The organism is Pseudomonas sp. BIGb0164, assembly GCF_024810135.1.
In the GTDB taxonomy this organism is placed as follows: Bacteria; Pseudomonadota; Gammaproteobacteria; order Pseudomonadales; family Pseudomonadaceae; genus Aquipseudomonas.
The window spans coordinates 1-55,145 of record NZ_JANUEA010000002.1; the positions used below are offsets into that span (position 1 = coordinate 1).

The window sequence follows — 55,145 nt, forward strand, 5'->3', positions numbered from 1 at the left end:
CTACAGCAGCCTCATTTGCTGTCAAGTGATTATTTTCAGAAGTTTTTGAAGATTTCTTCAACAACTTCAACCACTTGCGCTTCCGATCTCTCGTTGGCGGGAGGCGAATTCTACAGATTTAAATTATGCGGTCAACCCCGCTTTAGAAATTCTTTTTACTCATCAAAGAGCCGAAGATTGTCGCTATAAAAGCCTGCTTCAGCGGGCCATCCAATCAATAGTTGTCGCAACCAAAGATAGGGCGTGAAATCGCGCACCTGCCAGGCATCGTCTCACCGAGCGATCACATCACAGCATCCACAGACTTATTAAAGAGCTATAGAGAGCAAAATCTCGCAAAACAGCATGAAGGGAAGAACAGACTTAAAACAGAAACCGCAGAATGCAAAAAGGCCCCATAAATGGGGCCTTTAAGTACAAGTATGGCGGAGAGATAGGGATTCGAACCCTAGGTACCGGTGAAGGTACAACGGATTTCGAATCCGTCCCATTCGGCCACTCTGGCATCTCTCCAACGGCGCGCATCATAACAGCGTGTTTCGCAGAAGCAAACCCCAAAAGCGATTTTTTTCCGTGCTATCAGATGCTTGCGTCGATTAAAGCGGTACACCCAGACGATTGGCGACTTCTTCGTAAGCTTCGATCACATCACCGAGGCCCTGGCGGAAGCGGTCTTTGTCCATCTTCTTCTTGGTGTCCTTGTCCCACAGGCGGCAGCCGTCCGGGCTGAACTCGTCACCCAGCACGATAGAGCCGTCGTGGAACACACCGAACTCCAGCTTGAAGTCGACCAGCAGCAGACCGGCGTCGTCGAACAATTTGCTCAGCACGTCGTTGACCTTGAGGGACAACTCCTTCATGCGAGCCAGTTGTTCAGCGGTGCCCCAACCGAATGCCACAACGTGGGATTCGTTGATAAACGGGTCGCCCTTGGCGTCGTCCTTCAGGAACAGCTCGAAGGTGTAAGGGCTGAGCTTGAGGCCCTCTTCCACGCCCAGGCGCTTGACCAGGCTGCCGGCTGCGTAGTTACGTACAACGCACTCGACCGGAATCATGTCCAGCTTCTTGACCAGGCACTCGTTGTCGCCCAGCAGCTTATCGAACTGGGTCGGGATACCGGCCGCTTCGAGCTTCTGCATGATGAAGGCGTTGAACTTGTTGTTCACCATGCCTTTGCGATCAAGTTGTTCGATGCGCTTGCCGTCGAACGCCGAGGTGTCGTTGCGAAACAGCAGGATCAGGCGGTTGGCGTCGTCGGTCTTGTACACCGACTTGGCTTTACCGCGGTAGAGTTCTTCACGTTTTTCCATGATGGGCTCCGCTTACTAAAGGGTGGGCTAGGCGATGTGTCGCCAATCGAGCCCTGAATCTTGATCGGCCAGTTGCAGCCAGTCCGGGTCGCACCCAAGGGTGTCGACAAAACATTGCCGGGCAAGCTGCGGCAGGTTGTTCTTGCTGCTCAGGTGGGCCAGGACCAGGTGTTGCAGGTCTTGCCAGCCCAACTCATACACCAGGTACGCCGCCTGGTGGTTGTTCAAATGTCCCAGCTCGCCGCCCACCCGCTGCTTGAGAAAGTACGGATAGTGACCGCGAGCCAACAGGTCTCGGCAGTGGTTGGACTCGATCATCAACGCATCGAGGTCACGGTAGCCCTCCAGCACCCTAGCGCAGTACGAACCCAGGTCGGTGAGCACACCGAAGCGCCGCTCTCCCCCATTGAAGACGTATTGCGTCGGCTCGTGGGCATCATGCGCCACGGCAATCACATCAATACTCAAGGCACCGACTTGCAGTTTCTCGCCACCGGCCAGGAAACCAGTAGGTTCAATGGGCTTGCGCATCCCGCGCAACGTGCCACGACTAAGGTACACCGGCAGATTGTAGCGCCGAGACAGCAAACCCACGCCATGCACGTGATCGGCATGTTCGTGGGTCACCAGAATCGCGCTCAGCTGCGCGGGGTGAACCCCCAGGCGCAGCAGGCGCCGCTCGGTTTCTTTTAACGAGAAACCACAATCGACCAGCACATAAGTGTCGTCATGTGCGACCAGCGTGCCGTTCCCTTGGCTACCGCTGCCGAGAACGGCAAAACGCATTGGATCAGCCCAGGTTGTCCTGAATCACACCCAACACTTTGCGCGCTGTTTCAGCTGGCGCGACGGTATTGATGTTCTTCTCGACGGTCACTTGTACGCTGTCGCCCACCTTGCTCAAACGAACCTGGTAACGCTCGGCACGGGTCTCGATCTCTTCCTTGGTCGGCTTGCTGCCGAACAACTTGCCGAAGAAACCTGGCTCTTCATCTTTCTTCTCGGCCTTTTCAGCCACGTTGATGTAGTACAGGCCCAGGCTGCGGTTGATGTCTTCAACACGCCAAGGGCCCTGCTCCAACGCGCGACCGACACTGGCCCAGGCACGGTCCAGGTCTTCGCCCAGGTTCAGCACCACGTTGCCGCTGCCGTCTTCGGTGAGGCTGACACGGTTTGGCGTGTCGTAGTCACGTGCGGCAAGCAGGGACACGGAACCGCCCTTCTCAGAGATACGGCTCATGCTGGCAAGCATCTCGTCGACCAGCGCGGAGTCCACACCGGTGTTGACCGAGCGGTTGGTGAAATCAACACTGGCGGTGCTGCCGGCAGGACGCTCGGCGCTGACCACGTAGACTTCACTGGTATTGCGCTGCACGCCAGGCTCGATGCGCACACGCACACGGGCTTCGCTGTCAGCGGCTACGCCACCGGCCTGCAGGCGCTTGGCCATGCTGGCGGACAGCTCGCTGCCCTGCTGCCAGGCGGTGGTAAACTCACCGGTCTGTGGGCGCTGCTCGTCAATGCGAAAACCATTGTCCTGGAAGAACTGCAGGGCCACCGGCCAGACTTCGGCAGGTGGGCGCTGGGCCATGATCCAGCGGTTGTCGCCGCTTTTTTGCAGACTGTAGTCGCTGGCATCCGCCACGGCCGAAATCGGCTGCGGGCGAGGTACCACGTACTCACCCTTGGTGGTGTCGTCGGCAACGTTACGCGGGATCGGCAGCAACGGGTCAAGGCGCTTGGCGACGTTGACGTCCGGCGGCAGTTGCATCGGTTTGGTTGCTTGGGCTTCCAGGTAATCGCTACCGCGGTCACGGAAGTAGCCTTCCGGGCCCCAGATCCAACCGCAGCCACTGGTGCTGGAGATAATCAAGGCAAGTGCGGAAAGTCCGGCCAATCGCTTCATGCGTAGTGCTTCCTCAATTAAACCAGGACGCCGGACTGGCGCAGGGCCTGTCGCAGCGGTTCGTGACAGGCTTCGCTGAGACGGGTGAGCGGCAGACGGATACCGTCCGGCATCAGGCCCATCTCGAACAGCGCCCATTTCACGGGAATAGGGTTGGATTCAATGAACAGTGTCTTGTTGAGCGGCATCAGCTTCTCGTGGATCGCGCGGGCGGTCACTGCGTCGCCGGCAATGGCGGCGGCGCATAGTTCGCTCATGGCACGCGGGGCCACGTTGGCGGTCACGGAGATGTTGCCCTTGCCACCCAGCAGGATCAGCTCGACAGCGGTGGCGTCGTCACCGGAGTACACCAGGAAGTCGCTGCTCACGCCGGCCAGGATGTCCTTGGCGCGTTGCAGGTCGCCCGTGGCTTCCTTGATGCCGATGATGTTCGGCACGGTGGACAGGCGGATCACGGTCGCAGCCTGCATGTCGCATGCGGTGCGGCCGGGTACGTTGTAGAGGATCTGCGGGATATCGACCGCTTCGGCAATAGCGCGAAAGTGCTGGTACAAACCTTCCTGGGTCGGTTTGTTGTAGTACGGAGTCACCAGCAGGCAGGCATCGGCGCCGGCCTTCTTGGCGTTTTTGGTCAGTTCGATCGCTTCGCGCGTCGAGTTGGCGCCCGTGCCGGCGATTACGGCGATGCGGCCCGCAACACGCTTCACGACAAATTCGATGACCTGGATGTGTTCTTCCACATCGAGGGTGGCCGACTCACCTGTGGTGCCGACCGCCACGATGGCGTTGGTGCCTTCTTGCAGGTGGAAGTCCACCAGTTTGCCCAGGCTGTCCCAGTCGAGATGACCTTGTGCATCCATGGGTGTGACCAGTGCCACCATACTGCCCGCAATCATGCAACCGCTCCTGCCGGAAAAAGAGAGCCGTAATGGTACTGGCGCCAAGATGCTTGTACAAGCGAAGTACCGCGTGAGGATGCGTTCTGGGGCAAGTAAACGATGGGCAATGCCATCATTGGGCCAAAGCATGACTTCAGACGGGATGAAATTCGACCGATCACGCAATGAAAACGCCACCTCCTAGCCCTTGGCGGCGCTTTTCGCTACCCTTCATCCTTTGATCGATACAGCCCACACGGTATCGACCGCTCATCGCTTTAGGAAGGCTGCATGTCCACCCCCACAGTTCGCGAACAATTCCTTGTTATCAGTGCCCTCGGCGCCAACCCCATGGAGCTGACCAACGTCCTGTGCCGCGCCAGCCATGAGAACCGCTGCGCCGTCGTGACCTCCCGCCTGACTCGCCATGGCGAGTGCAGTGCGCTGGTCCTGCAGATCTCCGGCACCTGGGACGCCCTGGCGCGCCTGGAAACCGGCTTGCCGGGCCTGGCCAAGAAACACGACTTCACCGTGAATGTCGTGCGCAGCGCCGCACTGGAAAATCGCCCGCAGGCGCTGCCGTATGTTGCCTACGTCAGCTCGGCCTACCGTTCGGACATCGTCAACGAGCTGTGCCAGTTCTTCATCGACCACAACGTCGAGCTGGAGAACCTGACTTGCGATACCTACCAGGCCCCACAGACCGGCGGCACCATGCTCAACGCCACGTTCACCGTGACCTTGCCGCCCGGCGTGCAGATAAGCTGGCTGCGTGACCAGTTCCTGGATTTTGCCGACGCGCTGAACCTCGACGCCCTGATCGAACCATGGCGCCCACAGAACCCAATGTAAGGAAAACCCCATGCCGGTAGCCCTCGACACACCCGTGGCCGATTTCGAAGCCCAGGCCACCAGCGGCCAGACCTTCAGCCTCGCAGCCCTCAAAGGCAAGCAAGTGGTGATCTACTTCTACCCCAAGGACAGCACCCCGGGTTGCACCACCGAGGGCCAAGGTTTTCGTGACCAGTACGCAGCCTTCAAGGCGGCCAACACCGAAGTCTTCGGCGTGTCGCGCGACAGCGTGAAATCCCACGAGAACTTCAAGGGCAAGCAGGAATTCCCTTTCGAGCTGATCAGCGACAAAGACGAGGCGGTTTGCCAACTGTTTGACGTGATCAAGCTGAAGAAGTTGTACGGCAAGGAGTACCTGGGCGTGGACCGCAGCACTTTCCTCATCGACAAGGATGGGGTGTTGCGCCAGGAATGGCGCGGCGTGAAGGTGCCCGGACATGTGGATGCCGTTTTGGCAGCGGCTCAAGCCTTGAACAAGGCTTGATGGCTGCGGCAACCTTTTGATCACATCGCCGGCAAGCCGGCTCCTACATGTGGAACGCATTCTCCTGTAGGAGCCGGCTTGCCGGCGATAGCGTCTTCAATTCCACCACAACGTTTAAAGCAGCGGCGCAACCACAGGCTCTTGTCGTGGCCACGCATCCAACACTGCCTTGAACAGCGTCGCCAGGGGGATCGCAAAGAACACACCCCAGAACCCCCACAGCCCACCGAACAGCAGCACCGCACAGATGATCGCCACTGGGTGCAGGTTGACGGCCTCGGAAAACAGCAGCGGCACCAGCACATTGCCATCCAGGGTTTGGATGATGCCGTAGACCGCCATCAGGTAGATGAACTGGTCGCTCCACCCCCACTGGAACAACGCGATCAACATCACCGGCACTGTCACCACCACTGCTCCCACATACGGCACCACCACTGACACCCCCACCAGCAATGCCAGCAGCGCTGCGTAGTTCAGCCCGAGGGCGACAAAGGCGATGTAGGTGACACCTCCGCAAATCACGATCTCGATGACCTTGCCACGAATGTAATTGGCAATCTGCCGGTTCATTTCCTCGGCCACCCGCGTGATCAGCGCCCGCTCGCGCGGCAGGTAGCCGCGTACCCAGCGGCCAATCATCGCGCGGTCCTTGAGGAAGAAGAACACCAGGATCGGCACCAGTACCAGGTAGATCATGATGTTGACCAGCAGCGGCAGGCTGGACAGGGAAAAGGTCAGCGCCCATTGCCCGAACTTTCCGATCTCACCGCGCGCCACCTCGATGGCCTGCAACACCTGTTCATCCGACACCAGATGCGGGTACCGCTCTGGCAGCAGCAGCAACAACGATTGCCATTTGGCGAGCATGCCCGGCAGTTCGTTGAACAAGGTGATCAACTGATGCCACAGCAACGGCACGACCACCACAATGAAGACCAGTAACACGCCCATGAACAACGCAAACACCAACCCCACTGCCGCCCCGCCTGGCAGACGCAGGCGCTCCAGCGTGGTGACCAGGCCTTGCATCAGATACGCCAAAACCATCCCCGCCAGCACCGGCGCCAACATCCCTCCGAGGGTGAGAACTGCGGTAAAGGCCAGGAACAGCAGGACAGCCAGCACCACGGCCTCCTCATCGGAGAAGTAGCGCTGAATCCAGTCTCGTAACACTTTGAACATCAATCAACCTCGGCGGGTGGGGCAAACGGTTCAGGCCTTGCGTAACCAGTAGCGGTACACACCGCCAGCGTCTTCTTCGTGCAGCAGCGTATGACCGGCCAGCTTGGCAAACGTCCGGAAATCCCGCTGGGAGCCAGCGTCCGTGGCAGTTACCTTGAGAACCGCGCCACTGGCCAGCCGATTGAGTTCCAGTTTGGCCTTAAGCAAAGGCAACGGGCAATTGAGGCCACTGGCATCAAGCTCGGCATCAAAGGCTACAGCGTCGGTCATGAATTTACTCCGGGCGTGGGTTCGGGCTGCTTAGAATATCTGGTCCGAAGCTCAGTGTCCGGCTACAGTAAGCTCTTTGTCGAAAGGCTTTGTGCATGACTTTTTTGCGCCCTACCCTGCTGACGCTGGCTTGCCTGCTGGCCTCTCCGGGCTTTGCTGACGACCTGCCGTCACTTGGCGACGCCAGTTCTGCCATTGTCTCGCCGCAACAGGAATACCAACTGGGTCGCGCATGGCTCGCTTACCTGCGCGGCCAGGTCTCGCAACTCAATGACCCCCAGCTCAAGGACTACGTCGAAACCAGCGTGTACAAGCTGGTAGAGACCAGCCAGGTCAATGACCGGCGCCTGGAATTCATCCTGATCAACAGCCCGCAGCTCAACGCCTTTGCCGCACCTGGCGGGATCGTGGGCGTCAACGGCGGCCTGTTCCTCAATGCCCAGACCGAAGGTGAATACGCCTCGGTGCTCGCCCACGAATTGGCTCACTTGTCTCAGCGCCACTTCGCACGGGGCGTGGAGGCACAATCGCGCATGCAGATCCCGATGATGGCAGCCCTGCTCGGCGGCATCATCGCGGCGGCGGCCGGTGCGGGCGATGCAGGGATTGCCGCGATTGCCGGTAGCCAGGCTGCGGCCATCCAGGAACAGCGTCGGTTTTCCCGCCAGAACGAACAGGAAGCAGACCGTATCGGCATCCTCAACCTGGAAAAGGCCGGCTACGACCCGCGCTCCATGCCCACCATGTTCGAGCGCCTGATGCGTCAATACCGCTTCGACGCCAAGCCACCGGAATTCCTGCTGACTCACCCGGTGACCGAGTCCCGGATTGCCGACACCCGCAACCGTGCGGAGCAGGCCAAGCCAGGCGGCAAGGAAGACAGCCTGCGCTATCAGTTGATTCGTGCACGGGTGCAGTTGCAATACGAGGATACGCCCGGGCTCGCGGCCAAACGCTTCCAGGCGCAGCTGGATGAAAACCCGAAAAACGATGTGGCGCGCTATGGCTTGGCCATAGCCCAGATCAAGGGCACCCAGTACAAAGAGGCACGGGAAAGCTTGGCGCCGCTGCTGGCGAAAGCGCCCAACGACATCACGTACAACCTGGCGCAGATCGAACTGGATATCGCCAGCAGCCGTTTGCCAGACGCCCAGCAACGCACCGACCGCATGCTCACCCAGTACCCCGGCAACTATCCGTTGAACCAGGTACGGGTAGATTTGCTACTCAAACAGAACCGCACGGCCGATGCAGAGAAGGCATTGGATGGTTTGCTCAAGTCGCGCCCCGATGACCCGGACGTGTGGTACCAGGTCGCCGAAACACGCGGTTTGTCCGGCAACATCATCGGCCTGCATCAGGCGCGTGCCGAGTATTTCGCCTTGGTGGGCGACTTCCAGCAGGCCATTCAGCAACTGGACTTTGCCAAGCGCCGCGCCGGCAACAACTTCCCGCTGTCTTCGCGCATTGACGCGCGCCAACGTGAGCTGATCGAACAGGAGCGCCTGGTAAAAGGGATGATGAGCTAAACCCATCGCCCACAAAAAAGCCCCGCCTTCGCTTAGCGAAGGCGGGGCTTTTATTTTACTGGCGGCTTACTCGGCCAGCTTGAAGGTGATGAAGCTCGCACGCCCCTGACGCAGGACGCGCATCGACACCGAACGGTTCTTCGGCAGCGCCTTGGCGATGTCGGTGAACTCCTTGGTGGAGTTGATCGCCTGGTTGTTCAGGTGGGTGATCACATCGCCAGGTTGCAGGCCGATCAGCGCAGCTGGGCCGTCCTGGACCTCCTTGATCACGACACCGCTCTTGAGGTCGAAGCTCTTCTTCTGCTCATCGGTCAGCTCGACCACGGCAATGCCCAAACGGTTGCTGCTGCGCTCGGCGCCAGGTTTGGCGTTGCCCAGGGCATCCAGGGTTGCGCCTTCTTCCGGAATCGCACCGACGGTCAGCTCAACGGTCTGGCGCTTGCCTTCACGGATCACCTCAAGCTTGGCCTTGCTGCCAGCCTTGAGCGCACCCACCAGGTGCGGCAGGTCAGCCGACATGACGATGGGCTGGCCGTTCATGCTCAGGATCACGTCACCCACTTGCAGGCCACCCTTGGCAGCCGGACCATCGTCCTGGATCTGCGCAACCAGTGCGCCGGCCGGCTTATCGAGGCCGAATGACTCAGCCAGGTCCTTGTTCACTTCCTGAATCACTACACCCAACCAGCCGCGGCTGACCTTGCCACCGCTTTTCAGCTGGTTGGAGACGTCCATGGCCACGTCGATCGGGATCGCAAAGGAAACGCCCATGAAGCCACCGGAACGGGTGTAGATCTGCGAGTTGATCCCCACCACTTCGCCAGCCAGGTTGAACAGCGGACCACCAGAGTTGCCCGGGTTGATCGGCACGTCGGTCTGGATGAATGGCACGTAGTTTTCGTTTGGCAGGCTACGGCCAATGGCGCTGACGATGCCTTGGGTGACGGTATGGTCAAAGCCGAATGGCGAGCCGATGGCGACGACCCACTGGCCGGCTTTCAGGTCCTGGGATTTACCCAGCTTCAGCACGGGCAGGTCCTTGCCATCAATTTTCAGCAACGCCACGTCGGAACGCGGATCGGTGCCCACCAACTTGGCTTTCAGCTCGCTGCGGTCAGCCAGGCGCACGAGGATCTCGTCTGCGTCGGCGATCACATGGTTGTTGGTGAGGATGTAACCGTCCGGCGAAATGATGAAGCCGGAGCCCAGGGACTGCGCTTCACGCTGCCCACCACCACTGCGAGGGGAGCGCTGTTGCGGCGGCATGCCACGCTCGAAGAACTCGCGCAGCATGGGTGGCAGGCCCTCCAGGTCTGGCATCTGCTGGTTCGACACTTTGCGATCCGGCAGTTTCTGCGTGGTACTGATGTTCACCACGGCGGGCGAGGCCTGCTCAACCAGTTGGGTAAAGTCAGGCAGTTCGGCTGCTTGCGCAGACACGGCCTGACCCAGCACCAATACCGTGGCAACTATGGATAGGTAAGACTTCAAACGTGGTATCGACATACAGCTCCCGTTACGACGAGCAGGGTTGAGCGACAGGGTTCAAGAAACGCCGGAAACTGCCACCGACATCTTTGTTCCGCGAACAAAACAAGGCCAGAGCCAACAGGCCCTGACCTATAAAAAACATAGGGGATTTTTGCAAGTGAAAATACTGATCCGGACATTTCATGCTCTCGGCAACGGACCTGGCATGCAACGACATTGAAAGATCAGGATGAACACAGGATTAACGGCTCATGGTTTTGCAGCGGTCTTTTCACCGCGTACCGAGAGCGCAATGCGCTCGGCCGTGCCGATGGGCACTTCGCCGACGACCGTCACCATCACCTCGCCTTCTACCGTATTCAGGCGGCGAGACACCGCGACCGTCGGGCCCAGCTGAGTGCGGGTCTCCGTGACGCTCGCACCGTCGGTCGACTCAAGGAACACTGAAAAGCGTGCGAGCCCATCGTCATACATCAGGCTGTCGACCGTGGATTTGGTCTCGGCGTCTTTACGCGCGCTGCTATTGGTGAGCTGGAAGCCAGGGGGCAGCCAGTCGAGATGCCATGCCTGGGTCGCGGCCACCTGTGGGGCCTTGCTATCAGAAACGGCCACAGGCGTGCATTCGCTGCTGGGTTGCAGGCTGCGATCATCCGGAACTACGGACGTATTCAAGCGTGTGAACTGGAAGCGCTCCAACAACTGCCCTTGGTCATTGAGCAGCAACGACTTGAGCGGCAGTGCGGTTTCACGATCCAGGTGCAACTCAAAGCCATAGCGGTACTGGTCGCGAGGGGTGATTGAGACAATCACGGCATTACGACCGGCCACGCGGGATTTGCCGATGACGGCCAGATCATAGAATTGAGTGAGTTTTTGTGGATCAAGCGCGGGCGAAGAGCCATCCCGCGAGTTGCCAAGGCCGGCAACGAGGGTGCCACTGACGCATAGGGTTCGGCCATCTACCCGCACGACTTCTTGGGCGGACCCATCAAGCTGCAAAAGTCGCTCGCGGACCTGGCCATCCTGGACACGGTGCCAAATGTCATGGGTAGAGAAACTGCCATTACGTTCATAGACGAACGTACCTTCGAAGCTTTGCTGCTGCTCTGCACGCCCAAGTCGAGTCAGCCAGTCTTGGGCTTCATCGGCGTGGGCGGGGAGTGCAAACCAACCACTGAGCAAAAGCGTAAGGAGCGGTATGGCGCGCATAGAGCTCCTTACGAATCAGCGGTTTTCCAGGCTTGCGGCACGCGCATAAGGCAGAGCGCTTTCAGTGCCTTTCAGAGCCGATTCCTGTGCATGTTGGCGCAGGTAGCCTGGAAGACGCTGGTCCTGCCAGCCGGATTGCCCTTGCAGTACACCATTGGCCATCGGGCCGGTGCTGTCAGAGCTTTCCTTGTAGCCGGCCAATACCGCAGGGCCTTTGACCTGAGGACCCGCCATCACCGGCTGCTGGGTCTGTTGGGCCAGTTCGGCACCGGCGATTTCGTCCTGGTTGTACAGGCGAACACCGGCCAATACTGCAACAGTTACCGAGGCAGCAACTGCCAGGCGACCCAGACTACGCCAAGGTCCACGAGCAGCCTTTGCCGGAACGGCTTCATCAGCCAGCGCAGCAGAAACGGCCGCAGCAATATCCAGACGAGGGATTAGAAGATCCTTGTGCATCACCGCCCGAGCGACTTGGTAACGAGACCAGGTATCACGGGTTTCGGCGTCGTCAAATGCGTTGAGCACTCGACGAAGTTCCAGTTCATCCGCTTCGTTATCCATCACTGCGGACAGCGATTCCTGCAGGGCATCACGACTCATGGCGGTTCCTCTCTTGGCTGTCGCCGCTGTCTTTAGTTTTCCTGCAACAACGGTTGCAAGGCTTTATCGATGGCTTCCCGGGCCCGGAAAATCCGTGACCTTACAGTCCCCACCGGACACTGCATGACACTCGCAATGTCTTCGTAACTCAGACCATCGAATTCACGCAAAGTTAACGCCGTGCGCAAATCTTCTGGCAGTTGCTGAATTGTGCGATGAACGGTGCCTTCGATCTCGTCGCGCAGCAATGCACGCTCCGGCGACTCGAGATCCTTGAGGCCGTGATCACCATCGTAAAATTCTGCATCTTCTGAACTCACATCACTGTCTGGTGGGCGGCGTCCGCGAGACACCAGATAGTTCTTCGCCGTGTTGATGGCGATGCGGTATAGCCACGTGTAAAACGCACTGTCACCGCGGAAGTTACCAAGTGCACGATAGGCCTTGATAAAGGCTTCCTGTGCAACGTCCTGCGCTTCATGGGTGTCGTGCACAAACCGCACGATCAACCCGAGAATTTTGTGCTGGTATTTCAGCACTAGCAGATCAAATGCCCGCTTGTCACCGCGCTGAACGCGCTCGACCAGCTGCTGATCCTCTTCCTGGGTTAGCATGAACACTCCTCGTTGTACTTGAAGGAGGCTTGCATAACTAAACGATCAGGCTTGCAAACATAGACTCGGGCTTTTCGCAAAAGTTCTCCCCCTTCAAGCAAGTTTCCGGCACGCACTGATTTGGCACACACGAAAAACGCAGCACGGGCATCGCCGGCTGCGCGAATAATCTTGTCGCCGGTTTTCTGACGCGTCCAATGCTCCCGACGGGCCAATAAACTCAACGTTTTCCCAGCTTTCGGGCAACCTGCTATTGAGTTCGGGCCTATGCAAAAAGTTCCGTTTCAATAACTGGCCGATCTGACCCAAGCCGTGCACCGCAATCTCACATTGCCACGAATGCCCGGCTATTGTGCCGCTCCCCCCCTCTATATACTAGTAGCCCGTGTGACCCTTTGATTCGCCGATCCAGGCGTCCTGTTTGCGCCCCCTTCCGGATCGCTTTTTGCGGAATCCTTCAAATGAGCCAACAGTTTCAACACGATGTCCTGGTGATTGGTAGCGGCGCGGCCGGTTTGAGCCTTGCACTGACCCTCCCCAGCCACCTGCGGATTGCGGTACTGAGCAAAGGCGACCTGGCCAACGGCTCGACATTCTGGGCCCAGGGTGGTGTCGCCGCCGTGCTCGATGACACCGACACCGTGCAATCCCACGTCGAAGACACCCTCAACGCCGGCGGCGGCCTGTGCAACGAAGAGGCCGTGCGCTTCACCGTCGAGCATAGCCGCGAAGCCATCCAATGGCTGATTGACCAGGGCGTGCCTTTTACCCGCGACGAACACGCCAGCAGTGACGATGGCGGCTTCGAGTTCCACCTGACCCGCGAAGGCGGCCACAGCCATCGCCGCATCATCCACGCGGCCGACGCTACCGGCGCTGCCATCTTCAAGACTCTGCTCGATCAGGCCCGCCGGCGCCCCAACATCGAACTGCTGGAACAGCGTGTCGCCGTCGACCTGATCACCGAAAAACGCCTGGGCCTGGAAGGCGAACGCTGCCTCGGCGCCTACGTGCTCAACCGTGCCAGCGGCGAAGTCGACACCTATGGTGCACGCTTCACTATTCTTGCCTCGGGCGGCGCAGCCAAGGTCTACCTCTATACCAGCAACCCCGACGGCGCCTGCGGCGATGGCATTGCCATGGCCTGGCGCTCGGGCTGCCGGGTGGCCAACCTGGAATTCAACCAGTTCCACCCCACCTGCCTGTATCACCCGCAAGCCAAGAGTTTCCTGATCACCGAAGCCCTGCGCGGTGAAGGCGCCCACCTCAAGCTGCCCAACGGCGAGCGCTTCATGCAGCGCTTCGACCCCCGCGCCGAGCTGGCGCCACGGGATATCGTCGCCCGCGCCATCGACCACGAGATGAAGCGCCTGGGCGTCGACTGCGTCTACCTGGACATCAGCCACAAGCCCGAAGCCTTCATCAAGACCCACTTCCCCACCGTCTATGAGCGCTGCCTCGCCTTCAATATCGACATCACCAAAGGCCCGATCCCCGTGGTGCCGGCCGCGCACTACACCTGCGGCGGCGTGATGGTCGACCAGCACGGTCGCACCGACGTGCCGGGCTTGTATGCGATTGGCGAAACCAGCTTCACCGGCCTGCACGGCGCCAACCGCATGGCCAGCAATTCCTTGCTCGAATGCTTCGTCTACGCCCGCTCAGCGGCGGCCGACATCCTCGAACAATTGCCACGCACTGCGGTGCCCGCCGCCCTGCCCCGTTGGGACGCCAGCCAGGTGACCGATTCGGACGAAGACGTGATCATCGCCCACAACTGGGACGAGCTGCGGCGTTTTATGTGGGACTACGTAGGGATCGTGCGCACCAACAAACGCCTGCAACGCGCACAGCATCGGGTGCGCTTGCTGCTCGACGAAATTGACGAGTTCTACAGCAACTATAAAGTCAGCCGCGACCTGATCGAACTGCGCAACCTGGCCCAGGTGGCGGAGTTGATGATCCGCTCGGCCATGGAGCGCAAGGAAAGCCGGGGCCTGCATTACACCCTCGACTACCCGCAGATGCTGCCCGAAGCCCGGGACACTATCCTGGTGCCAACCACCTACGGCGGCTGAACTTCAGGCGCACCCGCAGGCGCCGATGTACATCGGCGACCTGCGAATCCCTCGGCACACAGATCGAGCGCACCCACCACCGCCCCGGCACCCGATAGCGCAGCACCACGATCAACGGCAACGCCAGGCTGTCGGGGCGCAGTTGCACGCCGTGCCAACCACGCTCGGCACTGAACAACTGCCAACCGTCCTCGTCGCGACGCAGGCCACAAACCGACGAACGGTGAGTCAGCAGGATGTGTCGCGGTAAAACCCAGGCGGCATGCGCCAAGCACAAGAGCAGGCCGAAGCTCGAATAGGGTAAATCAACAAGAAAACAGGCGCCCAGCGCGAACAGCTGGGCAAAAAGATACGCCGCCAGCAATAGCCGTGAGGCCTGCCAGCGGCATTCGAATCGATTACTTGGGCTGGACACGATCCAGGATCATCCGAACCATGCGCTGCAGCTCAGGGTCTTCGGATTCGGAACGCTCCATGAACCAGCCGAACATGTCCTGATCTTCGCAGGTCAGCAAGCGGACGTAGAGGTCGCGATCGACCTGGTTGAGGGTCGCGTAGACCTCTTTGGTGAAAGGCACCAGCAACACGTCCAGCTCCAGCATGCCACGACGGCTGTGCCAGAAGAGACGATTGATTTCTACATCTTCGACCATGGAGCGCTCCTCAAATAGGCGGCAAGTATACAGGCCCGACGGCACCGGAACAGTCGGCTTTGGTCGCCCCATACGGAAACTATCCATTTGCCGGGCGCCCCTCTATGATGCACCCATGACTTTTTGACCTGCGATGACCCATGGCTGACTCTGCTTTCTTCTGCCCCCTGTCCCACGAAGGCGTTCTCGCCGTCCGCGGCGCCGACGCTGCCAAGTTCCTGCAAGGGCAACTGACCTGCAACCTCAATTACCTGAGCGACACCCAGGCCAGCCTCGGCGCGCGCTGCACGCAAAAAGGGCGCATGCAGTCGAGCTTTCGCATCCTGTTGCAAGGTGATGGCGTGCTCCTGGCCATGGCCACCGAGCTGCTCGAACCGCAACTGGCCGACCTGAAGAAATACGCCGTGTTCTCCAAATCCAAGCTCACCGACGAAAGCGCCGCCTGGGCACGCTTTGGCCTGGCGGATGCCGATCAAGCCCTGGCGAGCCTCGGCCTTGAGCTGCCGGCTGACACCGACAGCGTCGTACGCACCGATGCCCTGATCGCCATCCGCGTCTCCCCCGGCCGCGCGGAGCTCTGGGTGCCAGCCGAACAGGCCGATGCCGTGCGCGGCCAATTGGCCGCCCACTTGAACGAAGCCGACTTGAATGACTGGCTGCTCGGCCAAGTGCGTGCCGGCATCGGCCAGGTCATGCCGCAAACCCGCGAGCTGTTCATCCCGCAGATGCTCAACCTGCAAGCCGTAGGCGGCGTCAGCTTCAAGAAAGGCTGCTACACCGGCCAGGAAATCGTCGCGCGCATGCAATACCTGGGCAAACTCAAGCGTCGCCTGTATCACTTGAGCCTCGATGCGCCGCAAATGCCCGAGCCAGGCACCCCGCTGTTTTCCCCCAGCCATGCCAGCTCGATCGGCGAAGTGGTGCTGGCAGCAAAAGCTGACCAGACGATTGAACTTCTTGCTGTGCTGCAAGCCGAAGCTGCCGATAGTGGCGATGTGCACTTAGGCACACTGGAAGGCCCCGGCCTGCACCTGCTCGACCTGCCTTACACGCTCGACCGTGACCGAGAGATCCAGCGTTAATCGCCGTACCTTTTTGCAACACCCTAGAGATCATGAATGAACAAGCTGGCGGAAAAAGTCCAACAGGCTTTAGTGAGGGCCATCGACAACGATGACCTGGTTCTGCCGACATTGCCGGAAGTGGCCCTGAACATTCGCCAGGCCGCAGAAGACCCGGAAATCAGCATCAGCCACTTGAGCAAAGTGATCGGTCGCGACACCGCCCTGTCGGCGCGCCTGATCAAGGTGGTCAACAGCCCCTTGTTGCGCGCAACGCAGGAAGTCACCGACCTGCACACCGCCATCACCCGGCTAGGCACCAACTACAGCAGCAACCTGGCGATTGGCCTGGTGATGGAGCAGATCTTCCACGCCCGCTCCGACGTGGTCGAACAAAAAATGCGCGAAGTGTGGCGCCGCAGCCTGGAAGTGGCGGGCGTGAGTTATGCCCTATGTCGTAGCCACAGCCAACTCAAGCCAGACCAGGCGGCCCTCGGTGGCCTGGTGCATCAGATCGGTGTACTGCCGATCCTGACGTACGCCGAAGACCACTACGAGCTGCTTTCGGACCCGGTCAGTCTCAACCACGTCATCGAGAGCATTCACCCGTTGTTGGGCGATAAGCTGCTGAGCGGCTGGGATTTCCCGGAGATGCTCGCCCGACTGCCCGGCCAATACCTCGACCTGGCGCGCGATTCGGCCAGCCTGGACTACATCGACCTGGTACAAGTCGCCGTGCTTTATTGCCATCGCGGCACCGATCACCCATTGGCCAGCGTGCCGGTCTCTACCCTGCCGGCGATCAAGAAACTGCGGGTCGATCCTTACAGCGACGCCTTGCGCGTCGAGTTGGACGAAGCCCGTTCGATGTTCTATTGATCAACCCGCGATAAAACTCACCCGCACTTTCAGCCCCGCCTGCTCGCCATCGTGCAGGCTGATCTGTGCCAGGTGCGCCCGGCAGATTTCACCCACGATTGCCAGGCCCAACCCCGAGCCCATGCCCTGCTGACTGCGGCGGTAGAATCGCTCGAACACCCGATCCCGCTCGTCCAGCGGGATGCCTGGGCCATCATCTTCCACTTCCAGCACCGCCGGCGCCGTCACCCGCAAAATCACATTGCCACCCGGTGGCGTGTGGGCCAGGGCGTTGTCCACCAGGTTGCTCAGCAGTTCATTGAGCAGCGTCGGCTCCCCGCGCAACCACACGGGTTCATCCGCCTCCAGGGCCAGCGCAACACCGCGTGCGTGGGCCAAAGGCGCCATGGCCATGCCCAGCTCACGGGCCAATTGGCTGAGGTCGAGCAGTTGGGCGCCGCCTTCGGCAATGGCCCGGGCCCCGTTCTCGATACGGGCCAGGGACAACAACTGATTGGCCAGGTGCGTCAGGCGATCGGTGCCTTGGGCGGCGGTTTCCAGGGTGCTGCGCCAGGTCGCCGGGTCTTCGGCGCGCAGGCCCAGTTCGAGCCGGGCCTTGAGCGCTGCCAAGGGCGTGCGCAACTCGTGGGCCGCATCGGCAATAAACTGCGCCTGGCGCTCAAACTGCCCGCGCAGGCGTTCGGTGAAGTGGTTGAGGGAACGCACCAACGGGCCAAACTCATGCTGCACTTCCACCAGCGGCAACGGGCGCAGGTCGTCGGGCTGACGTTCTTCCACCGCCGTTCGCAGGCGCTCCAGCGGGCGCAATGCTGCACTCACGGCGAACCACACCAGCAGCAAAGCACCAATGGCTAGCATGCCCAGGCGCAACAAAGTGTCAGCCATCAGGCTGCGAGCCATGGCCACACGTGCTTCATCGGTTTCTGCCACGCGGATTTCCGCCATGCCGTTCATGTTCGGTTCGGAGACGGCCTTGAGCAGGCTTACCACACGCACAGGCTGGCCCTGGTACACCGCATCGTAGAAGCGCGCCAGTGCCGGGTAGTCATCGGTGCGCGGCGTACCCGGCGGTGGGCCGGGCAAGTGCTCGTAGCCCGAGATCAGCTTCTGATTGATGTCATTGACCTGGTAATAGATACGCCCGGCGCTGTCGTAGGCAAACGTATCCAGGGCCACATACGGCACGTTGGCGCTGAGGGTGCCGTCCACCTGAGTCAGACCCGCTGCGATGGTGCGCGCCGAGGCCAGCAACGTGCGGTCGTAGGCCGTGTCGGCCGCTTCGCGACCATTCCAGTAGGCACTCATGCCACTGGCCAGCATCAACAGCACCAGCAACAGCGCCAGGTTCCATAGCAGCCGCCAGCGCAGGCTGCTGGGCTTATGCATCGCGGGCTTCCAGCAAATAGCCGAGGCCGCGGAACGTCACGATGGCGATGGGTTGGCCATCGAGTTTCTTGCGCAGGCGGTGCACGTAGATCTCGATCGCATCCGGGCTGGCTTCTTCGTCCAGGCCAAACACTTGTGAGGCCAGTTGCTCCTTGCTCATCACTCGGCCCGGGCGGGCGATCAATGCTTCGAGCACCGCCTGCTCGCGGGAGGTCAACGTCATCAGCTCGCCGCCGACGGTGAAGCGCCTCGTATCCAGGTCGTAGACCAACACGCCGCATGCCTGCTGGCGCTCGCCCCCCAGCACACTGCGGCGCAGCAGCGCCTTGACCCGCGCCTCCAACTCCGTCAGCTCAAACGGCTTGGCGAGGTAGTCGTCGGCGCCCAGGTTCAAGCCGTGCACGCGGTCCTTCACATCACTGCGAGCCGTCAGCATCAACACAGGCAAGTTTTTCCCACGGGCGCGCAAGCGTGCCAACACCTCAAAACCGTCCATGCGCGGCAGCCCCACGTCAAGGATCGCCGCCGCGTATTCCTCGCTGCTCAAGGCCAGGTCAGCGGCCACCCCATCGTGCAGCACGTCGACGGTCAAACCCGTGCTCTTGAGCGCTTGGGCAACACTTTCGGCGAGCTGCAAATGGTCTTCAACCAGGAGGACACGCATGGTTTTTTACCTCATTCGGGCATGGTCGACGCCACGCTTTGCCGGGCAGTTTACAGGCGCTACCTGCCCTGTGAAGCCCGAAAACAGTGAAAGGCAACTGAAAGGTTAGTGAAAGCTTCGCCCTTTAGCATCGGGTAACGGTGGGTCTTGCCCGCCCAGCTACCTGATCCGTAGCGCCCGAAAAACGCCTCGAAGCGTTTTCGCCAAAATAAGAACAATAACGGAGTACACCACGATGCTGTCGACACAGCCCCAGGCCTTCTCGCCTGTTCGTTTTTCCCGCCTGACCCAGACCGCCCTCGCCAGTGCCGCTGCCCTTGCCGGCTTTTCGCCGCTCAGCCAGGCTGCCTTCTTCGAAGACAGCAGCGCCACCCTTGAAACCCGCAACATGTACTTCAACCGCGACTTTCGCGACGGCACCAGCGCGCAGCAATCCAAGCGCGACGAGTGGGCCCAGGGCTTCATGCTCAACCTGCAATCGGGCTACACCGACGGCACCGTCGGTTTTGGCGTGGATGCGCTGGGCATGCTCGGGGTCAAGCTCGACTCCAGCCCCGACCGCACCGGCACCGGCCTGTTGCCAACCCACGACGACGGCCGCGCCGCCAATGAGTACTCCAAACTGGGCCTGACCGGCAAAGTGAAGATCTCCGCCACCGAATTGAAGATCGGCGCCCTGATCCCGGAACTGCCAATCCTCAAGCCCAACGATGGCCGCATCCTGCCGCAGACCTTCAACGGCGGCCTGCTGACTTCCAAAGAATTCAAGAACCTGGTGTTCACCGCCGGCCGCCTGGACAAAGCCAAGGACCGCGACGACACCAACTACGAGGACATCGCCCTCAACAACAAGAACAGCCGCTTCTTGACCGCTGCCACCGGCAAGCATTTCAACTTCGGCGGTGCCGACTACAAATTCGCCGACAAGATCACCGGCAGCTACCACTTCGCCCAGCTCGACGACGTGTACCGCCAGCACTTCCTCGGCCTGGTCGCCGCGCGCCCGATGGGCCCCGGCACCTTCGGCACCGACCTGCGCCTGGCCATCAGTGATGACACCGGCAGCGCCCGTGGCGGCAAGATCGACAACAAATCCTTCAGCAGCCTGTTCAGCTACGGCCTCAATGGCCATAAGCTCAGCGCCGGCTATCAGCGCATGTTCGGTGACAGCGCCTTCCCCTATGTGGATGGCAGCGACCCGTACCTGGTCAACTTCGTGCAGATCAACGACTTTGCCGGCGCCGAAGAGCGGTCCTGGCAGGCGCGCTACGACTACGACTTCGCCAAGCTGGGCATTCCCGGCCTGAGTTTCATGAGCCGTTACCTGTCGGGTGACAACATCAAGCTCAAGAACGGCGAGACCGGCAAGGAATGGGAGCGCAACAGTGAGATCCGCTACGTGGTACAGAGCGGCACGTTCAAGGATGTGGCCGTGCGCCTGCGCAATGCCACCTACCGCACCAACTACTCGGCCCGTGATGCGGATGAAGTTCGCTTGCTGGTCAGCTACAGCGTAGCCCTCTGGTAAGTAGCCACTCATAACAACAAAGACGGAGATAAACAGATGACCTTTTCACTGCGTAAATTGGCCCTCGCCGCCGGCTGCATGATGTTCGCCGGCCAACTGTTGGCCGCCGACGAGCCCAAGCGCCCGGAATGCATCGCCCCGGCCTCGCCAGGCGGTGGTTTTGACCTGACCTGCAAGCTGGCGCAAAGCGCGCTGGTCAACGAAAAGCTGCTGAGCAAGCCGATGCGCGTGACCTACATGCCAGGCGGCGTGGGCGCGGTGGCCTACAACGCAGTGGTCGCACAGCGCCCTGCGGACGCCGGCACCCTGGTGGCGTGGTCCAGCGGTTCGCTGCTGAACCTGGCCCAGGGCAAGTTCGGCCGCTTCGATGAAAGCGCCGTGCGTTGGCTGGCGGCCGTCGGCACCAGCTACGGTGCCATCGCCGTGAAAAGCGATTCGCCCTACAAGACCCTCGACGACCTGGTCAAAGCCCTGAAGAAAGATCCAGGCGGCGTGGTGATCGGCTCCGGCGGCACCGTCGGCAGCCAGGACTGGATGCAAACCGCCCTGATCGCCAAGGCCGCCGGGATCAACCCACGCGAGCTGCGCTACGTGGCCCTCGAAGGCGGCGGTGAAATCGCCACAGCCCTGCTCGGTGGTCACATCCAGGTCGGCAGCACCGACATCTCCGACTCCATGCCGCACATCCTCAGCGGTGACATGCGCCTGCTGGCGGTGTTCTCCGAACAGCGCCTGGACGAGCCGGAAATGAAGAACATCCCGACGGCCAAAGAGCAAGGCTACGACATCGTCTGGCCCGTGGTGCGCGGCTTCTACCTGGGGCCAAAAGTCAGCGATGCCGACTACGCCTGGTGGAAAGACGCGTTCGACAAACTGCTGGCTTCCGACGAGTTCGCCAAGCTGCGTGACCAGCGTGAGCTGTTCCCGTTCGCCATGACCGGGCCGGAGCTGGACACCTACGTGAAGAAACAGGTGGCTGACTACAAAGTGCTGGCCAAAGAGTTCGGCCTGATTCAGTAAACGCCCCTCTCTAATGTGGCCATGCCCTCCTCGACTGAGTGCGTGGCCCAGGAGTTTCACATGCTCTTACAACGCATTTTCGCCAGCGTGATGCTGCTGGTCTGTGCCGGTCTCGCGCTGATGGCCTGGCCGTATCAGGCCGCGTTTTCCTACGAGCCGGTGGGGCCACGCGCCTACCCGCTGCTGATGCTCGGGCTGATGAGCCTGGGCCTGATCTACATGCTGTTTCGCCCACAGCCCACCAAGCACACCGAAGACGAACCGGCGCTGGACCGCGAGACCCTGATCAAGATCGGCATCTGCGTAGCGTTGCTGGTCGTGTTCGCCGGCACCTTCGAACCCCTGGGTTTCATCCTCAGCAGCATGCTGATCGGCATCCCCATGGCGCGCTTGTACGGTGGCCGCTGGTTGCCGAGCGTGGTGATCGTCACGTTGATGGCTATCGGCTTGTACCTGCTGTTCGACAAAGCCATGGATGTACCGCTGCCCCTCGGCCTGCTCGACGTTCTGGAGAACTGACATGGATACTTTCAGCTATTTGGGTCAGGGCTTCGGCGTTGCACTGTCCCCCTACAACCTGGTGACTGCGCTGTGCGGCACCCTGATCGGCACCGTGGTCGGCCTGTTGCCGGGCTTGGGCCCGATCAATGGCGTGGCACTGTTGATCCCCATCGCCTTCGCCTTGGGCCTGCCGCCTGAGTCGGCGTTGATCCTGCTGGCAGCCGTGTACCTGGGCTGCGAGTACGGCGGCCGTATCAGCTCGATCCTGTTGAACATCCCGGGCGAAGCCTCCACCGTGATGACCACCCTCGACGGCTACCCGATGGCCCGCAAAGGCCTGGCTGGCGTGGCGCTGTCGTTGTCGGCGTGGAGTTCGTTCATCGGTGCGTTTATCGCCACCTGCGGCATGGTGCTGTTTGCGCCGCTGCTGGCCAAATGGGCGATTGCCTTCGGCCCTGCGGAATATTTCGTGCTGATGGTGTTCGCAATTGTCTGCCTCGGCGGCATGGCCGGCGACAAACCACTCAAGACGTTTGTGGCGGCGCTGATCGGCCTGTTCCTCTCGGCAGTGGGCATCGACGCCAACAGCGGCGTGTACCGCTTTACCGGCGACAACATCCACCTCACCGACGGCATCCAGTTTGTGGTGTTGGTGCTGGGCCTGTTCTCCATCAGCGAGATCCTGTTGCTGCTGGAAAAAACCCACCGTGGCCAGGAAGCCGTAAAAGCCACCGGACGGATGATGTTCAACCTGAAGGAAGCGGGTGCGGTCTTCGTGGTGAACATCCGTTGCGGCCTGCTGGGTTTCATCATGGGCGTATTGCCCGGCGCCGGCGCCACCCTGGCCTCGGCCGTTGCCTACATGACCGAAAAACGCATGGCCGGTGCCAGCGGCAAATTCGGCCAGGGCGACATGCGTGGCCTGGCCGCCCCGGAAACCGCCATCGGCGCCTCCGCCTGCGGTGCCCTGGTGCCGATGCTGACCCTCGGCGTACCCGGTTCGGGCACCACGGCGGTGATGATCGGCGCCCTGTCGCTGTACAACATCACCCCGGGCCCGCTGCTGTTCCAACAGCAACCGGACATCGTCTGGGGCCTGATCGCCTCGTTGTTCATCGCCAACATCATGCTGGTGATCCTCAACATCCCGATGATCCGCATCTTCACGCGCATTCTCGCCGTGCCGAACTGGGCGCTGGTACCGGTGATCGCCATCATCACCGCGATTGGTGTGTACGCCGTTCACGCCACCACCTTCGACCTGTTCCTGATGGTCGGCATCGGCATCTTCGGCTACATCCTGCGCAAGCTCGACTTCCCGCTGTCGCCGGTACTGCTGGGCTTTATCCTCGGCGGCCTGATGGAGCAGAACCTGCGCCGTGCGCTGTCGATCTCCAACGGTGACCTGCAGATCCTCTGGTCGAGCCCGATCACCTTTGGTGTGTGGGTACTGACGGCGCTGATGCTGGCCTTCCCGCTGGTGCGCATCTACCGCAAGCGTGCCCTGCAGCGTCGTGCCCTGGCCGATGTCTGAGGTCACCTTTAAACACTGGTGGGGAACACCGCTGGTCGGCCTGGCCGGCGGTTACTTGGCCAGCCTTGTCGGCTGGCCTTTGCCGTACATGGTCGGCTCGTTGCTGGCGATCATCCTGGTGCGTTGCCTCACGCCGTGGCAGTTGGCGGAGATTCCCGGCGGGCGCAAATGCGGCCAATGGGTGGTGGGCATTGGCATCGGCCTGCACTTCACGCCGGTGGTCATCGAACAGGTGATGAGCCACTTCGGGCTGATCTTCTTCGGCGCGCTGGTCACCAGCCTGTCGAGCATTGTCGGCGTGTGGTTGATGCGCCGCAGCGGTGAAGACCGCGCCACTGCGTTTTTCTCCAGCATGCCGGGCGGTTCCGGTGAGATGGTCAACCTCGGCGCACGCAATGGTGCCGTGCTCAGCCGTGTCGCGGCGGGGCAGAGCCTGCGGGTGTTGGTGGTGGTGCTGTGTGTACCGGCGATCTTCAAGTACCTGCTCGAAGGCGGTACGCCGCAGTTTCATCCGGCGCCGGTCAGTTGGCCTTGGCTGTTCGCATTGTTTCCGATGGGCGCACTGGTGGCCTGGGGTTGGCAGCGTTTGCGTCAGCCAAACCCGTGGCTGTTCGGGCCGTTACTGGTGAGTGCGACTGCCAGCGTTGTGTGGGATCTGCATATCGGCTTGCCTGATGGCGGCAGCCAGATCGGCCAATGGTTGATCGGCAGCGGCCTGGGTTGCCACTTCAACCGGCAGTTCTTTCGCCGGGCGCCGTCGTTCATGGGGCGCACCTTGATCGGCACAGCGGTGACCATGGCGCTGGCCACTTTGGCAGCAGTAGGTCTAAGCGCCATGACCCACCTGGACTTACGCTCGCTGACCCTGGGCATGATGCCCGGCGGCATTGCCGAGATGAGCCTCACGGCTGAAACCCTGCAGCTGTCGGTGCCGTTGGTAACGGCGATGCAGGTGATGCGGTTGTTGTTTGTGTTGTTTCTGGCGGAGCCTTTATTCAGGCATTGGGATCGCCAGCCGGAAAAACGTTAAACACGCGACACAATTCAAATATGGGAGCGGGCTTGCTCGCTCCCACATTCGATCACGGATGACCGTTATGCCGGCGGCAGCCGCCATTCGATAGGCGTCTCGCCATTCTGCTCAAGGTACTTGTTGGTGCGACTGAAATGCCCGCACCCCAAGAACCCGCGATACGCCGACAACGGTGACGGGTGCACCGAGGTCAGCACCAGGTGCTTGGTGGCGTCGACCAGCTTCTGCTTGCCCTGGGCATGGGCCCCCCACAGCAAAAACACCAAGTGCGGCTGATGCTCGCTGACCACTTCAATAATCCGGTCGGTAAAGAACTGCCAGCCCTTGCCCGCGTGGGCGTTGGCGTTGGCGCGCTCCACGGTCATGGTGGTGTTGAGCAGCAGCACGCCCTGGTCGGCCCAGCTCTGCAGGCAGCCGTGGTTGGGGATGTCGATGTTCAGGTCGCGCTTGAGTTCCTTGTAGATGTTGACCAATGACGGCGGCGTCGGCACGCCCGGTTGCACCGAGAAGCACAGGCCGTGGGCCTGGCCGGGGCCGTGGTACGGGTCCTGGCCGAGGATCACCACCTTGACCTTGTTCAGCGGCGTAGAGTTGAGCGCATTGAAAATCAGCGGGCCCGGCGGATAGATCTCTTTGCCGGCCGCATGTTCCTGGCGCAAAAACTCGCGCAGCTCGCCCATGTAGGGCTTCTCGAACTCATCGCGCAAGGCATGCTTCCAGCTGGGTTCGAGTTTGATACGGTCGCCGTCGGTCATGTTTGAATGGTCTTGTAAAAAAGAATGAGGCGAACCCTAGGAAAGCCGCCCCCGCTTGTCAATTGATCTGACACACAACCGCCACTTTCCTGCGAAGGGATCATACTGATCCTTCACTCCCCCGAATGAGGTCATGATGAACCTGCACTTCGAAGAGCTGACCGGCAGCGACGGTGCCCGCCTCGGCATCGCCAGCCTGGATGCTGAAAAATCCCTGAATGCCCTGTCCCTGCCCATGATCCTGGCCTTGGGCGAACGCCTGGACGCCTGGGCCAAAGACCCCAACATTGTTTGCGTTCTGTTGCGCGGCAATGGCGCCAAGGCGTTTTGCGCCGGTGGCGAGGTGCGCAGCCTGGCCTTGGCTTGCCGTGAACAGCCCGGTGAAGTACCGGCATTGGCGGCGCAGTTCTTTGCGGCGGAATACCGTCTCGACTATCGCCTGCACACCTACCCCAAGCCCGTGATCTGCTGGGGTCACGGCTACGTGTTGGGCGGTGGCATGGGTTTGTTGCAAAGCGCGGCGGTACGCATCGTCACGCCGAGCAGCCGCCTGGCGATGCCGGAGATCAGCATCGGCCTGTACCCGGATGTGGGCGCCAGTAGGTTTCTGTCGCGACTGCCCGGCAAGCTCGGCCTGTTCCTCGGCTTGACCGGCGCCCATATCAACGGCCGAGACGCCCTGGACCTGGGCCTGGCCGACCGCTTCCTGGGCGAAGACCAACAAGACGAATTGATCGAAGGGTTGCTGCAACTGAACTGGCAGGAACAGACCGCGATGCAGCTCAACAGCCTGCTCAAGGCCCTGGCCCAGGAAGCTGTCGGCCAGCAACCCGAGGCCCAGTGGCTACCGCGTCGGGCGCAGATCGACGAATGGCTGGACGTGGGCGATGTGCGCTGCGCTTGGCGGGCCTTGAGCCTGCTCCAGGAGCACGCCGATCCGCTGCTCAAGCGCGCCGGTACTACCTTGAGCGAAGGCTGCCCGCTGACCGCGCACCTGGTATGGGAACAGATCCAGCGCGCCCGTCACCTGTCGTTGGCCCAGGTGTTCCAGATGGAATACACCCTGAGCCTCAACTGCTGCCGCCACCCGGAGTTCGCCGAGGGCGTGCGGGCGCGGTTGATCGATAAAGACCAGAAGCCTCACTGGCATTGGCCGGACATCAACGCGATTCCCGACGCCGTGGTGCAAGCGCACTTCCACAAGGCCTGGGAAGGTCGCCACCCGCTGGCGGACTTGTCCGACATTTAGCGGCCGCCATGGCCGCCGTGCCCGCCACGGCCACCACCGCCGTTGTGGCCACCGCCATTGCCCCAGCGGTTGCCCCAGCCCTGGTTCGGGTAGGGCCGGTAATCGGGCCTTGGGTAATAGCGCGGCGCCGGTTGGTAGTAGCGCGGCGCCGAGTAATAGCGCGGTTGCGGCGCGTAGTAACGCGGCGCCGGGTAGTAACTGCGCCCGTATTGATACGCCGTGCCGCCGCCGTAGTAATACACCGGCGCCGGTGCGGTGTAGACCTCGGAACGGTAATAGCTCTGGCCGCCCTCGTAATAGGGCACACAGGCAGAAAGGGTCAGACCGAGTAAAGCGCTGAGAAGCAATCGTCGATACATGGCGGCCTCCTGGACCGCGGAAGAGCACCTCCAGCGACGCTGGAGGGCGGCATTCGTCTTTCACTGAATGACGAAATATCTGACATCAAAAACTGAATCTGGTGCGTTTCCGACACAGGTTGAAACATCTGTTTCAGACGAAACGGATGCCTCATCTCAGTGCGACCGCGCACCAGCACAACGCACCACCCAGCCCTGCCTGTTCACGTGTATCGCGCAAACCCGCGATCTACAGGCGCGCCTGCCACTTGGCACGACTCTCGCTTTGCCTCTGGCGTGCAGGATTGAAAACAGGTTCGCGGCACCACAATTTGCAATGGCCGACTAGGGTTCCGGCTCGCCAAAAGCGAGTGGCTGGTCCGAGAGTTGGCGACCTCCAGTTGAGGTTACACGGCGGGATAAAAGCCCGGGAGACAAGCCACCGTTCACGGTGCCGCGTTGCTCCTGCTCGCCCTTGATCAACTGGAGAAGCCCCATGCCCTCACTGCGTTTACCCGCCTTGCTCGCCGCCGCCTTTGCTGCGGTGTTGAGTGTTCAAACCCAAGCCGCCCCCAAAGACCACTTCAGCGTGTGCTGGACCATTTATGCGGGCTGGATGCCGTGGGAGTACGCCGGCAGCCAGGGCATTCTCGACAAATGGGCCAAAAAGTACGGCATCAAGATCGACATGGTGCAGCTCAATGACTACGTCGAATCCATCAACCAGTACACCGCCGGCCAGTTCGACGGCTGCACCATGACCAACATGGATGCGCTGACCATTCCTGCCGCAGGCGGTGTGGACAGCACCGCGCTGGTGGTCAGCGACTTCTCCAACGGCAACGATGGCGTGGTGATCAAGGGCACCGGCAAGACCGTGGCCGACCTCAAGGGCATGAACGTCAACCTGGTGGAACTCTCCGTGTCCCACTACCTGCTGGCCCGCGCCCTGGAGTCGGCTGACCTCACGGAAAAAGACCTGAAAGTGGTCAACACCTCCGACGCCGACATCGCCGCGGCCTTCAACACCGACCAGGTGCAAGCCGTGACCACCTGGAACCCGATGCTTTCCGAGATCAAGGCCAAGCCTGGCGTCACCCAGGTGTTCGACTCCAGCAAAGTGCCCGGCGAGATCATGGACATGATGGTGGTCAACACCCAGGTCCTCAAGGACAACCCGGCCTTGGGCAAGGCCCTTACCGGCGCCTGGTTCGAAACCGTCGCGCTGATGAACGCCAAGGGCACCGCCAGCACCGAAGCACTCGAGCATATGGCCAAGGCCTCTGGCACCGACCTCAAGGGGTTCCAGGCGCAACTGGACACCACCAAGCTGTTCGCCACGCCCAAGGAAGCCCTGGCGTTTGCCACCAGCGCGCAGTTGCCCGCCACCATGCGCAAGGTCGCCGAGTTCTCGTTTGAACACGGCTTGCTCGGCGAAGGCGCCAAGGACACCAGCGCCGTGGGCATGAGCTTTGCCAACGGTGTGACCAGCGGCGACACCGCCAACCTCAAGCTGCATTTCGACCCCCGCTACGTGCAGATGGCCGCCGACGGCACGCTGTAAGAGGACCCGGCCATGCGCCTGATCAACCGTCACCCGGAACGCTCCAGCCGCCTGTTGTTGGTGCTGCTGCCCTTCGCCCTGCTGCTGTTCGCCTACTTCGTGGGCTCGGCCGAGCGACTGGCGGACAACCCCAACGACAAGCTGCTGCCAGGCGCCGTGCAAATGGGCGACGCCATAAAGCGCCTGGCGTTCAGCGCCGACACGCGCACCGGTGAGTACGTGCTGTGGCAAGACAGTGCGTCGAGCCTGCGCCGCCTGGGCATTGGCCTGGGCATCAGCGCCCTCGCCGGCCTGTGCCTGGGGATCGCGGCCGGTACCTTGCCGCTGTTCGGCGCGCCGCTGTCACCGTTGCTGACGGTGTTGTCGATGGTGCCGCCACTGGCGATCCTGCCGATTCTGTTCATCGTGTTCGGGCTGGGGGAGTTGTCCAAAGTGATGCTGATCGTGATCGGCATCACCCCGGCACTGGCCCGTGATTTGGAACAGCGTGCACGGGAAATTCCCGTCGAGCTGCTGGTGAAAGCGCAGACCCTCGGCGCTTCCACCTGGACCCTGATGCTGCGCGTGGTCTTGCCGCAACTGTTGCCGCGCCTGCTGATCTCGCTGCGGCTGATGTTGGGCTCAGCATGGTTGTTCCTGATTGCCGCCGAGGCCATCGCCTCCACCGACGGTTTGGGCTACCGGATCTTCCTGGTGCGCCGCTATCTGGCGATGGACGTGATCTTGCCCTACGTGGTGTGGATCACCCTGCTCGCCTGGCTGATGGACTGGGGCCTCAAGGCCCTGACCCGACGTGCGTTCCCCTGGTACGAAGGAGCGCGGCCATGAGCTTTATCAGCGTCAACAACGTGTGGCAGCGCTATGGCGACCAGGTGGTGCTCGAAGGGCTCAACCTGCACGTCAACGAAGGCGAGTTCTGCACCTTGGTCGGCACCTCCGGCTGCGGCAAATCCACCTTCCTGCGCCTGCTGCTGGGCCAGGAAACCGCGAGCAAGGGCCAGATCCTGCTCGACGGCAAAGCGCTCGCAGTCGAACCGGACGCCAGCCGAGGCGTGGTGTTCCAGCGCTACTCGGTGTTCCCGCACTTGCGCGTGCTCGACAACGTTGCCCTCGGCCTTGAACTGCCGCGTTCACGTTTACTCGGGCGGCTATTCGGCAAGGCCAAGCAAGACGCCCGCGAACAGGCCGCAATCCTGCTGCAAAAAGTCGGCCTCGGCCATGCGCTCGACAAGTACCCGGCGCAACTCTCCGGCGGCATGCAACAGCGCCTGGCGATCGCCCAGGCACTGATCATGAAACCCCGCGTCTTGCTGCTGGACGAACCCTTCGGTGCCCTCGACCCGGGCATTCGTAAAGACATGCACCAGTTGCTGCTGGAACTGTGGCGCGAAACCCGGCTGACCGTGTTCATGGTAACCCACGACCTCAGCGAGGGTTTCAGCCTGGGCACCCGCCTGCTGGTGTTCGACAAGGTCCGCGTCGACCCGCACGCCCCCGGTGCCTATGGCGCCCGCATCACCTACGACATCCCTTTGAACAGCGAACGCCGCAAGGCGCTCGCCGCTGAACTTGGAGCCACGTCCAAATGACCGAATCCACCCCACTGTTCCCCCCCTTCGCCGAGGAAATGCTCCCCGGTGGCGGCCACCGTTCCTTCGTACTCAAGCGCGGCCAGCTGTTGCGCCTGACCGACCTGCGTGGTGGCGCCAACGTGAGCTTGACCTTGCTCAACGCCAACGAAAAAACCGAGCGCCTGAACCTGCCCGACAGCCTCAAATGCCAGCACACCGCCAAGCTCACCACGGGCCACTGCCTGTACTCGGACATGGGCCGCGTACTGGCTGCCATTACCGCCGACACCTGCGGCTGGAGTGACAGCATTGGCGGCGTGCTGTGCGCCGCCGAAGTCGCCGAAAAGTATGGCCAGGGCCGCTACCAGGAACTGCGCAACGGCTTCTTCCGCAACGGCACCGACAACTTGCTGGTGGAGTTGGGCAAGTGGGGCCTGGGGCTATCTGACCTGCTGATGACCCTCAACCTGTTCAGCCGCGTCAACGTGGACAGCGAGGGCGGTTTGCATTTCGTGCCGGGCAATTCCAAAGCCGGTGACTACATCGAACTCTATGCACCGATGGACACCCTGGTGGTGCTCACCGCCCTGCAACACCCGATGGATCCCAACCCCGACTACGCACCCCAACCGCTGAAACTCAGTTGGATGAACGCTGACCCCAGCGTCGCAGAACACTGCCGCACCTCGCGCCCGGAAAACGAGCGCGGTTTTATCAACACTGACCGCTTGTTCGCCTGAGGAGCTGCCATGTCTATCGCACTGAAGCAACCGGATGCGGCCGTGTACCGCGCCACCATTCCCGCCGGTGAACCCTGGCTGATGGAGGTCAAGGCCGGGCAGACCCTGCGCATCCTCGACCTTGAGGGCAACCAGGCCGTCGACACGCTGTTCTACAGCCTCAAGAACCCGCGCGAACGCTACGATGTGCAACGCACGTTGCGCCGACAGAACAGCGTGTACCTGGGCACTGGCAGCGTGCTGTATTCCAACCTCGGCCAACCGATGCTGACCATCGTCGACGACACCTGCGGGCGCCACGACACCCTCGGCGGCGCCTGCGCCCAGGAGAGCAACACCGTGCGCTACGCCCTGGAAAAACGCTACATGCACAGCTGCCGCGACAACTACCTGCGCGCCTGTGCCCACGACGGCCGGCTGGGTAAAGGCGACATTGGGCCGAACATCAATTTTTTCATGAACGTGCCGGTCACGGCCGACGGTGGGCTGACCTTTGAAGACGGTATTTCTGCCCCCGGAAAATACGTCGACCTGCGTGCGGAAATGGACGTGATCGTGCTGATTTCCAACTGCCCGCAGTTGAACAACCCGTGCAATGCGTACAACCCCACCCCTGCGGAGCTGCTGGTATGGAACTGAAGATAAAGCGGTTGCGTAAATGGCTGTTTGCCCTGTGCCAGGCCCGCGCCGGGCAGTGCCTTAAAAAACAATGACGTTCAAAAATGTGGGAGCGGGCTTGCTCGCGAATGCAGTGGGTCAGCAAATGCATCTGTGACTGAAACTCCGCTTTCGCGAGCAAGCCCGCTCCCACATTTGGATCTCCACTGTTTTCGGAATTTGCGCCACGGACGACCGTGGGCGCTTGCCCCATTGTGCGGGACGGCCCGCAGGGTTTTGCCATGTTCGAAAAAGTCTTGATCGCCAACCGTGGCGCCATCGCCTGCCGCATCCTGCGCACCCTGCGCGAGCTGCACGTCAAAGGCGTCGCCGTGTATGCCGAGGCCGACGCGGCCAGCCTGCATATCCAGCAGGCCGACGAAGCCTATTGCCTCGGTGAAGGCGCGGCGGCGAACACTTACCTGGCGGTGGAGAAAATCCTCGCCACCGCCAAGGCGACGGGTGCCCGGGCAATTCACCCGGGCTATGGATTTCTCTCGGAAAACGCCGCCTTCGCCGAAGCCTGCGAAAACGCCGGCATTGCCTTCATCGGGCCAACGCCGGAGCAACTGCGTGTGTTCGGCCTCAAGCACACGGCGCGGGCCTTGGCCAAACGGCATCAGATCCCACTACTGGAAGGCACCGAGCTATTAGACAACCTTGAAACCGCCTTGCTGGCCGCCGACAACGTGGGCTACCCGGTGATGCTCAAGAGCACCGCCGGCGGTGGCGGGATCGGCATGCGCGTGTGCCGCAGCGCGACGGAGTTGAGCGAGTGTTTCGAGGCGGTCAAGCGCCTGGGGCAGAACAACTTCAGCGACGCCGGTGTGTTTATCGAGAAGTACATCGAGCACGCACGCCACCTGGAAGTGCAGGTGTTCGGCGATGGCGCAGGCGAGGTCATTGCCCTCGGTGTGCGCGACTGTTCGGTGCAGCGGCGCAACCAGAAAGTCCTCGAAGAAACCCCGGCACCGAACCTGCCTGACGGCATGGCCGAAGCCCTGTGCGCGGCCGCCATCACCCTGGCAAGAGCGGTGAACTACCGCAGTGCCGGCACCGTGGAATTTATCTTCGACAGTGCTGACGGGCGCTTCTATTTCCTTGAGGTGAACACGCGCCTGCAGGTGGAACATGGCGTCACCGAACAGGTGTGGGGCGTAGACCTGGTGCGTTGGATGGTGCAACTGGCGGCGGGTGAAATGCCGCCGCTGAGCGAGCTGGCGTTGACGCCTCGGGGCCACGCCATTCAGGCGCGCCTGTACGCGGAAGACCCAGGTCGGGATTTCCAGCCCAGCCCCGGCTTGTTGACCCAGGTGGATTTTCCGCTGGCCGAGGGTTTGCGGGTCGACACCTGGGTGGAGGCGGGTTGCGAGATCCCGCCCTACTTCGACCCGATGATCGCCAAGCTCATCACCTGGGCACCCACCCGCGAACAGGCGCGCCTGGCCCTGCATCAGGCACTCAGCGACAGCCAGTTGTACGGCGTGGAAACCAACCGCGACTACCTGCGCCAGATTCTGCTCGCGGCCCCCTTCGCCAGCGGCCGGCCATGGACGCGTTGCCTGGAAGGCCTGGTCTACGCCGCCGACACGTTCGAGGTACTTAGCGCCGGTACCCAGACCAGCGTGCAGGACTACCCCGGGCGCCTCGGTTATTGGGCCGTGGGCGTGCCGCCGTCGGGGCCGATGGACAGCCGCGCATTGCGCCTGGGCAATCGCCTGCTGGGCAACAGCGAAGGCGCCGCCGCGTTGGAAATCACCATGAGCGGGCCGCTGCTGCGCTTCAATTGCGCGGCGGTGGTGGCCGTCACCGGGGCTGAAATCCCGCTGCTGCTGGACGATCAAGCGGTGCCGATGAACACCGCATTGCTGATCCCGGCCGGGTCGGTGTTGAGCCTCGGCGCGATGGCCGGCGCCGGTGCGCGCAGCTACCTGTGCCTGCGCGGCGGGTTGCAGGTGCCGGACTACCTGGGCAGCAAGAGCACCTTCACCCTCGGCCAGTTTGGCGGGCACGGCGGGCGCGCGTTGCGGGCCGGGGATGTGCTGCACCTGCTGCCGTTGCAGGACACCAGCGCCGGGCACCAGATTGTCCCAGAGCCCTTGGCAGGCGTGCGCAGGATCCGGGTGATTTACGGCCCCCACGGCGCACCGGAATACTTCCTGCCCGCGTACATCGACACCTTCTTCGCCACTCAATGGGAAGTGCATTTCAACTCCAGCCGCACCGGCGTGCGGCTGATCGGGCCCAAGCCATTGTGGGCACGCACGGATGGCGGTGAAGCCGGCCTGCACCCGTCGAACATCCATGACAACCCCTACGCCATCGGCGCGGTGGATTTCACCGGAGACATGCCCGTCATCCTCGGGCCGGACGGGCCAAGCCTGGGCGGTTTTGTGTGCCCGGTCACCGTGATCGAGGCTGACCTCTGGCAACTAGGCCAGCTCAAGGCCGGCGATAAAATTTGCTTCGAACCGGTCGATCTTAAAACCGCCCGGGATCTGGCCTTGGAATGGGATCAACGGTGGGAGCCGGGCTTGCCCGCGATGCAGGCGACTCGGTCCCACAGCCACACCGAGGTGATGCCATCGCGGGCAAGCCCGCTCCCACAGTTGACCGAGTCACCTGTGGTGCTCGATAGGGGTGAAGACAGCACTCGGCTGGTCGCGCGCGTTGCCGGCGACACCCACCTGCTGCTGGAGATCGGCGCGCCTGAGTTGGACCTGGTGCTGCGCTTCCGCGCCCACGCCTTGATGCAAGCGCTCGAAGCCCGTGCCCTGCACGGCGTGATCGACCTGACGCCCGGCATCCGCTCGCTGCAAATCCACTATCAGCCCGAGCAATTGCCCCTGGCTGAATTGCTCACGCTGATCGCCAGCGAATGGACCGCCGTGTGCGCCACGCCAAACCTGCAAGTGCCATCGCGCATCGTGCATCTACCCCTGTCGTGGGACGACCCGGCGTGCCAGTTGGCCATCGAAAAATACATGACCACCGTGCGCAAGGACGCGCCGTGGTGCCCGAGCAACCTGGAGTTCATCCGCCGCATCAACGACCTGGCCACTCTCGATGAAGTGCGCCACACGGTGTTCGATGCCAGCTACCTGGTGATGGGCCTGGGCGACGTCTACCTCGGCGCGCCCGTGGCCACGCCGCTGGACCCGCGCCATCGCCTGGTGACCACCAAGTACAACCCGGCGCGCACCTGGACGGCGGAAAACTCGGTGGGCATCGGCGGCGCCTATTTGTGCGTGTACGGCATGGAAGGTCCGGGGGGTTACCAGTTTGTCGGGCGCACCTTGCAGATGTGGAACCGCTATCGCGAAGTGGCGGCGTTCGAGGGCAAGCCGTGGTTGTTGCGCTTCTTTGACCAGATCCGCTTCTACCCGGTGAGTGCCGATGAGTTGCTGCGCATTCGCCGTGACTTTCCCCTGGGGCGCTTTGACCTGGCAATCGAGCAAAGCCAATTGAACCTGGCGGATTACCAAGCCTTTTTGGCGCGCGAAGCCTCGGGCATTGACGCGTTCCGCACGCAACAGCAGCAGGCGTTCAACGCCGAACGCGAACGCTGGATCGCCAGCGGCCAGGCGCATTTCGACAGCGAGGAACTGGCGGCACCGCAGGCTGCGGACACACCGTTGCAGGCCAATGAACACAGCATCGACAGCCCTATCGCGGGTAACCTCTGGCAGGTTCAGGTGGTGGCAGGTGAACGTGTTTCAGCGGGGGATGTGCTGGTGATTCTGGAGTCGATGAAAATGGAGATCCCGGTGCTGGCGCCGTTTGCCGGCGTGGTGCGGGAAATCCCGGTGCAACCGGGCAGTGGCATCGGCGCCGGCCAACGGGTCGTGGTGCTGGAACGGGACTGACCGGCGCTGTATCGTGCAGGCTCTGAACCGTCCTGCACGATACCCCCCATGACCACACCCAGCCTCTGCCCGGCCTGCGGCGCCCGCAACGATTGCACCCTGGCCGACCCACGCACGGCCGACCAAGCGTGCTGGTGCTACAGCGTCACCATCGACCCTGCGGTACTTGAAGCGTTGCCCGATGAACTGCGCAATAAAGCGTGCCTGTGCCCGCGCTGTGCCCAGGTGGACGCACAGTTGCGTGGGGCCGAGCGCTCGTAATGCGCGTTGATCGGTTCCTCAGCAACCTGCCGCGTTTCAATCGCAAGCAAGTGCGCCTGTTACTGGTGGAGCGGCGGGTGACGGTGGATGGTGTAGAGGTCAGCGATCCTCACCATGAGGTGCGCGCGTTCAGCCGGGTGTGCGTGGGCGATGAGGTGCTGCAGGCGGGTAAGCCAGCGCGGTATTTCATGCTGCATAAACCCCAGGGATGTGTGAGCGCCACGTCGGACCCGCAACACCCGACGGTGCTGGACTGGCTCGATGAGCCGGATAAGGATGAGCTGCACATTGCCGGTCGTCTGGATTTCAACACCACCGGTCTGATGGTCATCACCAATGACGGCCAATGGTCGCGCCGCCTGACCCAGCCCCAGACCAAGCTGCCCAAGGTCTACCTCGTGGAGACCGAACAGGCCATCGGAGCCGAGTACGCCGCGACCTTTGCCGGGGGCCTCTATTTCGCCTTCGAAGATCTCACCACCCAGCCTGCCGAGTTGGAGGTTCTGGGGCCGACCACGGCGCGGTTGAGCATTGTCGAAGGCCGTTATCACCAGGTGAAGCGCATGTTCGGGCACTTTGATAACAAGGTGGTTGGCCTGCACCGCGAACAAATGGGCCCGCTGGTACTGGACGCCGCCCTCGCACCAGGCGAATACCGCGCATTGACCGACGACGAAATACGACAGGTCTGATGACCGTTCGGCCGGTGATGGCAAAAACCCATTTGTGTGACTTGCGACATCCCGGGTCTGCTGCTTGAATCAAACCGTCAGCCAAATGATGACTGGCGAGTCGCCATAACCTCCAAGAAACACCTTGCCCCGCCCGCGCTTGATCTACGGGCCTCTCAGGCAAACAGCCCGCCATAACAACACCCGTCGGCCAGCCGTCATCGGATCGACATGGGCCCTCCTTTTCCAGGCGTATGCCTACCTGTCACAAAGCTCGTGCAGAGTGATCTGCGCGCCCTACCCGCTTGCCAGGAGTCTTACGACATGAGGCCAGAAATCGCTGTGTTGGATATACAGGGTCAGTATCGGGTTTACACGGAGTTCTATCGCGCGGACGCTGCTGAAAAGACCATCATCCTGGTCAACGGCTCGATGGCCACTACGGCATCCTTCGCCCAAACCGTGAAAAGCCTGTACCCGCAGTTCAATGTGGTTTTGTACGACCAGCCCTACGCTGGCCGCTCCAAACTCCATAACCGTCATGAGCAGATGCTGACGAAGGAAGTCGAAGGCCAGATTCTGCTGGAACTCATCGACCACTTCGCTGCTGAACACGTGCTGTCATTTTCCTGGGGCGGCGCGGCCACCCTGGTCGCCCTCGCCCACCGGCCACGCCGCGTCGAGAAGGCGGTGATCAGTTCGTTCTCCCCGGTGATCAACGCGCCCATGCGCGACTACCTGGAGCGTGGGGTCGACTACCTCGGCAACCTCGATCGCGACCGCGTCGGCCACCTGGTCAACAGCACCATCGGCAAGCACCTGCCGTCGCTGTTCAAGCGGTTCAACTACAAGCACGTGAGCAGCCTGGCCGAGCATGAGTATGGGCAGATGCACTTTCACATCAGCCACGTGCTCAACAGCGATCGACTGTGCTACCTCAGGGCGGCCAAACAGATCGACATCCCGGTGCTGTTCCTGAACGGTGAATGGGACGAGTACACCAGCGCCCAGGACGCCAAGCTGTTTGGCCAGCATGTGGCCAACAGCAGCTTCAGCACCATCCAGGCCACCGGGCATTTCCTGGACATGGAGCACAAGGCGGCGTGCCGGGATAGCCGGGACGCGGTCGTCGGTTTCCTGAAACCGCAGCGCCCGGCCAGTCGCTTGCGCTACCACCAGGGCCAGACGCAGCATGCCTTTGCCATTTGAAAGGCACGATCGGAAAGTTACCTGGTTATGCAGGGGCCAGGTTTGTGTGGGAGCTGGCTTGCCTGCGATAGCATCACCGAAGTGTGACTGACACACAGAGGTGCCGGTATCGCAGACAAGTCAGCCTCTGCACCTGTAACCCACACATTTTTGAAGAAAAACTTCAAATCCCGGCGAACATCTGGTACAAAGTCAGCCGCTCTGAGCGGGTATAGTTTAATGGTAGAACAGTAGCTTCCCAAGCTTCCGACGAGGGTTCGATTCCCTCTACCCGCTCCACTCAGATTCTGCTCTCGCGCCAGGTTGGTTTTGGCGGGGGCTGCATAAAAAAACCGGTCCTTGGTGGCCGGTTTTTTTGTTTCTATCTACCTGAAACTCAGCATTCCAGGGTTACCTGTATTTCAAGGCTGCCAGTACATGATCAGGATCATTATGGAGCGCACGTAATAACGCCCTTGCAGGCCCCTCCGGCTCGCGTCGCCCTTGCTCCCAGTTTTGAAGCGTCCCTACCGGCACATCGATCGCCTTAGCAAACCGTGCTTGTGACAGTCCCGTGGCTTGTCGAATCTCTTTTACCTTCAAAGCATCAACAAAAAATTCGCGAGAGGGGGCGCACTCACCTCTTACGATTTCGTCCATCTGGGTCATGCTTTCGACCAGACGGTTGAACAGCTTTTTATCCATCACTCCCACCTTCGGTTTATCTCGCTCAGAATTCTCTTTTCTGCAGGAGATAGATCATCTTTGATGCCTTTGCGATAGATCAGAATCAATCTAATTTGATAGGCCACGCAGAAGTGGTAATAGATCACTCTGACACCACCGCCCTTACCCTGCACAGCCCAGCGGATCTTCCTAAGTCCATTGGTACCTTGAATCACATCACCCGCCGTGGGATTTTCGGCTAGAAATGCCTGTAATTCACCGTAGCTTTCCTCACTCAAAAGCGTTGCCAGGTCTTCTGTAAATGCGAGCGACTCGATAAATATCATACCCACGCCTATACGTCATTGGCGCACACAACGCTTAATCGGGTCGTTTCCTATCATGCAACTGCCGCTCGTCATTCATTGATAGGCATACGAAAAATGCGCCGGGATTGATGAAGGGCAGACTCTACCTCCAGGCAACCTGTGTCATGACATAGGACGGAACTGAGTTTTCAATCCGAAAAAGCTCCATCATCTTTCCATCTCTATGCCCTTCTCCACCCCCCACGCCAACGGCAACGTCACCGACAACACCCCCGCCAACACCATCACCGCCACCGGCACGCCCAGCGCATCCCCCACGCCACCAAACACCACTGGCGCCAACGCTCCGCCGCCGATGGTGCCTGTGTAGAACAGCGCAAACGCCTGCTCCCGCTTACCCGCGCCGGCCAGGTCGGGCACGGCGCCGTACAGCACCGAAGACGTGCCATTGAGCACCAGGCCGAGCGGCGGCAACATCAGCATCAAGCCTTCCAGCGGAAGGTACACCGCCATAACAATCAGCACGGCCGTGCTGGTTTCCGTCAGCCACACGGTCTTCATCATGCCGATGCGCGCGCCCAGGTAACCACAGAACAATTTGCCGAACGCGCCGCCGACAAACAGCAGGGTCAGGGCCAGGCCGATGCCGGCGGTGCCCGCACCTTTGGTTTGCAGCAGGAACGGCAGGAACGTGAGGAAACCCATGCGCACTGCGCTGTCGAGAGTCCCCAGAACGATCAAGGCCCGCAGGCCCGTGACAGAGCCGGTTCCAGCATGAAACTTGGCGGCCACTGGGGCCGTGGCGGTGCGCGACTGGCGGGGAATCAACCACCACAGCAACCCGGCCGATGCGAGCCCCAGCACGCCCAGCAACGTGGCGCTGGCACGCCAACTGATCACCGTCAGCAGCAGGCCCACCAGGCCGGGCACCAACGTCTTGCCGATGTCGCCGGAAAAATTGTACTGGGACAAAGCCTGCTTCACGCCCCCGCCGTCTTCATAGGCGTCGGTGATCATCGAAGAGGCCAAGGGATGCTGGGTGCTGGCGCCCAAGCCGCCCAACAGCAGCGCCAGTAGCAGCATGACCAGCCCCGTAGCTTGCCCGACCAGCATGTAGGCAACCCCGGCCAGGGCAGTCCCGCCCACCAGCAACGGCACGCGGCCCCAGCGCCTGGCGGCTCGGCTGGCCAGCAGTTGGAACACCGCCATCATCCCGGAATAGGCGCCGCGTAAAAGCCCGATCTGAGCGTAGGACAAGGCAAACTGCGCTTGCCAGATCGGCAGCAACACGTAGATCACATCGGTGAGACCATCGTGCACGGCATGGGCGCCGCAGCCGGCGATCAAGTGGCGACGGCGGGTATTTGTTTCGCGGGCAGTCAGGGTCATGGTGTTGGAATCGGTTCAGGTTTGAGGGGTTTCCAGCCGGTCAGGGCGATCAGCAGGGTCAACAGTTGAAAGGTGATGATCAGCACCACGCAGCCACCCCAGCCCCAACGCTCCCAGATCAACGCCGGGACGATGGCACCGCAACTGCCGCCCAGGTAATAGCAGGTCAGGTACACGCCCACGGCGCCGGCCTTGTTGTCGCGCGCAGTGGCGGTGGTGAAGGCATTCGCCGCCGCCTGGGCCAGGAACACACCCGTAGAACTGAGGGCCAGGCCCAGCACGATGCACCACAGGGATGGCACCAGGGTCAGGGCTGACCCGACGACGCCCAGCACGGCGGCCACGCCGAGCAGTTCGGCATGGGGCCGCGCTTTGCTGAGACGGCCGGCGATGGGGATCACGATCAGCGCCAGCAGGAACACCATGTAAAGCGTGCCTAATGCGGCAGGCCCAAGGTTAAAAGGCGGTAGGCCAAGGTACAGACCTGCGTAGGTAAACGCGGCAACCTGGGAGAACAGCACGCAAAAACCGACGGCGTAGGCGGCCAGCAGCGGCCTGCGAAAAACACTCGAAACCGACGCCTTGACCTGCACAGGCCGAGGACGACTGGGCGGCAACAGGAACTGAATGAACCCGCCCACCATCAGGCTCAGCACTGCCAGCAATTCAAAGGCTTCGCGCCAGCCCACGTATTCGGTCATCACACCGGTCACGAAACGCCCGGCAAACCCACCCAATACGGTGCCTGCCACGTACAGGCTGGTGACTTCCGTCACAGTGCCGCCGCGCCAGCGATCACCGATGTAGGCCACACTGGTGGCAAACACCACCGGAATCAGCATGCCTTCGACAAACCGCCACACCAGCACCTCGGTAAAGCTGTCGGCCCTGGCGGTCATCAAGGCCGGAACCGCCAGCAGCAACGCGGCCACGCTGATCACCGTCCGCTGCTCGAAACGCCCGGTCAGGCGGCTGACAAAGGGCGCGGTGATCGCCACGGCCAAGGTGGTGACGGTGATGCTCCACCCCGCCGCCCTGGCGCCGATATCGAACTGTGCAGCAAACACCTGGAGGATGCTCTGGGTGGCATAGAGGTTGAGAAACGCCGCGCAGCCACAGAGGAACAGGGCCAGACGGGCACAATGCAGGCGCAGTTTCATGAAACCTCTCGTTTTATTTTGTGAGGTCTTTATAGAATGGCGGGCAGGTTCTGAACCAATACCGAATTCGGACCGATCAATACCCTGGGGCCAGGATGCTCGACCTACGCAAGCTGCGGTACTTTCTGACGGTCGCCGAAGAATTGCACTTCGGCCGCGCCGCCCTTCGCCTGCACCTGGCCCAGCCGCCGCTGACCCGGCAGATTTCTGCGCTGGAAGCCGAGCTGGGTTTCAAGCTGTTTGACCGCACCAGCCGCACGGTAACCCTCACCGCGCAAGGCCGATCATTTTTGCCCTACGCGCGCGGAGTACTGGAGCAAGTGGAGCTGGCGCAGGTGATTGCCGGCAAACTGGCGGCGGGCACGGCCGGGCAACTGTCGCTGGGCTATGTCAGTTCGATCGCCTTGTCGGACCTGTTCAGCCACGCCATCCAGGCGTTTGCCCAGCGCTTCCCCGACGTGCAACTGACCCTGGTGGAATGCGCCTCCGGCAGCCTGGGTGCTCAGGTCGCAGATGGCCGATTGGACATTGGCTTGAGCCGCTTGCTACCCCAGGGCAACGAGGTGCAGGCGCTATCCTTGGGCGAGGAACGCCTGGTAGCGGCAGTGTCCACCGACAGCCCGCTGGCCGAGCTCGCTGAAGTCAATCTCGCGCAACTCAGTGCCTACCCCTTGATCCTGTTTCCAACGGATTACGGCTCGGGGCTGAACCAGTCCATCGAACAGCTTTACCGCCATCACGGCCAGCCCCTGCGCCCAGGGCCGACCGGACGGCAGATCACCTCGATCATTGCGCTGGTGGCGGCCGGGCAAGGCGTGGCATTGGTGCCGGCATGCACGCAGAGCCTGATGAACAAGGGCGTAACGTACAGGCCGCTGTTGGAGGTCGATGCGTGTGCGCAGCTGTTGGTGCTGACGCCAGCCAAGACTAAAAGTGTGTTAGTCGATGCGTTTCTCAGCGTGATCACCGACGCCTTACACATCCGCTAATACCTTCGAAAAACCTCGCAATACCTCTCTCCGGCGCCATTCCTGCGCGCTCATACACTGCATTGACCCCCTACCGAAATACCGGCCAACGACCGCCGGTAGGTAGAGTGTTGATAAATTATTTTCAGTGGTTATAGTCACCACCAACACACACCACAAGGAGGTGTTGTGGATAGCCGATATTTGATAGGTCACATCGTTGCAGACGGCTGGTATCTGGTGCGCATACGAGGCAGTCATCACCACTTCAAGTACCCGACAAAACCGGGGCTGGTGACGATCCCTCATCCAAAGAAGGACCTGCTGGACAAGACCGCCAAGAGTATTTTGAAACAGGCGCTATTGAGTTGAGCGTCCCTGGAGGACAACAGACATGCTTTACCCCATCGCAATTTCAACCGGCGACGACGAACACGCCTGGGGCGTGGAAGTACCCGACATCCCTGGCTGCTACTCGGCGGGTGACGACCTGGATGACGCCATGGCCATGGCTCGCGAAGCAATCGAAGGGCACTTCGAGATCCTTGCCGAAGATGGCGCACCGATTCCCTCCGCGCAAAAAGTCACCTTGCATGCTGCCAACCCGCAATACGCGGGCTGTACTTGGGCTGTCGTAGACATTGATGTCACCAAGTACCTGGGCAAGGCGCAAAAGCTCAACATCACGCTGCCGGGTTATCTGCTCAACCGCATTGATGAATATGTACTGCACCACCCCGAAGAAAAAAGCCGCTCGGGCTTCCTCGCTTCGGCTGCGCTCAAGGTGCTTCAGCAGGGCAACTGACCAGACCGAATTCAACCGCAAGAAACGTAGTTTGCCGATGTGCCCGTCGCCCTAGACTGCAAGGACACCTCACCCAGGAGCCCGACCATGCTATTCCACTACACGCTCATGCCCTCCCCCGTCGGCCAGCTCACCCTGGTGGCACGCGACGGCAAACTCAACGCCATCCTGTGGGAAAAAGACCGGCCCAACCGCGTACGCCTGGGTGATTTGCACGAGGTGAATGACAGCCCGGTGCTGCTGGAAACCCAGCGTCAGTTGAAGGAGTACTTCGCCGGCACGCGCAACCATTTCGAACTAGAACTGGACTTCACCGGCACCGATTTTCAGAAGCAGGTCTGGCAGGCATTGTTGACCATTCCCTTCGGCGAAACCCGCAGCTACAGCGACATCGCCCGGCAAATCGGCAACCCGAAGGCCGTGCGTGCGGTCGGGGCGGCCAATGGGCGCAACCCGATCTCGATCATCGCACCCTGCCATCGGGTTATCGGTGCTTCAGGCGAGCTGACCGGGTTTGCCGGAGGGCTGGAAGCCAAGCAATATCTACTCGCGCTGGAAGGTACAGGCCAGGCGCGGTGGGCGTTCTGAGCCACCCACCGGCCTAAATGTAAAAAGAAATTTCAGAGCGACCCTGCGGTCCATACTTTCATCACCCCTTTGTTCAAGGAATTACGGTCATGAAATTCTCCGCAGTGTCGCAATCCCTGTCCCGCTGGGCAGGCAGCCCCCGTACGTTCTACGCGGCGGTGGTGTTGATTCTGGCGTGGAGCCTGAGCGGGCCGTATTTCCATTACAACGACACCTGGCAGCTGATCATCAACACCTCGACCACCATCATCACCTTCTTAATGGTGTTCCTGATCCAGAACACGCAGAACCGCGACAACGACATCCTGCACATCAAGATCGACGAACTGCTGCGGGTGACCAAGGATGCACAGAATGCGGTGTTGAGCCTGGACGGCCTGGACCGCAAGGAGCTGGAAAAACTGCGCCAGGAATACCGCAGCATCGGCAACACCGGCACCGTGAGCCTCAACAGCAGCTGCGGGCAGGCTGCCGATGATGCGGCGCCGAACAAGACTGATTTGAACCAGGCCTAAAAGAACGGCGGCTGGAGAGATTCCAGCCGCCGTTGTTCATTTCAAGTGACGTGATCAACCGTCGCCTTGATGACCTTTGCCATAGGTCGATGCGAGGGCACGGGCCTTTTGCAGACGCTCTTCGAGCTTGGGCAGCGTCTCATCCACCAATGCTTTTATTTCTGGCACGTCCGACGCCGCGCCTTCCTGTTTGAACAGGGCAATGGCGTCTTCGTTTTCCTTGACCTGCTGGGCGGTGTAGGCGGCATCAAAGGAATCACCGTCCTTGAGTTCAGGCATCAAGGTCTCGGCCTTGTCGACGATCTTTTCCCGGGGTGCCACGGGCAAGTCGAGCTTCTTGGCGATCGCCGCCAAATGCTGGTTGGCCAGGGTGCGTTCGTTGATCACCTCGATGGTGTAGTCCTTGATTTCCTGGGACGAGGTTTTGGCGTGGGCCATGCGACTGGTTTCGATATCGGCCATACCTTTGGCCGAAGCCTGCTCGATGAATTCGGCAGGCGACTGGGCGAAAGCATTGCTGGCGCCGAGGCCCAGCAGCATCGCGAAACTGGCGGTGCGTAACCGGATAGCCAAGCGGCTCATGATGGGTTCCTCCAGGGCAAAAATAGGTGCGGGGGGAATATGCCCCGCCCTGAATTCGAATTTTCAGGGCGGCAAAGGTTTAGAAAAAACTCGCCAGTGCGACGAACGGTCGTCGGTCCGTCAGGCGGGTTTGCTGCCAAACAGGCCCGGCAACGCGTGTGCCAGGGCATTGATGGCGAAGCCGATGAACATCACACCGCAGAGCTTGGTGATGAGGATTTCATGACGCTGGTACACCGTGCGCACGCGCTGGGCACCGACCACGCCGATGAGGATGGCGTAGGCCAGCAGGCCGCCGACAAAGCTCAGGAAGATCAGCGAAGGCAGCATCGCCCAGGTCAGCAATTCGGCACGGCTGGACAGCAATGCCGTGAAGGTTGCCACCGCCACCGGGTAAGCCTTGGGGTTGGTCAGGCCAAACAGGATCCCGTGCCAGAACGGGTGGCGGGCCGCGCCCTGAGGCGCATCGCTGCTGCGACGCTGGGTGCGGATCGCGCGCCAGCCGAGCCAGAACAAGTACAGACCGCTGAGCACGCCCAGCACATCAAACGCACTGCTGCCCACTTCCCGCGCGCCCACAATGGCGATCAGCGCGGTACTGCACCACACCACATCCCCCAGCAAGTGCCCGCACAGGAAACCCGCACCGGCACGACGGCCGCGAGCGGCGCCAATACCGAATACGGCCAGCACCCCCGGGCCGGGTGTAATACCGTAGATAAAACCCGAAGCAAGGACGGCGAGCAGCAAGGATGGGGTCATGGGCGCGACTCAAACAGACGGTTGGAAGGTCAAGGGATTCTGCACGTTCTGCCGAGGAGCGCAATCCTGAAAACACCCCCGATCCACTGTAGGAGTTGGCTTGCCGGCGATTGGGGACGGTCAGGCATTACGTGGGCAAGCTGACCCGGCGCAATCGCCGGCAAGCCAGCTCCTACAGTGAGGAGGTGTTATACAAGACGCCTTGCACCTGCCCGATCAACCACTGCAAGCCCGAATCCCCTCCTCGCCGCGCATGCCACGCCAGTTCAACGGCAAACGAAGGAATATGAAACGGCGGCGGCACGGTCACCAGCGCCGGGTGATCGATGCTGAGCAAGCCCCGGGACGACACGGTCAGGATCAGGTCCGTGCCCTGGATCAACTGTGGCGCCACGCCCCAATGCGGCAGGCTGATCGCCACATGTCGACGCTCACGAATGGCACTCAGGGCGCGCTCGATTTCCGGCGTGCCGCTGCCGCGCATTTCCAGCAGCACATGGGGCCGCGACAGGTAAGCGGCCAAGTCCAGCGCGCCATCCACCGGCAGGCTGCTGCGGTTCACCAGGCAGGTGTAGTGCTCTTCAAACAAGGGCGTGGTGCGCAGCTCAGCGGGCATGTCGGGGAACACGCCCGCGGCCAGATCAAGGTCGCCATTGAGCACGCCATCCACCATGCCTTCGCGGCTGGCCTGGACAATCTGCAAGTCAATACCCGGCGCTTCGCGGCGCAATGTGCGCACCAGATCCGGCAGGAAAATCGCGGCGCTGTAGTCCGACATGGCCACCCGAAACCGGCGCTTGGCCGACGCCGGATCAAACCGGTTCGGCGCCAGCAGTGCCTGCACCTGGGCCAACGCTTCGGCCAGTGGAGTTGCCAACTCCAGCGCACGTGCCGTGGGCACTAGGCTGCCGCCCTGGCGGACCAGCAGCGGGTCGTCCAGCAAATCCCTCAAGCGCGCCAGCGCGTGGCTCACAGCCGGCTGGCTCAGGTGCACACGTTCGGCCGCGCGGGTGACGTGTTGCTCGGTGAGCAAGGCGTCGAGGATCACCAGCAGGTTGAGGTCGATGCGACGCAGATCATTCATCAGCTGCATATTCATCATATAAACTTGGAATTTAAATGTGCGCGACGAATACCTTAGAGTCCAGCAAAACCTCTGGGAGATTCGATATGACGACATTGCATTGGGTGGGTTTGCTGGTGCTGGCAGTGATCGCCGGCGCGGTGGTGCCGTTTCAGAGCGCGATCAACGCCAACCTCGGGCGCGGGCTTGGCCATCCGTTGTGGGCCACCCTGGCCTCCTTGCTGGTGAGCATCATCGTGTTGCTGCCGGTGATCCTGGCACTGCGCCTGCCGTTGCCGAGCCTGGCGTTTATCAGCAAAGCGCCGCTGTGGATGTGGGCCGGTGGTGCATTCGGTGTGTGCTTTATTTCCCTGGCATTGATGCTGTTGCCCAAGCTAGGGGCCTCAGGGTTTATCGCGCTGGCCATGGCCGGGCAAATTCTCGCCTCGCTGCTGCTCGATCACTTCGGCCTGTTCGGCCTGGAGGAGCGCCAACTGACAACGCCCCGCGTGTTGGGGGCGTTGTTGTTGATCGGCGGCGTGGCGTTGATTCAGTTCAGCGCCACACCGGCCAGGGCCTTGGCAACGGCGGGCTGATCAGCCCTTGTCGAGGGTGCGCAGTTTTTGCGGCAAGCCCCACAGCAACAGGGCTGCTGCCAACAGCGCACACACGCCAATCACGTACAGCGCCGGGGTGGTGCTGCCGGTCAGGTCCTTGATGCGCCCCACCATCACCGGGCTGACGATGCCGCCGAACTGCCCGAGGGTATTGATCACCGCAATGCCGCCCGCCGCACCGGCACCGGCGCCGGCCAACAACTTGGGTGGCAAGGTCCAGAAGGTCGGGATCGAGGCGATGATGCCCGCGCCCAACATGCCCAGGGCGATGATCAGGAAGGTGGTGTGGTCGGCAAAGATGCCGGCACTGAAGAAGCCCACGGCGCCTAGCAACACCAGGCCGCTGACAAACTTGCGGCGCTCGCCGGTAGCGTCCGACAAACGCCCGATCACCACCATGCTGATGGCACCGCACACATAGGGAATGGCCGTGAGCAAACCGATCATCACCGGGCTCTGGGTACCCGCGCTGCGGATCAGCTGCGGTGCCCAGAAGTTGAGGCCGTAGGACGCCACCTGGATCAAAAAGTAGATAAAACCGAGCATCAGGAAACCGGGAATACGGATCGCCGACAGCAGTGAACCACCGTGCGAGTTCGGCTCATGCTTGGCGATACGGCTCGACAGCAAGGCCTTCTCCGCCGATGTCAGCCAATGGGCGTCTTCGATGCGGTCCTTGAGCAGCGTCAACACCATGAAGCCCAGGCCGATGCACGGCAAGCCGCCGAGCAGGAACAACCAGTGCCAGCCACGCATTTGCAGCACGCCGTCGAGGTGCTCCAGCACCAGGCCGGAAAACGGTGCGCCTACCAGCCCGGCAAAGGCCGAGGCCAGGAACAGCATCGAGGTGATGCGCCCACGAAAGTGCTGAGGGAACCACAACGTCAGGTAATACAGCACGCCCGGCGCAAAGCCCGCTTCCATCGCGCCGATGATGAAGCGCAAGCCGTAGAACTGCCACTCGGCGGTGACAAACACCATGGCCGCCGTGGCCAAGCCCCAGGACATCATGATCCGCGCGATCCAGCGCCGGGCGCCGACCTTGTACAGCATCATGTTGCTCGGCACTTCGAAGATCACATAGCCCACCACAAACAACCCGGCACCCAAACCGTAGGCGGTGTCGCTCAGGCTCAGGTCGGCCTGCAACTGGAACTTAGCGAAGCTGATGTTGATCCGGTCAAAAAACGCAAACAGGTAGCACACCATGATCAGTGGCATCAGGCGCCAGGCGACCTTGCTGACCAGGGCTTTTTCCGCGTCGATCTCATTGGCCGTGCGCGCGCCGGCCTCTAACGTATTAGTGCTCATGGTTTCTCTCCAGCGGGCTGCTCACAGGCGCCCGATTGTTTTTGTTGTCTGGTGCAGCGTTACAGCGTGGCGATGTACGCCGGTGGCGGATGCAGGTCGCAGTTGCGCCCGGCCTTGGCCACCTGGCCGGGTAACTCATGGCCCAGCAGGGCCGGCAAGCGGCGGGACATGTCTAGCAGGTGCGGCAGGTCGATGCCGGTGGGAATGCCGACTTCGTCGCAGAGGTTCACCAGGTCTTCGGTACAGATATTGCCCGAGGCTCCTGGCGCGAACGGGCAGCCACCCAGGCCGCCAAGGGCCGCGTCAAAACGCCGGGCGCCGGCTTCAAAGGCGGCCAGCACATTGCATAGACCCAAGCCCCGCGTGTTATGGAAATGCAGAGTCAGGTCACTGGCCGGCACACGTTCCAGCACACGCTTGACCAGGCGCTGCACCTGACGCGGGTTGGCCATGCCGGTGGTGTCAGCGAGGCTGATGCCCTTAATGCCCAGTTCCAGGTAAGCGTCGACAATGTGCAGCACGCGGTCCTCATCAATCTTGCCCTCGAACGGGCAACCGAAAGTGGTGGCGATGCTGCCATTGAGACTGACCGGATGCCCGGCAGCAAAGCTGACGATGTCGCCAAACGCTTCCAACGACGCTTCACAACGCATGCGCATGTTCGCCAGGTTGTGGGTCTGGCTGGCGGACATCACCAGGTTCAGCTCATCGGCGCGGGACGCGATGGCGCGCTGGGCGCCCTTGAGATTGGGAATCAGCGCCACGTAAACCACACCCGGCTTGCGCGCGATGCCCTGGAACACCTGCTCGCCATCGCGCAGGGCCGGTATGGCCTTGGGCGAAACGAACGAGCCGGCTTCGATCCGCGAAAAACCGGCCTGGGACAGCCCGTCGATCAGGGCGATCTTGTCGGCGGTTTCGACCCAGGTCGGTTCGATCTGCAGGCCGTCACGCGGGGACACTTCCTGCACGATCAGCGCGTCGGAATAATCACCAATCATTGCACCACTCCCGCAGTTTTCAGGCGTTGGATATCGGCCCCGGTCAGGCCCAGGCTGCCGAGGATATCGTCGGTGTGCTGGCCCAGGGTCGGCCCTTGCCAGTTCACGCCGCCAGGGGTTTCGGACAGCTTGGGCACGATGCCCGGCATCTTCACCGACACACCACCGGGCAACTCGGCATTGAGCAACATGTCACGCGCCTGGTAGTGCGGGTCGCTGACGATATCGGCCACGGAGTAGATACGCCCGGCCGGCACTTCGGCGGCTTCCAGGGCGCTGAGCACCTGCTCGATGGGCAAGCTGCTGGTCCAGTGGGTGATTGCCGCATCGAGCAGACCGCTCTTGGCGGCGCGGCCATCGTTGTGGGCGAACTCGGGCGCGTCGGCCAGGTCGGCGCGGCCGATGGTGGTCATCAGGCGCTTGTAGATCGGGTCGCTGTTGCCGGCAATCACCACATAGGCGCCGTCGGCGGTCAGGTAAGTGTTGGACGGCGCAATGCCGGGCAACGCCCCGCCGCTGCGCTCACGCACATGGCCGAGCATGTCGTATTCGGGCACCAGGCTTTCCATCAGGTTGAACACGCTTTCGGCCAGGGACACATCGACCACCTGCCCGTCGCCCTGCCCGGTCTTGACCCGCAGCAGCGACATCAGCGCGCCGATCACGCCGTGCAATGAAGCCAGGGAATCGCCCAGGCTCACGCCGACCCGCGCAGGCGGTGAGTCCGGGTTGCCGGTGGTGTAGCGGATGCCGCCCATGGCCTCGCCGATGGCGCCGAAGCCAGGGCGGTCGCGGTAGGGGCCGGTCTGGCCGTAGCCGGAGATGCGCACCAGGGTCAGCTTGGGGTTGATGGCCTGCAGCACATCCCAGCCCAGGCCGAGTTTTTCCAGGCCACCGGGGCGCAGGTTTTCGATGAGTACGTCGGCGTCGCCGAGCAGTTGCTTGATCAGGCCCAGGCCTTCCGGGGACTTGAGGTTCAGGGCCAGGGATTTCTTGTTGCGCGATTGCAGGTACCACCACAGCGACGTGCCTTCGTGCAGCTTTCGCCATTTGCGAAGCGGGTCGCCCTGGCCCATGGCTTCGATCTTGATCACCTCGGCGCCAAACTCGGCCATCAGCCGCGCGGCGAACGGCGCGGCAATCAGGGTGCCGATCTCGATCACCTTGATACCGCTCAGGGGAGCCGTCATGGGGTGTACCTCTTGTTCTTGGAATGTGGGGCCAAGACTAGAGGGCAGCCACAGGAGAAATCCAACCGTCAGTTGGCAACGAGCGTTCGCCAAACACGAACATCCAAGGAATTATCTGTAGGATCCGACTTACCGGCGATGGCTGTCTCAAGGTTTGCGCCGGTTTCGAGGCCGCCATCGCCGGCAAGCCGGGCTCCTACAGATAACCGCATTCCCCTGTGGGAGCCGGGCTTGCCCGCGATGAGGCCGACAGGGTTTCAGTTACACCAGCGCCTTGCGCAAGTAGTCGAAAAGCAGGCGACTGACTGGCGACAGTTGCGCCTCATCGCGCACCACCAGGATCAGGCTGCGATCCGACCAGGCATCCGTCAACGGCACCGCGTGCAGGCCCAGCGCCCGGCCGAACAATTCATAGGCCTTGTGCGGCAGGATGCCAATGCCCATGTTCGCCTGGACCATCCGGCACATCGCATCAAACCCCGGCACATGAATGCGCAGGCGCAGCATCTTGCCCGCCTCGCGCGCGGCGGCGTGGGTGCGCATGTTGATCGAACTGGCGGCGTGCAAGCCGACATAATCGCTGTCCAGGGTCTCGGCGAACGCCAGGCTGTCGCGCGTGGCCAGCGGATGATCGGCGGGCATCAGCACCACCAGTTTGTCGAGACGGTAGGTCACGCCGGGCAAGCCTTTGGTGTCGGCGTCACTGGAGCAGATGCCCAGGTCGGCCACACCATCGAGCACGCCTTGCACCACGCCGTTGCTGGGGCGCTCTTCCAGATCGGTTTTCACTTCGGGGTGCAGCTGGGAAAAATCCCGTAAATCTTCAGGAAGAAACTGAATGATCGCCGACAGGTTGGCCAGCATCCGCACATAACCGCGCACGCCGTGGCTGTGCTCGCCCAGCTCCAGGCCCATTTTTTCGACGTTGAACAACATCTGCCGGGCGTGGTGCAACAGGGTTTCCCCGGCGGCGGTCAGGTCCATGCCCTTGGCACGGCGCACGAACAGGCTCACACCCAGCACTTGCTCCAGCTCCATCAAGCGCTTGCTGGCCGCCGACACGGCAATGGCTTCGCGGTTGGCGGCACGGGTCAAGGTGCCCTCCTCGTAGACCGCGACGAACAGTTGCAAAGTGATCAGGTCCAGCCGGCGCACCAGGCTTTTGTGCAACATCAGTGACGCTCGTCAGCCAAGCGATTGATCCCGGCCTGTTCCACCACCGGCTGCGGCGCCCCCACGCTCGCCGCCTGCAACATCGCCCGGCCGACGGTCTCGGTGCTCACTACCCAATCCGGTTTGATCCGACGAAAGAACGACAACAACGGCCCGAGCACGGTGTAGAACGACTGGTACAACGGCGTTTTGGAACGCACGCCATGCAACGGCTGGATCACCCCCGGCCGAAACAGGTACACCGCCTTGAACGGCAGGCGCAGCAAGGCGTTCTCGGTCTTGCCCTTGACCCGCGCCCACATCGACTTGCCGGCTTCGGAACTGTCGGTGCCAGCGCCGGACACGTAGATAAACGTCATCTGCGGATTGAGCCGCGCCAGGGTGCTGGCCGCGACCAGCGTGAGGTCATAGGTGAGGTGGGTGTACTTGATCTCGTTCATCCCCGCCGAAGAAACGCCAAGGCAGAAGAAGCAGGCGTCGAAGCCTTGCAGCAGGTTTTCCAGTGGCTGGAAATCCAGCATGTCGCTGTGCAACACCTGATGCAGCTTGCCGTGTTGCTGCGTCAACGGCGTGCGGCCGACGGCGACGACTTCCTGGACATCGGCGGCCGACAGGCACTCACGCAGCACGCCTTGGCCGACCATGCCGGTGGCGCCGAATAGCAGAACTCTCATAGGGGGACCTCAGCGGCAAGCCGCAAGCTTCATGCTCAAGTTGAATGCAGTGCGAGATTCACACCTTACCAGCTTGTAGCTTAACGCTTGCAGCTTGCCACTGCCCGGCTCAGAACGCGCTGCGAAAGATCTCCTCGATCTGACGCTGATCGGCGCGCCGTGGGTTGGTCAACCCGCAGGCGTCCTTCAAGGCATTGGTGGCGAGCAGGGGAATGTCCTGCAATTTGGCCCCCAGTTCCCGCAGGCCGGCCGGGATCTCGACGTCGTGGGACAAGCTGCGGATCGCGGCGATGGCGGCTTGCGCGCCTTCTTCCGGGGTGCGGCCCTTGATGTCGGCGCCCAGTGCGCGCGCCACATCGCTCAAGCGTTTGGCGCTGACGCTGGCGTTGAAGCTTTGCACATGAGGCAGCAACACCGCGTTGCACACGCCGTGGGGCAGGTCATACAGGCCGCCCAGTTGATGAGCCATGGCGTGCACGAAACCCAGGGACGCGTTGTTGAAGGCCATGCCTGCCAGGAATTGCGCGTAGGCCATGTTTTCCCGCGCCGCCTGATCGCTGCCATCGCGGACCGCCAGGCGCAGGTTGGCGCTGATCAGCTCGATGGCCTTGATCGCACAGGCGTCGGTGATCGGCGTGGCGGCGGTGGACACGTAGGCCTCGATGGCGTGAGTCAGGGCGTCCATACCGGTGGCGGCGGTGAGGCCCTTGGGCATGCCGACCATCAGCGCCGGGTCGTTGACCGACAGCAGCGGCGTGACGTTGCGGTCGACAATGGCCATTTTCACGTGGCGGGTTTGGTCGGTGATGATGCAGAAACGGGTCATCTCGCTGGCGGTGCCGGCCGTGGTGTTGATGGCCACCAGCGGCAGTTGCGGCTTGCTCGATTGATCGACCCCTTCGTAGTCGCCGATGTGCCCGCCGTTGGTGGCGCACAGGGCGATGCCCTTGGCGCAGTCATGGGGCGAACCGCCGCCCAGGGACACCACGCAATCACAGGCGCTCTGCTGCAACAGCGCCAGGCCGTTCTCGACGTTCTCAACCGTGGGGTTGGGTTTGGCGCCGTCGTAGATCACTGAGTCGATGTCCTGCATGGCCAGTTTCTCGGCAATCATGCTGGCAACGCCGGCCTTGGCAAGGCCCGCGTCCGTGACGATCAGCGCCTTGCGAAAACCATAGTTGCGGATGGCGGTCATGGCTTCGTCGAGGCAGTCGATGCCCATGATGTTGACGGCGGGGATGAAGAAGGTGCTGCTCATGGTCAATCCTCAGAGGCGTTATGCCAACAGAATCCACCTCTACCGCGCGGCGTATCTTGATCAGGATCAACGCCCGCTCGTGATAAAGTCACCGCCCAGCCGATTTCGAGTAGACCCGCCGCAATGAAGGATTTCCAGGATATTGACGCCCACCTAGACGACTGGAATGCGCTGCGCAGCGCCGTCGACTTCAGCGCGATTCTGATCGGCAACGGTGCCAGCCGTACGATCTGGGAAGACTTTGCCTACGACTCGCTGTTCGAAAACGCGCGCACCGTCGAAGAAAAACCCCTGAGCCAGTCCGAACTCAGCGTATTCGACGCCCTGCAAACCCGTAGTTTCGAGCAAGCCCTGGGTGCGCTGAAAACCACCAGCCGAGTCAACAAGGCCCTGGCCGTCAGCTCGGCGGCGCCGCGCAATCGCTACTATGCGATCAAGGAAGCGCTGATCAATACCATCCACAGCGTGCACATCCCCTGGCGCCTGGTGCAGCCGTCGACATTGGCGACGATCAACGCTGAACTGGCGAGCTACGCCACGGTATTCACCAGCAACTACGACTTGCTCAACTACTGGGCGATCCTGCACACCCCGGGCATCGACGACCTGTTCGGCAGCGCCGACGCCAGCTTCGACCTGCGCAACACCCGCACGGAGGCGACGCGCATCCTCTACCTGCACGGCGGCCTGCACCTGGTGCGCAACCTCGACGGCACCGCACGCAAATTGCCGTCCACCGACAGCACCCTGCTCAGCAGTTTTGCCATCAACAACACGCTCAAGACCCTGGACGATGTGCCGCTGTTTGTCAGCGAGGGCAAGGTTGAAGAGAAGCTCAAGACCATCCGCAGCTCGGATTACCTGTCGTTCTGTTATGAACAATTGCTGACCCATGAGGGTGCGCTGTGCATCTTCGGCCATGAGCTGGGCGCGCAGGACAAGCACCTGGTGGACGCGATTCGCCAGGCGAATGTATCGACCCTGGCGATTTCGGTGTCGGGGCGCAGTGACGGGTTTATTCTTCAGCAGAAACGGCGGTATTCGGCGTTGTTCGATGGGACTGGCGTGGAACTGAAGTTCTTCGCGGCGCGCACGCATCCGTTGGGCAATTCAGCGCTGTCAGTGCCTGTCGAACGCTGATCAAAATGTGGGAGCGGGCCCCTATTTCAATCCTGCATCGTGGTCATTCTTCCGAGCTGTGCACCACAACCAGCAATTGTGCTTGCACCGGCCCCACCGAGCGCAGCCGATGGGGCTTCTGCGCATTGAAATGCAGCGCATCACCGCGTTCCAGAATCACCCGCTCGTTCATGAAGTCCACCTCCACCCGGCCTTCATGCACGAACAGAAACTCTTCCCCCACGTGCTCCTTGAAGGTCTTGTCGGTGAACTCCGCCGGCGGGTAGATGATGAACGGCAGCAGGCTGCGCTCGCTGACCTGATGGGCCAACACCGCGTAACCCGGCGAGGTGTCCGGGCGCTCGTGGCTGCGCACCAGACTGTAGCTGTCGAGGCTGACGCTGTCTTCGCTGAACAGCTCTTCGACCTTCACGTTCAAGGCCTTGG

At 61.6% G+C, this 55,145-nt stretch carries 58 protein-coding genes, 2 tRNA genes and 1 riboswitch (1 of these 61 running past the window's edge); of the genes, 29 read left to right on the plus strand and 31 right to left on the minus strand.

The window, feature by feature from the left end:
• Nucleotides 1-423 precede the first annotated feature (423 nt).
• From M2394_RS03920 to dapA, 5 genes are all read right to left on the minus strand, one after another.
• Nucleotides 424-513 (minus strand) — tRNA-Ser (locus M2394_RS03920).
• An 83-nt stretch (nt 514-596) separates the two neighbouring features.
• Nucleotides 597-1,310, minus strand: a complete 714-nt coding sequence (purC, locus tag M2394_RS03925; protein WP_259171713.1) for a phosphoribosylaminoimidazolesuccinocarboxamide synthase — start codon at nt 1,308-1,310, stop codon at nt 597-599.
• 27 nt (nt 1,311-1,337) lie between these two features.
• A complete protein-coding gene (locus M2394_RS03930; RefSeq protein ID WP_178921058.1) occupies nt 1,338-2,096 on the minus strand; it encodes an MBL fold metallo-hydrolase in 759 nt (252 codons plus the stop codon).
• A gap of 4 nt (nt 2,097-2,100) precedes the next feature.
• Nucleotides 2,101-3,216 carry an outer membrane protein assembly factor BamC gene (bamC, locus tag M2394_RS03935; RefSeq protein ID WP_259171715.1) on the minus strand — a complete coding sequence of 372 codons (1,116 nt, stop codon included), beginning with the start codon at nt 3,214-3,216 and terminating at the stop codon, nt 2,101-2,103.
• A gap of 17 nt (nt 3,217-3,233) precedes the next feature.
• Complete coding sequence (gene dapA, locus M2394_RS03940; protein WP_178921056.1) at nt 3,234-4,112, minus strand: 4-hydroxy-tetrahydrodipicolinate synthase; 879 nt, start codon at nt 4,110-4,112, stop codon at nt 3,234-3,236.
• Between the two features lie 273 nt (nt 4,113-4,385).
• Here dapA and M2394_RS03945 point away from each other — a divergent pair, with 273 nt between their 5' ends.
• Nucleotides 4,386-4,946, plus strand: a complete 561-nt coding sequence (locus M2394_RS03945) for a glycine cleavage system protein R (protein ID WP_176999172.1) — start codon at nt 4,386-4,388, stop codon at nt 4,944-4,946.
• A 10-nt stretch (nt 4,947-4,956) separates the two neighbouring features.
• Nucleotides 4,957-5,430 carry a peroxiredoxin gene (locus M2394_RS03950; protein WP_259171716.1) on the plus strand — a complete coding sequence of 158 codons (474 nt, stop codon included), beginning with the start codon at nt 4,957-4,959 and terminating at the stop codon, nt 5,428-5,430.
• Between the two features lie 114 nt (nt 5,431-5,544).
• Here M2394_RS03950 and M2394_RS03955 read toward each other — a convergent pair whose 3' ends face one another.
• Together M2394_RS03955 and M2394_RS03960 are read right to left on the minus strand one after the other, a co-directional pair.
• Nucleotides 5,545-6,615 (minus strand): AI-2E family transporter, encoded by a 1,071-nt coding sequence (locus tag M2394_RS03955; protein WP_176999174.1) that lies wholly within the window; start codon nt 6,613-6,615, stop codon nt 5,545-5,547.
• A 30-nt stretch (nt 6,616-6,645) separates the two neighbouring features.
• Nucleotides 6,646-6,885: a sulfurtransferase TusA family protein gene (locus tag M2394_RS03960; protein WP_178921054.1), complete on the minus strand. Its 240-nt coding sequence runs from the start codon at nt 6,883-6,885 to the stop codon at nt 6,646-6,648.
• A gap of 95 nt (nt 6,886-6,980) precedes the next feature.
• Here M2394_RS03960 and M2394_RS03965 point away from each other — a divergent pair, with 95 nt between their 5' ends.
• Entirely contained in the window at nt 6,981-8,414 is a 1,434-nt protein-coding gene (locus M2394_RS03965) for a M48 family metalloprotease (protein ID WP_178921053.1), read from the plus strand.
• A gap of 66 nt (nt 8,415-8,480) precedes the next feature.
• Here M2394_RS03965 and M2394_RS03970 read toward each other — a convergent pair whose 3' ends face one another.
• The 4 genes from M2394_RS03970 to rpoE all read right to left on the minus strand — a co-directional run bounded on the left by M2394_RS03970 (nt 8,481) and on the right by rpoE (nt 12,331).
• Complete coding sequence (locus M2394_RS03970) at nt 8,481-9,920, minus strand: DegQ family serine endoprotease (RefSeq protein WP_259171717.1); 1,440 nt, start codon at nt 9,918-9,920, stop codon at nt 8,481-8,483.
• Between the two features lie 234 nt (nt 9,921-10,154).
• Nucleotides 10,155-11,114, minus strand: a complete 960-nt coding sequence (locus M2394_RS03975; RefSeq protein WP_259171718.1) for a MucB/RseB C-terminal domain-containing protein — start codon at nt 11,112-11,114, stop codon at nt 10,155-10,157.
• Between the two features lie 15 nt (nt 11,115-11,129).
• Nucleotides 11,130-11,717 (minus strand): sigma-E factor negative regulatory protein, encoded by a 588-nt coding sequence (locus M2394_RS03980; protein ID WP_065882095.1) that lies wholly within the window; start codon nt 11,715-11,717, stop codon nt 11,130-11,132.
• A gap of 32 nt (nt 11,718-11,749) precedes the next feature.
• Nucleotides 11,750-12,331, minus strand: a complete 582-nt coding sequence (rpoE, locus tag M2394_RS03985; RefSeq protein ID WP_003172477.1) for an RNA polymerase sigma factor RpoE — start codon at nt 12,329-12,331, stop codon at nt 11,750-11,752.
• Nucleotides 12,332-12,792: 461 nt separating this feature from the next.
• Between rpoE and nadB the strand changes: the two genes are divergently transcribed.
• Complete coding sequence (gene nadB / locus M2394_RS03990) at nt 12,793-14,409, plus strand: L-aspartate oxidase (RefSeq protein ID WP_259171723.1); 1,617 nt, start codon at nt 12,793-12,795, stop codon at nt 14,407-14,409.
• On the opposite strand, the gene M2394_RS03995 is transcribed toward nadB, so the two are convergent.
• Both M2394_RS03995 and M2394_RS04000 read right to left on the minus strand, forming a co-directional pair.
• Nucleotides 14,378-14,824 (minus strand): hypothetical protein, encoded by a 447-nt coding sequence (locus M2394_RS03995; protein WP_259171724.1) that lies wholly within the window; start codon nt 14,822-14,824, stop codon nt 14,378-14,380. The two genes, nadB and M2394_RS03995, sit on opposite strands and share 32 nt — an antisense overlap.
• Nucleotides 14,808-15,062 carry a succinate dehydrogenase assembly factor 2 gene (locus tag M2394_RS04000; RefSeq protein ID WP_176999181.1) on the minus strand — a complete coding sequence of 85 codons (255 nt, stop codon included), beginning with the start codon at nt 15,060-15,062 and terminating at the stop codon, nt 14,808-14,810. Before M2394_RS04000 ends, M2394_RS03995 begins: the two co-directional genes overlap by 17 nt.
• Before the next feature lie 140 nt (nt 15,063-15,202).
• On the opposite strand from M2394_RS04000, the gene M2394_RS04005 reads away from it, so the two are divergent.
• Together M2394_RS04005 and M2394_RS04010 are read left to right on the plus strand one after the other, a co-directional pair.
• On the plus strand, nt 15,203-16,144 hold the full coding sequence (locus tag M2394_RS04005) for a folate-binding protein YgfZ (protein ID WP_178921047.1): 942 nt from the start codon (nt 15,203-15,205) through the stop codon (nt 16,142-16,144).
• 36 nt (nt 16,145-16,180) lie between these two features.
• The gene (locus M2394_RS04010; RefSeq protein ID WP_178921046.1) at nt 16,181-17,002 is read left to right on the plus strand and encodes an HDOD domain-containing protein; all 822 of its coding nucleotides are present in this window, start codon (nt 16,181-16,183) and stop codon (nt 17,000-17,002) included.
• On the opposite strand, the gene M2394_RS04015 is transcribed toward M2394_RS04010, so the two are convergent.
• On the minus strand, nt 17,003-18,388 hold the full coding sequence (locus tag M2394_RS04015) for a sensor histidine kinase (protein ID WP_259171725.1): 1,386 nt from the start codon (nt 18,386-18,388) through the stop codon (nt 17,003-17,005). It lies immediately after the preceding gene.
• Complete coding sequence (locus tag M2394_RS04020) at nt 18,381-19,052, minus strand: response regulator (protein ID WP_010212220.1); 672 nt, start codon at nt 19,050-19,052, stop codon at nt 18,381-18,383. The genes M2394_RS04015 and M2394_RS04020 overlap by 8 nt, the downstream gene beginning before the upstream one ends.
• A 235-nt stretch (nt 19,053-19,287) precedes the next feature.
• Between M2394_RS04020 and M2394_RS04025 the strand changes: the two genes are divergently transcribed.
• From M2394_RS04025 to M2394_RS04045, 5 genes are read left to right on the plus strand one after another with little or no spacing between them, the layout of a single operon-like run.
• A complete protein-coding gene (locus M2394_RS04025) occupies nt 19,288-20,580 on the plus strand; it encodes an OprD family porin (RefSeq protein WP_178921042.1) in 1,293 nt (430 codons plus the stop codon).
• A gap of 36 nt (nt 20,581-20,616) precedes the next feature.
• Nucleotides 20,617-21,600: a tripartite tricarboxylate transporter substrate binding protein gene (locus M2394_RS04030; protein ID WP_178921040.1), complete on the plus strand. Its 984-nt coding sequence runs from the start codon at nt 20,617-20,619 to the stop codon at nt 21,598-21,600.
• 60 nt (nt 21,601-21,660) lie between these two features.
• Nucleotides 21,661-22,119: a tripartite tricarboxylate transporter TctB family protein gene (locus M2394_RS04035; protein ID WP_178921038.1), complete on the plus strand. Its 459-nt coding sequence runs from the start codon at nt 21,661-21,663 to the stop codon at nt 22,117-22,119.
• A gap of 1 nt (nt 22,120) precedes the next feature.
• Nucleotides 22,121-23,635 carry a tripartite tricarboxylate transporter permease gene (locus M2394_RS04040; protein ID WP_178921036.1) on the plus strand — a complete coding sequence of 505 codons (1,515 nt, stop codon included), beginning with the start codon at nt 22,121-22,123 and terminating at the stop codon, nt 23,633-23,635.
• A complete protein-coding gene (locus tag M2394_RS04045; protein ID WP_259171726.1) occupies nt 23,628-24,665 on the plus strand; it encodes an AbrB family transcriptional regulator in 1,038 nt (345 codons plus the stop codon). The genes M2394_RS04040 and M2394_RS04045 overlap by 8 nt, the downstream gene beginning before the upstream one ends.
• Nucleotides 24,666-24,730: 65 nt before the next feature.
• Here the strand turns inward: M2394_RS04045 and ung are convergent, their stop codons facing one another.
• Complete coding sequence (ung, locus tag M2394_RS04050; protein WP_259171727.1) at nt 24,731-25,423, minus strand: uracil-DNA glycosylase; 693 nt, start codon at nt 25,421-25,423, stop codon at nt 24,731-24,733.
• Between the two features lie 136 nt (nt 25,424-25,559).
• Here ung and M2394_RS04055 point away from each other — a divergent pair, with 136 nt between their 5' ends.
• Nucleotides 25,560-26,672, plus strand: a complete 1,113-nt coding sequence (locus M2394_RS04055; RefSeq protein ID WP_259171728.1) for an enoyl-CoA hydratase/isomerase family protein — start codon at nt 25,560-25,562, stop codon at nt 26,670-26,672.
• Here M2394_RS04055 and M2394_RS04060 read toward each other — a convergent pair.
• The gene (locus M2394_RS04060) at nt 26,669-27,031 is read right to left on the minus strand and encodes a hypothetical protein (protein WP_178921028.1); all 363 of its coding nucleotides are present in this window, start codon (nt 27,029-27,031) and stop codon (nt 26,669-26,671) included. The two genes, M2394_RS04055 and M2394_RS04060, sit on opposite strands and share 4 nt — an antisense overlap.
• A gap of 313 nt (nt 27,032-27,344) precedes the next feature.
• A riboswitch (guanidine-I (ykkC/yxkD leader) is annotated at nt 27,345-27,446 on the plus strand.
• A gap of 60 nt (nt 27,447-27,506) precedes the next feature.
• Between M2394_RS04060 and M2394_RS04065 the strand changes: the two genes are divergently transcribed.
• The 10 genes from M2394_RS04065 to M2394_RS04110 all read left to right on the plus strand — a co-directional run bounded on the left by M2394_RS04065 (nt 27,507) and on the right by M2394_RS04110 (nt 37,828).
• Nucleotides 27,507-28,574, plus strand: a complete 1,068-nt coding sequence (locus tag M2394_RS04065) for a putative urea ABC transporter substrate-binding protein (RefSeq protein WP_178921026.1) — start codon at nt 27,507-27,509, stop codon at nt 28,572-28,574.
• 12 nt (nt 28,575-28,586) lie between these two features.
• Complete coding sequence (locus M2394_RS04070) at nt 28,587-29,402, plus strand: ABC transporter permease (protein ID WP_259171729.1); 816 nt, start codon at nt 28,587-28,589, stop codon at nt 29,400-29,402.
• Nucleotides 29,399-30,163, plus strand: a complete 765-nt coding sequence (locus M2394_RS04075) for an ABC transporter ATP-binding protein (RefSeq protein ID WP_259171730.1) — start codon at nt 29,399-29,401, stop codon at nt 30,161-30,163. The genes M2394_RS04070 and M2394_RS04075 overlap by 4 nt, the downstream gene beginning before the upstream one ends.
• Nucleotides 30,160-30,885: an urea amidolyase associated protein UAAP1 gene (locus tag M2394_RS04080; RefSeq protein ID WP_259171731.1), complete on the plus strand. Its 726-nt coding sequence runs from the start codon at nt 30,160-30,162 to the stop codon at nt 30,883-30,885. Before M2394_RS04075 ends, M2394_RS04080 begins: the two co-directional genes overlap by 4 nt.
• A gap of 9 nt (nt 30,886-30,894) precedes the next feature.
• Nucleotides 30,895-31,524 (plus strand): urea amidolyase associated protein UAAP2, encoded by a 630-nt coding sequence (locus M2394_RS04085; protein WP_078741260.1) that lies wholly within the window; start codon nt 30,895-30,897, stop codon nt 31,522-31,524.
• A 260-nt stretch (nt 31,525-31,784) separates the two neighbouring features.
• Nucleotides 31,785-35,408, plus strand: a complete 3,624-nt coding sequence (gene uca / locus M2394_RS04090; RefSeq protein WP_259171732.1) for an urea carboxylase — start codon at nt 31,785-31,787, stop codon at nt 35,406-35,408.
• 48 nt (nt 35,409-35,456) lie between these two features.
• The gene (locus M2394_RS04095; RefSeq protein ID WP_178921016.1) at nt 35,457-35,669 is read left to right on the plus strand and encodes a cysteine-rich CWC family protein; all 213 of its coding nucleotides are present in this window, start codon (nt 35,457-35,459) and stop codon (nt 35,667-35,669) included.
• Nucleotides 35,669-36,361, plus strand: a complete 693-nt coding sequence (locus M2394_RS04100; protein ID WP_259171733.1) for a 16S rRNA pseudouridine(516) synthase — start codon at nt 35,669-35,671, stop codon at nt 36,359-36,361. The genes M2394_RS04095 and M2394_RS04100 overlap by 1 nt, the downstream gene beginning before the upstream one ends.
• Before the next feature lie 303 nt (nt 36,362-36,664).
• The gene (locus M2394_RS04105; RefSeq protein ID WP_259171734.1) at nt 36,665-37,549 is read left to right on the plus strand and encodes an alpha/beta fold hydrolase; all 885 of its coding nucleotides are present in this window, start codon (nt 36,665-36,667) and stop codon (nt 37,547-37,549) included.
• A 205-nt stretch (nt 37,550-37,754) separates the two neighbouring features.
• Nucleotides 37,755-37,828: transfer RNA gene (locus M2394_RS04110), tRNA-Gly, on the plus strand.
• 111 nt (nt 37,829-37,939) lie between these two features.
• Here the strand turns inward: M2394_RS04110 and M2394_RS04115 are convergent.
• The 4 genes from M2394_RS04115 to M2394_RS04130 form a co-directional block, all read right to left on the minus strand.
• The gene (locus M2394_RS04115) at nt 37,940-38,233 is read right to left on the minus strand and encodes a DNA-binding transcriptional regulator (protein ID WP_178921009.1); all 294 of its coding nucleotides are present in this window, start codon (nt 38,231-38,233) and stop codon (nt 37,940-37,942) included.
• The gene (locus tag M2394_RS04120; RefSeq protein WP_178921007.1) at nt 38,233-38,541 is read right to left on the minus strand and encodes a hypothetical protein; all 309 of its coding nucleotides are present in this window, start codon (nt 38,539-38,541) and stop codon (nt 38,233-38,235) included. Before M2394_RS04120 ends, M2394_RS04115 begins: the two co-directional genes overlap by 1 nt.
• A 189-nt stretch (nt 38,542-38,730) precedes the next feature.
• On the minus strand, nt 38,731-39,912 hold the full coding sequence (locus tag M2394_RS04125) for an MFS transporter (RefSeq protein ID WP_259171735.1): 1,182 nt from the start codon (nt 39,910-39,912) through the stop codon (nt 38,731-38,733).
• Nucleotides 39,909-41,072, minus strand: a complete 1,164-nt coding sequence (locus tag M2394_RS04130; protein ID WP_259171736.1) for an MFS transporter — start codon at nt 41,070-41,072, stop codon at nt 39,909-39,911. Before M2394_RS04130 ends, M2394_RS04125 begins: the two co-directional genes overlap by 4 nt.
• 95 nt (nt 41,073-41,167) lie before the next feature.
• On the opposite strand from M2394_RS04130, the gene M2394_RS04135 reads away from it, so the two are divergent.
• The 5 genes from M2394_RS04135 to M2394_RS04155 all read left to right on the plus strand — a co-directional run bounded on the left by M2394_RS04135 (nt 41,168) and on the right by M2394_RS04155 (nt 43,948).
• Nucleotides 41,168-42,061, plus strand: coding sequence for a LysR family transcriptional regulator (locus M2394_RS04135; RefSeq protein WP_178921002.1), 894 nt, complete (start codon nt 41,168-41,170; stop codon nt 42,059-42,061).
• A gap of 168 nt (nt 42,062-42,229) precedes the next feature.
• Nucleotides 42,230-42,412, plus strand: a complete 183-nt coding sequence (locus tag M2394_RS04140) for a type II toxin-antitoxin system HicA family toxin (RefSeq protein ID WP_259171737.1) — start codon at nt 42,230-42,232, stop codon at nt 42,410-42,412.
• Between the two features lie 22 nt (nt 42,413-42,434).
• On the plus strand, nt 42,435-42,845 hold the full coding sequence (locus tag M2394_RS04145) for a type II toxin-antitoxin system HicB family antitoxin (RefSeq protein WP_259171738.1): 411 nt from the start codon (nt 42,435-42,437) through the stop codon (nt 42,843-42,845).
• A gap of 87 nt (nt 42,846-42,932) precedes the next feature.
• Entirely contained in the window at nt 42,933-43,433 is a 501-nt protein-coding gene (locus tag M2394_RS04150; protein WP_178920996.1) for a methylated-DNA--[protein]-cysteine S-methyltransferase, read from the plus strand.
• 89 nt (nt 43,434-43,522) lie between these two features.
• Complete coding sequence (locus M2394_RS04155; protein WP_178920994.1) at nt 43,523-43,948, plus strand: low affinity iron permease family protein; 426 nt, start codon at nt 43,523-43,525, stop codon at nt 43,946-43,948.
• Between the two features lie 54 nt (nt 43,949-44,002).
• Here M2394_RS04155 and M2394_RS04160 read toward each other — a convergent pair whose 3' ends face one another.
• From M2394_RS04160 to M2394_RS04170, 3 genes are all read right to left on the minus strand, one after another.
• On the minus strand, nt 44,003-44,530 hold the full coding sequence (locus M2394_RS04160) for a DUF4142 domain-containing protein (RefSeq protein ID WP_178920992.1): 528 nt from the start codon (nt 44,528-44,530) through the stop codon (nt 44,003-44,005).
• Between the two features lie 120 nt (nt 44,531-44,650).
• Nucleotides 44,651-45,292: a LysE family translocator gene (locus tag M2394_RS04165; RefSeq protein WP_176999214.1), complete on the minus strand. Its 642-nt coding sequence runs from the start codon at nt 45,290-45,292 to the stop codon at nt 44,651-44,653.
• A gap of 172 nt (nt 45,293-45,464) precedes the next feature.
• Nucleotides 45,465-46,385 carry a LysR family transcriptional regulator gene (locus M2394_RS04170; protein ID WP_405046555.1) on the minus strand — a complete coding sequence of 307 codons (921 nt, stop codon included), beginning with the start codon at nt 46,383-46,385 and terminating at the stop codon, nt 45,465-45,467.
• A gap of 77 nt (nt 46,386-46,462) precedes the next feature.
• Between M2394_RS04170 and M2394_RS04175 the strand changes: the two genes are divergently transcribed.
• Complete coding sequence (locus tag M2394_RS04175; RefSeq protein WP_259171741.1) at nt 46,463-46,951, plus strand: DMT family transporter; 489 nt, start codon at nt 46,463-46,465, stop codon at nt 46,949-46,951.
• Here M2394_RS04175 and M2394_RS04180 read toward each other — a convergent pair whose 3' ends face one another.
• From M2394_RS04180 to yiaY, 6 genes are all read right to left on the minus strand, one after another.
• Entirely contained in the window at nt 46,952-48,283 is a 1,332-nt protein-coding gene (locus tag M2394_RS04180; protein ID WP_178920986.1) for an MFS transporter, read from the minus strand. It abuts the gene before it with no gap.
• A 59-nt stretch (nt 48,284-48,342) separates the two neighbouring features.
• Nucleotides 48,343-49,284: a hydroxymethylglutaryl-CoA lyase gene (locus M2394_RS04185; RefSeq protein ID WP_259171742.1), complete on the minus strand. Its 942-nt coding sequence runs from the start codon at nt 49,282-49,284 to the stop codon at nt 48,343-48,345.
• Complete coding sequence (locus M2394_RS04190) at nt 49,281-50,474, minus strand: CaiB/BaiF CoA-transferase family protein (protein WP_178920982.1); 1,194 nt, start codon at nt 50,472-50,474, stop codon at nt 49,281-49,283. The genes M2394_RS04185 and M2394_RS04190 overlap by 4 nt, the downstream gene beginning before the upstream one ends.
• A gap of 261 nt (nt 50,475-50,735) precedes the next feature.
• Complete coding sequence (locus M2394_RS04195; protein WP_259171743.1) at nt 50,736-51,647, minus strand: LysR family transcriptional regulator; 912 nt, start codon at nt 51,645-51,647, stop codon at nt 50,736-50,738.
• Nucleotides 51,647-52,321: an NAD(P)H-binding protein gene (locus M2394_RS04200; protein ID WP_259171744.1), complete on the minus strand. Its 675-nt coding sequence runs from the start codon at nt 52,319-52,321 to the stop codon at nt 51,647-51,649. Before M2394_RS04200 ends, M2394_RS04195 begins: the two co-directional genes overlap by 1 nt.
• A gap of 109 nt (nt 52,322-52,430) precedes the next feature.
• On the minus strand, nt 52,431-53,579 hold the full coding sequence (gene yiaY / locus M2394_RS04205; protein ID WP_178920976.1) for an L-threonine dehydrogenase: 1,149 nt from the start codon (nt 53,577-53,579) through the stop codon (nt 52,431-52,433).
• Nucleotides 53,580-53,702: 123 nt separating this feature from the next.
• Here yiaY and M2394_RS04210 point away from each other — a divergent pair, with 123 nt between their 5' ends.
• A complete protein-coding gene (locus M2394_RS04210; RefSeq protein WP_259171745.1) occupies nt 53,703-54,719 on the plus strand; it encodes a DUF4917 family protein in 1,017 nt (338 codons plus the stop codon).
• Between the two features lie 43 nt (nt 54,720-54,762).
• Here M2394_RS04210 and M2394_RS04215 read toward each other — a convergent pair whose 3' ends face one another.
• Nucleotides 54,763-55,145, minus strand: the 3' portion of a protein-coding gene (locus M2394_RS04215; protein WP_259171746.1) for a helix-turn-helix domain-containing protein. The gene runs 145 nt beyond the window's last position; 383 of the gene's 528 nt are visible here — the last part of the coding sequence; its start codon lies beyond the right edge, outside the window — the gene reads right to left on this strand; the stop codon is at nt 54,763-54,765.

Bases quoted from the DNA above. Each gene is read 5' to 3' on its own strand.
- purC (WP_259171713.1), bottom strand. From the start codon at position 1,310: ATGGAAAAACGTGAAGAACTCTACCGCGGTAAAGCCAAGTCGGTGTAC.
- M2394_RS03930 (WP_178921058.1), bottom strand. From the start codon at position 2,096: ATGCGTTTTGCCGTTCTCGGCAGCGGTAGCCAAGGGAACGGCACGCTG.
- bamC (WP_259171715.1), bottom strand. From the start codon at position 3,216: ATGAAGCGATTGGCCGGACTTTCCGCACTTGCCTTGATTATCTCCAGC.
- dapA (WP_178921056.1), bottom strand. From the start codon at position 4,112: ATGATTGCGGGCAGTATGGTGGCACTGGTCACACCCATGGATGCACAA.
- M2394_RS03945 (WP_176999172.1), top strand. From the start codon at position 4,386: ATGTCCACCCCCACAGTTCGCGAACAATTCCTTGTTATCAGTGCCCTC.
- M2394_RS03950 (WP_259171716.1), top strand. From the start codon at position 4,957: ATGCCGGTAGCCCTCGACACACCCGTGGCCGATTTCGAAGCCCAGGCC.
- M2394_RS03955 (WP_176999174.1), bottom strand. From the start codon at position 6,615: ATGTTCAAAGTGTTACGAGACTGGATTCAGCGCTACTTCTCCGATGAG.
- M2394_RS03960 (WP_178921054.1), bottom strand. From the start codon at position 6,885: ATGACCGACGCTGTAGCCTTTGATGCCGAGCTTGATGCCAGTGGCCTC.
- M2394_RS03965 (WP_178921053.1), top strand. From the start codon at position 6,981: ATGACTTTTTTGCGCCCTACCCTGCTGACGCTGGCTTGCCTGCTGGCC.
- M2394_RS03970 (WP_259171717.1), bottom strand. From the start codon at position 9,920: ATGTCGATACCACGTTTGAAGTCTTACCTATCCATAGTTGCCACGGTA.
- M2394_RS03975 (WP_259171718.1), bottom strand. From the start codon at position 11,114: ATGCGCGCCATACCGCTCCTTACGCTTTTGCTCAGTGGTTGGTTTGCA.
- M2394_RS03980 (WP_065882095.1), bottom strand. From the start codon at position 11,717: ATGAGTCGTGATGCCCTGCAGGAATCGCTGTCCGCAGTGATGGATAAC.
- rpoE (WP_003172477.1), bottom strand. From the start codon at position 12,331: ATGCTAACCCAGGAAGAGGATCAGCAGCTGGTCGAGCGCGTTCAGCGC.
- nadB (WP_259171723.1), top strand. From the start codon at position 12,793: ATGAGCCAACAGTTTCAACACGATGTCCTGGTGATTGGTAGCGGCGCG.
- M2394_RS04000 (WP_176999181.1), bottom strand. From the start codon at position 15,062: ATGGTCGAAGATGTAGAAATCAATCGTCTCTTCTGGCACAGCCGTCGT.
- M2394_RS04005 (WP_178921047.1), top strand. From the start codon at position 15,203: ATGGCTGACTCTGCTTTCTTCTGCCCCCTGTCCCACGAAGGCGTTCTC.
- M2394_RS04010 (WP_178921046.1), top strand. From the start codon at position 16,181: ATGAACAAGCTGGCGGAAAAAGTCCAACAGGCTTTAGTGAGGGCCATC.
- M2394_RS04015 (WP_259171725.1), bottom strand. From the start codon at position 18,388: ATGCATAAGCCCAGCAGCCTGCGCTGGCGGCTGCTATGGAACCTGGCG.
- M2394_RS04020 (WP_010212220.1), bottom strand. From the start codon at position 19,052: ATGCGTGTCCTCCTGGTTGAAGACCATTTGCAGCTCGCCGAAAGTGTT.
- M2394_RS04025 (WP_178921042.1), top strand. From the start codon at position 19,288: ATGCTGTCGACACAGCCCCAGGCCTTCTCGCCTGTTCGTTTTTCCCGC.
- M2394_RS04030 (WP_178921040.1), top strand. From the start codon at position 20,617: ATGACCTTTTCACTGCGTAAATTGGCCCTCGCCGCCGGCTGCATGATG.
- M2394_RS04035 (WP_178921038.1), top strand. From the start codon at position 21,661: ATGCTCTTACAACGCATTTTCGCCAGCGTGATGCTGCTGGTCTGTGCC.
- M2394_RS04040 (WP_178921036.1), top strand. From the start codon at position 22,121: ATGGATACTTTCAGCTATTTGGGTCAGGGCTTCGGCGTTGCACTGTCC.
- M2394_RS04045 (WP_259171726.1), top strand. From the start codon at position 23,628: ATGTCTGAGGTCACCTTTAAACACTGGTGGGGAACACCGCTGGTCGGC.
- ung (WP_259171727.1), bottom strand. From the start codon at position 25,423: ATGACCGACGGCGACCGTATCAAACTCGAACCCAGCTGGAAGCATGCC.
- M2394_RS04055 (WP_259171728.1), top strand. From the start codon at position 25,560: ATGAACCTGCACTTCGAAGAGCTGACCGGCAGCGACGGTGCCCGCCTC.
- M2394_RS04060 (WP_178921028.1), bottom strand. From the start codon at position 27,031: ATGTATCGACGATTGCTTCTCAGCGCTTTACTCGGTCTGACCCTTTCT.
- M2394_RS04065 (WP_178921026.1), top strand. From the start codon at position 27,507: ATGCCCTCACTGCGTTTACCCGCCTTGCTCGCCGCCGCCTTTGCTGCG.
- M2394_RS04070 (WP_259171729.1), top strand. From the start codon at position 28,587: ATGCGCCTGATCAACCGTCACCCGGAACGCTCCAGCCGCCTGTTGTTG.
- M2394_RS04075 (WP_259171730.1), top strand. From the start codon at position 29,399: ATGAGCTTTATCAGCGTCAACAACGTGTGGCAGCGCTATGGCGACCAG.
- M2394_RS04080 (WP_259171731.1), top strand. From the start codon at position 30,160: ATGACCGAATCCACCCCACTGTTCCCCCCCTTCGCCGAGGAAATGCTC.
- M2394_RS04085 (WP_078741260.1), top strand. From the start codon at position 30,895: ATGTCTATCGCACTGAAGCAACCGGATGCGGCCGTGTACCGCGCCACC.
- uca (WP_259171732.1), top strand. From the start codon at position 31,785: ATGTTCGAAAAAGTCTTGATCGCCAACCGTGGCGCCATCGCCTGCCGC.
- M2394_RS04095 (WP_178921016.1), top strand. From the start codon at position 35,457: ATGACCACACCCAGCCTCTGCCCGGCCTGCGGCGCCCGCAACGATTGC.
- M2394_RS04100 (WP_259171733.1), top strand. From the start codon at position 35,669: ATGCGCGTTGATCGGTTCCTCAGCAACCTGCCGCGTTTCAATCGCAAG.
- M2394_RS04105 (WP_259171734.1), top strand. From the start codon at position 36,665: ATGAGGCCAGAAATCGCTGTGTTGGATATACAGGGTCAGTATCGGGTT.
- M2394_RS04115 (WP_178921009.1), bottom strand. From the start codon at position 38,233: ATGGATAAAAAGCTGTTCAACCGTCTGGTCGAAAGCATGACCCAGATG.
- M2394_RS04120 (WP_178921007.1), bottom strand. From the start codon at position 38,541: ATGATATTTATCGAGTCGCTCGCATTTACAGAAGACCTGGCAACGCTT.
- M2394_RS04125 (WP_259171735.1), bottom strand. From the start codon at position 39,912: ATGACCCTGACTGCCCGCGAAACAAATACCCGCCGTCGCCACTTGATC.
- M2394_RS04130 (WP_259171736.1), bottom strand. From the start codon at position 41,072: ATGAAACTGCGCCTGCATTGTGCCCGTCTGGCCCTGTTCCTCTGTGGC.
- M2394_RS04135 (WP_178921002.1), top strand. From the start codon at position 41,168: ATGCTCGACCTACGCAAGCTGCGGTACTTTCTGACGGTCGCCGAAGAA.
- M2394_RS04145 (WP_259171738.1), top strand. From the start codon at position 42,435: ATGCTTTACCCCATCGCAATTTCAACCGGCGACGACGAACACGCCTGG.
- M2394_RS04150 (WP_178920996.1), top strand. From the start codon at position 42,933: ATGCTATTCCACTACACGCTCATGCCCTCCCCCGTCGGCCAGCTCACC.
- M2394_RS04155 (WP_178920994.1), top strand. From the start codon at position 43,523: ATGAAATTCTCCGCAGTGTCGCAATCCCTGTCCCGCTGGGCAGGCAGC.
- M2394_RS04160 (WP_178920992.1), bottom strand. From the start codon at position 44,530: ATGAGCCGCTTGGCTATCCGGTTACGCACCGCCAGTTTCGCGATGCTG.
- M2394_RS04165 (WP_176999214.1), bottom strand. From the start codon at position 45,292: ATGACCCCATCCTTGCTGCTCGCCGTCCTTGCTTCGGGTTTTATCTAC.
- M2394_RS04170 (WP_405046555.1), bottom strand. From the start codon at position 46,385: ATGCAGCTGATGAATGATCTGCGTCGCATCGACCTCAACCTGCTGGTG.
- M2394_RS04175 (WP_259171741.1), top strand. From the start codon at position 46,463: ATGACGACATTGCATTGGGTGGGTTTGCTGGTGCTGGCAGTGATCGCC.
- M2394_RS04180 (WP_178920986.1), bottom strand. From the start codon at position 48,283: ATGAGCACTAATACGTTAGAGGCCGGCGCGCGCACGGCCAATGAGATC.
- M2394_RS04185 (WP_259171742.1), bottom strand. From the start codon at position 49,284: ATGATTGGTGATTATTCCGACGCGCTGATCGTGCAGGAAGTGTCCCCG.
- M2394_RS04190 (WP_178920982.1), bottom strand. From the start codon at position 50,474: ATGACGGCTCCCCTGAGCGGTATCAAGGTGATCGAGATCGGCACCCTG.
- M2394_RS04195 (WP_259171743.1), bottom strand. From the start codon at position 51,647: ATGTTGCACAAAAGCCTGGTGCGCCGGCTGGACCTGATCACTTTGCAA.
- M2394_RS04200 (WP_259171744.1), bottom strand. From the start codon at position 52,321: ATGAGAGTTCTGCTATTCGGCGCCACCGGCATGGTCGGCCAAGGCGTG.
- yiaY (WP_178920976.1), bottom strand. From the start codon at position 53,579: ATGAGCAGCACCTTCTTCATCCCCGCCGTCAACATCATGGGCATCGAC.
- M2394_RS04210 (WP_259171745.1), top strand. From the start codon at position 53,703: ATGAAGGATTTCCAGGATATTGACGCCCACCTAGACGACTGGAATGCG.